Raw genomic sequence first — 55,132 nt, 5'->3', positions numbered from 1 at the left:
TCAGCAGCGGACGCGGTACGAACGCGACCGTGCACACCCCGTACGCCGTCGCGAAGACCAGCGCCGCCGCGACACCTCCGAGCTGCGGCGGCCAGCCATGGGTCAGCAGGCGCTGCGGCTCGAACAGCAGCATGCAGGAGGCGGCCGTGGCGAGCAGCAGCACCAGCAGGGACAGCCGGGACCAGGGCGAGAGCAGCACTCTGGTGCAGCGGTCGGTGAGCCGGAGCGGTGGGGCGACGGCGGTGGCCGACGGGATGGCGAACTCCGTGGCGGCGGCCCGGGGAGAGGCCGCGGCGGTGCCCCCAGAGCGGGTGGTGGCATCGAGCATTCGGTGACAGTAACCGACCGGGGTGTGTGATCGCCGCAGGGCGGGGGCGGTGTGGGCGGGGGGAGGGGTCAAAAACCGTTCGACGCGCGGGGGTTCATCGGCGAGGATCTCACCCATGTTCCGGTACGCCTTCGTTCTCGCAGCATCCGCCGCAGCGGATGCCCCGAAGGCTGCCTTCCCGCTCCTCGTGGCAGCCGTCGACGGCGCCCGAAGCTGACCCTCCCCGGAACGTCCGGCGGACCCCGCAGGGGGAGGGTCGGTACGTCATCGGGGTCCCCGTCCCGGCCGGACTTCCCGCGCCGGGGCCGACATTCGGCACCACCGAACACGCTTCGAGGTACAGCCATGTCCAAGACGGCATACGTGCGCACCAAGCCCCATCTGAACATCGGCACGATGGGTCACGTCGATCACGGCAAGACCACTCTGACCGCCGCCATCACCAAGGTCCTCGCCGAGCGCGGCGCCTCCGCCTTCGTTCCCTTCGACCGGATCGACCGGGCGCCGGAGGAGGCGCGGCGCGGCATCACCATCAACATCGCGCATGTCGAGTACGAGACCGACACCCGGCACTACGCGCATGTGGACATGCCCGGCCACGCCGACTACGTCAAGAACATGGTCACGGGCGCCGCGCAGCTCGACGGGGCGATCCTCGTCGTCTCCGCGCTCGACGGGGTCATGCCGCAGACCGCCGAACACGTGCTGCTCGCCCGGCAGGTGGGCGTCGACCACATCGTCGTCGCCCTGAACAAGGCCGACGCGGGCGACGAGGAGCTCACCGACCTCGTCGAGCTGGAGATCCGCGACCTGCTCACCACGCACGGCTACCCGGGCGAGTCCGCGCCGGTCGTCCGGGTCTCCGGCCTCAAGGCCCTTGAGGGCGACGCCCGTTGGACCGCGGCGATCGACGCGCTGCTCGACGCGGTGGACACATACGTGCCCCTGCCCGAGCGGTACGTCGACGCGCCGTTCCTGCTGCCGGTGGAGAACGTCCTCACCATCACCGGCCGCGGCACGGTCGTCACGGGCGCCGTGGAACGCGGCACGGTCCGCGTCGGCGACCGCGTCGAGGTGCTCGGCGCCGAGGTGGAGAGCGTGGTCACGGGCCTGGAGACCTTCGGCAAGCCCATGCAGGAGGCGCAGGCCGGGGACAATGTGGCGCTGCTGCTGCGCGGGGTACCCCGCGACGCGGTGCGCCGCGGCCACATCGTCGCCGCGCCCGGCAGCCTCGTACCCAGCCGTCGCTTCTCGGCGGAGGTCTACGTCCTGTCGGCGCGCGAGGGCGGCCGTACGACCCCGGTGTCCACCGGCTACCGCCCGCAGTTCTACATCCGCACCGCGGACGTGGTCGGCGACATCGACCTCGGGGAGACGGCGGTCGCCCGGCCCGGCGACACGGTCACGATCACGGTGGAGCTGGGCCGTGAGGTCCCGCTGGAGCCCGGCCTCGGCTTCGCGATCCGCGAGGGCGGCCGGACGGTCGGCGCGGGCACGGTGACGGCCGTGGACTGAACCTGGCGCGCGGGTGCCCACCCGGTGGGGTGGGCGCCCGTGTCCGCGGCGGTCCGGCGGCCCGGCACAATGGACCGGTGACCGAGCCCATACCAGTGACCCGCGCCGTGGACCACGGGACCGCCAAGCTGATGCCCGACGTGGACCGCGAGCGGGCCTGGCTGCTGACGGTCGACGGGGCGCCGCAGTCGTACGTCGATCTGGACGCGCCGACGCATCTGGAGTTCGAGTACACGCAGCGGCTCGGCCATGTACTGGACACGGTGGCCGAACCGGGCCGCGCGCTGGACGTCCTGCACCTCGGCGGGGGCGCGCTCACCCTGCCCCGCTATCTCGCCGCGACCCGGCCGGGCTCGCGCCAGGACGTCGTGGAGGCCGACCGGGGCCTGCTCGACCTCGTCGTGGCCCATCTGCCCCTGCCCGCGGGCGCCGACATCACCCTGCATCCGGCCGACGCCCGCGCCTGGCTGGAAGCCGCGCCGCCCGCCTCCGCCGACATCGTGATCGCGGACGTCTTCGGCGGCTCGCGCGTCCCCGCCCATCTGACGACGGTGGCGTACGCACGCGCCGCCGAGCGGGCGCTGCGCCCGGACGGCGTCTATCTGGCGAACCTCGCGGACGCCGCGCCCTTCACCTTCCTCCGCTCCCAACTCGCCACGTTCGCCGTGGTGTTCGAGGAGCTGGCGCTGATCGCCGAGCCCGCGGTGCTGCGCGGACGCCGCTTCGGCAACGCCGTCCTCGTCGCCGGTCATCGGCCGCTGGACACCGCCGTCCTGGCCCGCCGCGCCGCCGCGGACGCCTTCCCCGCCCGCGTCGAACACGGCGCCGCGCTCCGGGACTTCATACGCGGCGCCGAGCCGGTGCACGACGGCAACGCCGTACCGTCGCCCGAACCGCCGGGCGGGGCCTTCACCATCGGCTGACCGGGCCGGGACGCGTCAAGGCCCCACGAGCCGTGGGGCCTTGACGGGTGACTCACTCTCCGGTGGGGTCTCCGTGGAGCCGCACCGTGCTGAGTATCTTCATGACCGTGTCGTCCGGGACTTCGTCCGTCACGCCCGTGGCCCCGTAGAAGTTCCAGGCGACGAGGTCACCCTTGGAGTTCTTGAAGCCGAACGTGATGGCCTTGCCGTCGCTCGCGCACTTCCCCTTCTGCGGCGTGTTCTTGGAGCGTGCCCAGGCGTACGCGCCCTCGACGCCGGACACGGTCGTGTACGACTTCGCCGTCTTGTCGAAGGTCAGGCTCTTCTTGTCGGGCTGTGTGTAGCCGCCGAACACCCACCAGGGGACGTTCCGTATGGCGGCGTCAGCGGCGTCCTTGGCGCCACTGGAGCCCTTGGTCCCCGCCGTGGCCAGCCGGGTGCTCTCCAGATTGCCGTCCTTGTCCTCGTCGGCCGTGCACCACTTTTCCTTGTAGTAGGCGGGCGCGGACATGGTGATGAGGGGCGGGTCACTGGCCTTGCCGCCGTCCTTCTCGAAACCGATCAGCGTGTCCGGCGACTGGACGGACCAGTCCGGCGGCACATCGAAGGCCGTGCCCCACCGGGGGTTGATGACCGTCTTCCAGCCGTCGATGACCGGCTTGTCGGTGTCGGGGTCGCGCGGGTTCACGGTCGAGGTCGGCGAGGGCTTCGCGCTGTGCGAGGCGCTGGACGTGGCCTTGACGTCCTTGCCGTCGCCGTCCTTGTCCTTGCCGAGTACCAGGAATCCGGTCACACCGGCGGCGACCACCACAGCGGTGGCGGCCACGATCGCGACAAGCTTCGTCCGGTTGCCGCCGCCCCCGCCGCTCGGCGGCTGCGCCGACGTGCCAGGGACCGTCGGCGCGTTCCACTGCTGCTGGCCGGGCTGCTGATAGGGGTTCGGCTGCTGGTATCCCGGCTGCTGATAGGGGTTCGGCTGCTGATACCCCGGCTGCTGATAGGGGTTGTCGTTCTGCGGATTCTGCTCGCCCCCGGGCGGCTGCTGTCCTGGCCACATGGTCGACCAGCCTAGTGCCGCCTGGGACACGTTTCGGTCACCGATCTTCGTCAGGCCGGTACCGGACGGCGGCCACCGGCACTACTCGTCGGTAACATCTTCGGTATGACAGTTGAGAACGCCTCGATGGGCGAGAAGCTGGCCACCGCGGTCCCGATGGTGCGCACCCTGAACCTGGAGTTCGTCGAGGTCACCGCGGAGCGCGCGGTGCTGCGGCTGCCGGACCAGCCGGACTACCACAACCATCTCGGCGGCCCGCACGCGGGCGCCATGTTCACCCTGGCCGAGTCCGCCAGCGGTGCCATCGTCCTGACCGCCTTCGGTGACCAGCTCTCGCGCGCGGTGCCGCTCGCCGTGCGGGCCGAGATCGACTACAAGAAGCTGGCGATGGGGGCCGTCACGGCCACCGCCACCCTGGGCCGCCCGGTCTCCGAGGTCATCGCGGACCTCGACGCGGGCGAGCGGCCGGAGTTCCCGGTGGCCATCGCCCTGCGGCGCGCGGACGGTGCCGTCACCGGCGAGATGACGGTGGTGTGGACCCTGCGGCCCAACGGCTGAGACAGCGGCACAGGCGCCGACACGGCCGCACTGCCCGCGAGTTCGGGGCCGTGCGACCGTGGCGCGCCTGCCGTCCCCGACCGCTCAGCACGTCAACTCGTACACCCGGCAGGCGTGCACGGGGCGCCGGACGTCAGGAAGTCTCCTGCCTGGCCGCGTTCAGTACTTCCAGCGATACGCCGCCGCCACCGACTCGTCGTCCAGTCCGGCCACGGCGGCGATCTCGCCGAGGCGTACGGCGGCCACCGCGTCCGCCAGGACCGGTCCCAACGCGGCGCGGAGCCGCTCGTCCTTGCTGAACTTCCCGACGGCTTCCTCCAGCGACGCCGGCAGGCGGTACGCGCCCCGCGCCACCGCCTCCTCGGCCGTGAACCGCGCCGGATCGCCGGTGATCTCCTCGGGCAGCGGCAGGGACGACTCCACACCGTCGAGCCCGGCGGCGATGAGGCAACCGAGCGCGAGATACGGGTTGGCGGCCAGGTCGACCGGCTTCACCTCCAGATTCGCCGCCCGCGCGGACAGCCCCGCCGTGCCGGTGATGACCCGTACCGAGGCCTCCCGGGTCTCATGACCCCACGCGGTGAACACCCCGGCCCACTGCGAGGGCTTGAGCCGCAGATAGCTCGCCGGGCTCGGCGCGGTCACCGCCGTGAGCGCGGGCAGATGAGCCAGGATCCCGGCCGCGAACGACTCGGCCTCGGCCGTCATGCCGTACCGATACCGGCCCCCCGCATGGAGATTGGCCCCGTCGCGCCAGGCGGAGAGATGGACATGCCCGCCGTTGCCGACGCCCTCCCCGGTGACCGCCGGGCTGAACACGGCCCGCAGCCCATGGCGCTGGGACACCGCCCGGATGGTCTGCCGCACCAGAACGCTCCGGTCCGCGGCGGCGACGGGGTCGAGCGCGCTCACCGAGATCTCGAACTGCCCCGCCGCGTACTCGGGATGGAGCTGGTCGACGTCCACTCCTTGGGCCGCGAGCGTTGTCAGCAACTCGCCCATGTAGTCGCTCAGTTCGGCCTGGCGACCGGCGCCGTAGGCCGGAGCCGTGGTCGCGGGCGCGAACTCGCCCTCCGGCGCGGAGTCCCGCCCGAGCATCCACTCGACCTCGATGGCCGCCTTGAACGTGATGCCATGGTCCCGGGCGGCGTCCGCGACGACATGGCGCAGGAACGTACGGCTGCACGCCGGGTGGCGCTCGCCCTCCTGCGTGATCCGGTCCACCGGGGCCCACGCCCAGCCGGGCTGTCCCGCCAGCACCACGAGGCGGCCGAGGTCCGGGTAGAGACGCAGATCACCGTCCGGCGAGCCGAGCACGTCGGTGGCGACGATCGCGTCGTTCGCCAGGAATGTGTCGAACACCGGTGACATCCCCACGCCCCAGGCGGCGGTCGAGGCGAGCCGGGCCGTCGGGACCGTCTTGACGCGCGTGATGCCCGCGGTGTCGACCCACGCCAGGACGATGCCGTGCACGCCCCGCGCCGAGAGTTCCTCGCCGAGCGCGGTGGCCCGCTCGACATCACCCGGGCGCCCGCCGGGTCGGGGGTCTGCAAGCGCGGTCATGCGTCCTCCTCGGCGGTGGGGCTCGGCCCGAACGGACAGGCGGCAGCGCCGTGTCCGGGCCGTCTCTCCGGGTGAACGAGCGACGCGGCCCATGAGTTGCGTCACAGCGGCGGCGCGCGGGGCACGCGCGGGGCGCGGGCGGAGCGGTCCCGGTCGGCGGGGGCGCGAGCCCGTCGCCCTTGCCGGTCGAACAGGTAGGCTTCCTGGAGTGCGCCCCGAGGGCGTGCGCCTAGACATGGACGCGAAAACGGGGAGGACCGGTAGTGCACGTCCAGGAGTGGCTCGACACGGTACCCGCGGCCCTCGTCTACGCCGTCGTGGGCCTGGTGATCGGTCTGGAGAGCCTGGGCATTCCGCTCCCGGGTGAGATCGTCCTCGTCTCCGCCGCGCTGATGTCCTCCCAGCACGGCGGCATCAACCCCGTGATCCTGGGCGGCTGCGCGAGCCTCGGCGCCGTCGTCGGTGACTCCATCGGCTACGCCATCGGCCGCAAGGGCGGCCGGCCGCTGCTGGCCTGGCTGGGGAAGAAGTTCCCGCGGCACTTCAGTGAGGGCCATGTCGCGACGGCCGAGCGGTCCTTCACCAAGTGGGGCATGTGGGCGGTCTTCTTCGGCCGGTTCGTCGCCCTGCTGCGTATCTTCGCGGGCCCGCTCGCCGGTGTGCTGCGGATGCCGTACTGGAAGTTCCTGATCGCCAACGTCCTCGGCGGCGTCATCTGGGCGGGCGGCACCACCGCGGTCATCTACTACCTCGGTGTGGTCGCCGAGTCCTGGCTCAAGCAGTTCTCGTACCTGGGACTCGTGGCGGCCGTGGTCATCGGCCTCGCCTCGATGCTGATTGTCAAGCGGAAGGCGAAGAAGTCGGCCGCCGAGCGCGAGGCGGCCGAGCCCGAGACCGTCCCGGCCCCGACCGCCGACTGACGTCTCAGGACTCGCGCGCGCCGGACTCGTGCACGCCGCGGTGCGCCCGCGCGAGTTCCGCGTACATCGTTCCGTTCAGCGTGACGCCCTCGCGCTCCTCGGCCGTCAGTTCCCGCCTGACCTTCGCGGGGACACCGGCGACGAGTGAGCCCGGGGGCACGCGCATACCCTGCGGCACCAGCGCCTGGGCGGCGACGAGGGAGCCCGCGCCTATCACCGCGCCGTTGAGGACCGTGGCACCCATCCCGATCAGGCAGTCGTCCTCGACGGTCGCCCCGTGCACGACGGCGTTGTGGCCGATGGAGACCCGCTCCCCGACGGTGACCGGGAAGCTCGGGTCCGCGTGGAGCGTGCAGTTGTCCTGCACATTGCTGTCCGCCCCGACGGTGATCCGTTCCACGTCGCCGCGCAGCACCGCCCCGTACCAGACACTGGCGCCCGCGCGCAGCCTCACATCCCCGATCACCACGGACGTGGGCGCGGTGAACGCCTCCTGGTCCACCTCGGGCTCCCTGCCGCCGATGCCCGTGATCAGTGCCTTGTGCGTCATCACCGTCTCCTCGTGGTCGCTTCGTCCGCCTGGCACCGTACGCCATCGGTGGGGCGAAGATCACAGCCGTACGGGGCCGAGGGCGCACCCCGCGCTGAGTACGGTGAGCGGGTGCCCAGGAGCAGGAACACGTTCTCGTCATGGCGGCGCGCTCTCGCACAGCGCGCCGTTCACGCTGCCTGGGCCTGGGCGCAGCGCACGGGTTCCGTGACCGCGGAGCATCCCGGGCGCCTCCGCTTCGGCGCGATGGGCACCGGTACGCGGCTCGCCTTCCCGCTCGGCACGGTCTTCGGCGAGCCCTGGATCCACCTCGGCGCGCACTGCATCATCGGCGAGCAGGTCACCCTGACCGCCGGTCTGATGCCCGACCTCGACCTCGGCCCGCACCCCATCCTGCGCATCGGCGACGGCGTCGTGCTCGGCCGCGGCAGCCATGTCATCGCCGACACCACGGTCACGATCGGCAGCGACTGCTACTTCGGGCCGTACGTCTACGTGACCTCCACGAACCACTCGTACGACGACCCCCACCAGCCCATCGGCAAGCAGTGGCCGCGGATGGAGCCGGTGGAGATCGGCTCCGGGTGCTGGATAGGGACGGGCGCGGTGATCCTGCCGGGCGCGCGGATCGGGCGGAACGTGGTCGTGGCGGCCGGGGCGGTCGTCCGCGGAGAGGTGCCGGACCACGCGGTGGTGGCCGGGGCCCCGGCCCGGGTCGTACGGCGCTGGACGCCGAAGGACGGCTGGCAGCCGCCGCTGCGGACCCCGGCCCCGGTGCCGATCCCCGACGGGGTCACCCCGGAGCAGTTGCTCGCGCTGTCGGACCTGGACGACGAGGCTGTCTCCCGGCTCGCGGAGCTGGACGCCGAGGCCTGAGCGGTTCCACGCGCCGAGACGCCCGCAGGGGGAGCCGGTCCACCGCTGTAACGTGCGGCCCATGCGCGCACCCATCGGAGACTTCGACCACGCCACACCCGCCCCCGACTGCCTCGACGAGCTGACCCGCCCGGTCGCGGACGCCGTACGGCGGTGGAGCGGCAGCGTGCCCGCCGAGCAGATCGTCTACGTCGACACCAACCCCGAGTGGGCCGACACCTCGGTCTTCCTGGAGCACTACGGCGAGGATCTGCTCGACCGGTCCGCCAACTGCGTCGTGGTGGCGGGGAAGCGGGGCAGCGAGACGACGCTCGCGGCGTGTGTCGTCCTCTCCGGTACGCGGGTCGACGTCAACGGCGCGGTCCGCCGTCAACTGGGCGCCCGTAAGGCCTCGTTCGCGCCGATGGAGAGGGCGACGGGGGAGACCGGCATGGAGTACGGCGGGATCACTCCGCTCGGACTGCCCGCTACGTGGCCGGTGTTGGTGGACCCGTCGGTGATCGACCTGCCTTATGTCGTGGTCGGCAGCGGACGGCGGCGGGGCAAGCTGCTGGTGCCGGGCAAGGCGTTCGCGGAGCTGGCGAACGCGGTGGTGCTGGAGGGGCTGGGCATCTGACGTACCCGGAGGCGTTCCGGGGGGAAACGGCCGTGGGCCAGGACCGAGCGGTCCTGGCCCACGGGCCTTGTGGGGCCCGGCCGTTGACGCGGCCGGATCCCGATGATCAGGCGGCGGACACGGTCTGCGCGACCAGTCCGAGAGCCTTGACCAGACCCTCGACGGCCTCGCTGTCGTCGGCCGGGTGGGTCTCGGCGAAGCGGGTCATCGAGCCGGGGATGGCCAGCTTGGCCTCCTCGACGACGACGGCACCGGCGATGCCCACGGCCTTGCGGGCCTCGTCCTGCGCCCACACGCCGCCGTACTGGCCGAACGCGGTGCCGACGACGGCGACCGGCTTGCCGGAGAGGGCGCCCGCGCCGAACGGACGGGACAGCCAGTCGATCCCGTTCTTCAGGACGGCCGGGATGGTGCCGTTGTACTCGGGCGTGAAGAGCAGCAGGGCGTCGGCCTTGCCGGCGGCGGCGCGCAGCGTGGCGGCGGCCTGCGGAACGCTGCCCTCGACGTCGGTGTCCTCGTTGTAGAAGGGGACCTCGGCGAGCCCCTCGAAGAGCTCCACCTCGACGCCCTCGGGGGCGTGCTTCACGGCGGCCTCGGCGAGCTGACGGTTGTGGGAACCGGCGCGAAGGCTGCCGACGAGCGCGAGGATGCGTACGGACATGGCGAAACTCCCAGAGAGTGTGCGTTGAGAAGCCAAGCGGACCGAGTGAGTCCGTTGAATGTTGTACCACTTTAACCGGACCGAGGTCCACTTCTCACGGAGCATAACCGGACCAGGGTCCGGTTCGCCAGCTTAAGCGGACCTGGGTCCGTTTGTCGCCCCGAGGCGCTACGCTGGCCTCATGATCGAGCCGCTCCCGCCCCTTCCCGCGCCGCAGGACGACCACGGCGGCCGTACCGACCTCGCGCTCATGCCGACCGGCGAGGCGCCCCGGCTGCGCGCCGACGCCGCGCGCAACCGCGCTCGGCTGCTGGAGGTCGCCGCGTGCCTCGCCGCCGAGCGCGGCATCGCGAACGTGACCATGGAGGACATCGCCCAGGGCGCGGGGGTCGGCAAGGGCACGGTCTTCCGGCGCTTCGGTGACCGCACGGGCCTGCTGGCGGAGCTGCTCGGCCACTACGAGCAGCAGCTCCAGACCGCCTTCTTCGCCGGGCCGCCACCGCTCGGGCCCGGCGCGTCCCCGGTGGAGCGCCTGCGCGCCTTCGGCTCCACCGTGATCCGCCATGAGCACGCGCACCGGGACCTCTACCTGGCCGCCCACGCGCAGCCGGGCCGCCGTCGCGCCACGCCGCCGTACCAGTTCCGGCTGGCCCACGTCTCCCTGCTGCTGCGGGAGGCGCGCGTGGACGCCGACATCGAACTCACCGCGCACGCCCTGCTCGGCTATCTGGAGACGGTCCTCGTGGACGACCTGCTCACCCGCCGCGCGATGCCGGTGGAGCGCCTGGAGGCGGGCTGGTGCGACCTGGTCGGCCGCTACACGGAGCGATGTCCCGGCTGACGCGCGCCTCCGGGCTCTTCTTGCCCTGCCCGTTCCCCCGCCTTGGCCCTCTCTTTCCCCAATACCTCTGAAACAGAGCTATCGTCGAAAGCGTGGACCGCGAAATGACTGTGGAGTCGGAGTCAGGGTCGGAGTCGGAGCCGGGATCCGTGGGCTCCGAACGCTTCGCCGACGATCTGGCCGTCGCGCTCGCCGGAGTGCAGCGGCTGATCCGGCGGCGGCTGCGCGGCGGGATGACCGCGCCGCGCCTGCGTGGCGCCGAGGTCGAACTGCTGCGCCTGGTCGTGGCGCGCCCCGGTATCGGGGTGTCGGAAGCCGCCAAGGAGCTGTATCTGGCGGGCAACTCCGTCTCGACGCTGGTCAACCGGCTGGCGCGGGACGGCTATCTGATCCGCGCGACGGACCCGGCCGACCGGCGGGCCGCGCGGCTGCTGCCCACCGAGGCCGCCACCGCACGGCTGCGCGACTGGCGCGAGCGGCGCACCGCACTCGTACGCCGCCAGGTGGCCCGCCTCGACGAGGCGGACCGCGAGGCGCTGGAGGCGGCCCTTCCGGCCCTGCGCAAGCTGGCGGAGAACCTGCACGAGGAGGCCGAGGAGACATGACGGGCAACGCGACATACGACGACGCCCCCGAGACCCGCGCCGTCACCTGCACCGGGCTCGCCTACTCCTTCGCGGAGACCAAGGCGGTCGACGGACTCGACCTGTCCGTCCGCGACGGCGAGGTGTTCGGACTGCTCGGCCCCAACGGCGCGGGCAAGACCACCGCGATCCGCTGTATCACCACGCTCCTCCCCGTCCCGGTGGGCAAGATCCATGTCTTCGGCCATGACGCGGCCCGTGAACGCATGGCCGTGCGGCGCCTGTTGGGCTATGTGCCGCAGCAGCTCTCCGCCGACTCCGGGCTCACCGGGCGGGAGAACGTGGCCCTGTTCGCCCGCGTCTTCGACGTCTCCCGCCGTGAGCGGGCCAAGCGCGTCGAGCAGGCCCTCGCGGCCATGGACCTCACCGCCGCGGCCGACCGGCTCGCCCGTACGTACTCCGGCGGCATGGTGCGCCGACTCGAACTCGCCCAGGCCCTGGTCAGCGCGCCCCGCCTGCTCATCCTCGACGAACCGACCATCGGCCTCGACCCGATCGCCCGCACCAACGTGTGGGAGCACATCAACGCCGTCCGCGCGGCCACCGGCATGACCGTCCTCGTCACCACCCACTACATGGACGAGGCCGACCAGTACTGCGACCGGGTCGCCCTGATGCACCGTGGCCGCGTCCACGCCCTCGGCACCCCTGACGAGCTGCGGCGCGGCCTCGGAGAACGGCTCGGCACCGAAGGCCCGCTGCCCACGCTGGAAGACGTCTTCCGTGACGTCGCCGGCAGCGGACTCGACGACCAGTCAGGAGACTTCCGTGATGTCCGAAGCACCCGTCGCACCGCGTCCCGTGTCGGCTGACCGCGTCCACCCGGTGGACCTCGACCTGCTGGTGACCCCGCCCCGAGCCCGTACCGGCTGGCGGGTGCTGCCCGCACGGGTCCTCGCGATGTGCGCGGTCGAACTCCAGAAGCTGCGCCACGACCGTACCGAGCTGTACACACGGGCGGTCCAGCCCGCGCTCTGGCTGCTGATCTTCGGCGAGACGTTCACCCGCATCCGCGCGATACCCACCGGAGGCATCCCCTACCTGGACTACCTCGCGCCCGGCATCATCGCCCAGTCCGCGATGTTCATCGCCATCTTCTACGGCATCATGATCATCTGGGAGCGGGACGCCGGGATCCTGACGAAGCTGCTGGTGACGCCCACGCCACGCGCGGCGCTCATCACCGGCAAGGCGTTCGCTGCCGGGGTGAAGGCGCTGGTCCAGGCGGTCGTGGTCGTGCTGATCGCGGCGGCGCTCGGGGTGGCGATGACCTGGAACCCGCTCCGGCTCCTCGGGGTGGTGGTGGCGGTCGTCCTCGGCTCCGTCTTCTTCTCCTGCCTGTCCATGACGATCGCGGGTATCGTGCTGACCCGTGACCGGCTGATGGGCATCGGCCAGGCGATCACGATGCCGCTGTTCTTCGGCTCCAACGCCCTCTACCCGGTGTCCGTCATGCCCGGCTGGCTCCAGGCCGTCAGCAAGGTCAACCCGCTGAGCTACCAGGTCGACGCGTTGCGCGGGCTGCTGCTCGGCACGCCGTCCCATCTGCTGCTCGACTTCGCGGTGCTGCCGCTGGCCGCCGCCGCGGGCATCGCCTCGGCGTCGTCGCTGCTGGGGCGGCTGGCTCGCTGATCGGGGGAGGGGAGCGTCTCCTCGAAGAACGTGAGCGCGCGCAGGTGGTACGTCCGGGCGGCCCAGCCCAGGCTGATGTTGTGGCCCGCGTCCGGAAGCCGGTCCACGAGCACCCGGGGCGCGGCGCTCATCAGCCCCACCAGCTCGGCCACGTCCTCGTCGGAGTGGCACCACCAGGCCTCGTGCTCGGCGAAGGTCAGCCGGACCGGCACCCGGACGCGGGGCAGCAGACTCCCGCAGATCCCGGGCCAGTTCGCCGCGTCCTCGGCCTCACGGCGCGGCATCGCCGCCACCACGCTCGAGCCGGCCCAGAAGACACCCGGCGGGTAGAGCTTCAACGGCCCCCAGTTCAGGTGCCGTTGACGCGGGCCCCCGGCCTGTCCCAGCTCGGACAGGTCGGCGGCGAACCGGTGTCCGCAGCCGGAGACGTCCAGCGCGAGCAGGGAGGCGGGCAGGGCGTCGGCGGCCAGGCGCAGGGCGAGCTTGCCGCCGTAGGAGTGCCCGAGCAGCAGGATGCCCGCACCGGTCGCGAACCTCCGGGTGAAGTCCTCGAGCGCCGCGCCGGTCGTGGCCGCCTGCTCGTCGAGCGTCCGCCCCTCGGGGAAGGACAGGGCCGAGGAGCCGTAGCCGGGACGGTCCAGGGCGAGCACGGTGAGGCCCTGGCGCGCGGCCAGGGTGAGCAGGGACAGGTCGGGGTGCGCCTGGCCGTCGAAGTACCCGGCGGTCATGCCTCCGCCGTGCAGCGCGACCACGGTGGCGCGCGGCGGCCCGTCCATCGGCTCGGCGAGCAGTGCGGACAGCGGGATGCCCGCGCCGTCCAGCGTGATCGCCCGCACGCCGGGGGACATCGGTCTGCCCGCCTCCACCCGCTCCCGGGCCTCGGCCGCCCATGCCTCGCGCACCACGCACCCTCTTCCCGCGTCGTCTTCGTCGTCCGGCGTCCAGCTTCGGAGGGGGTGCCGCGCGGCGCAAGACGGACCCCGCTCCGGAACGGCCCCCTCCGTCCCCACGGGCGGTGGCACCCCGCACCGCACCGTTCCTAGACTTGAAGCCGTAGCCCGGCTTCCGGCGGTGTACCCCCTTGCGGGAAGGCGGTGGCCCCCATGCCGTATGTCGCTGTGAGCGCGCTGAGCCATCCGGGGCTGCTGCGCGAGCGGAACGAGGACAGCCTCGTCATCGGGCCATGGACGCTGTGCGCCACCGTGACCGAGAGCCCGCAGACCCTGGTCTTCCCTCTCGGTACGCCCCTCGTGGTTGCCGTCGCCGACGGGCTCGGCGGACAGCCGGGCGGCGATGTGGCCAGTGCCCTGGTCGTACGCCGCCTCGCCTCGACAGGTCCCGCCCTGACGGGCGAGGACACCGTCCACGACGCCCTGAACGCCTGCAACCGCGCCGTGTTCGAGGCCGCCGGAGGCGACCGGACGGCCATGGGGACGACGGTCGCGGGCGCCGTCTTCCTCCCCGGCTCGCTGCTGGCGTTCAACGTGGGGGACAGCCGGGTCTTCGCGGCGTCCCACGACGGGCTGCGCCAGCTCAGTGTCGACGACAGCCCACCGCTCGCCCCCGGACAGCGCACCACGTCCCTGGTCACCCAGTGCCTGGGCGGCACCCCCACCTACCGCGCCGTCCGGCCCCATGTGACGACCGCGCCGCTGTCACCGGGCGACCGCTACCTCGTCTGCACCGACGGTGTGACGGACCCGCTGACGACGGACGTACTCGACGCGGTGCTACGGGAACACGACGACGGCCGGGCGGTCTTCGAGGTGTGGAAGGCCGCCATCGAGGCGGGCGGGCCCGACAACATCACGCTGGCCGTGGTGCGGGTCGGAGGTGAATAGGCGGAGTCTCACGGGGAGTTCGCACCGTCCTCGCCGTCCCGCTCCGCGTCCTGCGGGTAGCCGTACCGTCCCCCCAGCCGTACGAAGCAGGCCGCGGTGACGAAGCGCAGCCGCTCCAGTTCCGGTGCGCGGGTACGGCGTACGAAGCACACCACCTGCTCGTGCCCGCCCGGCCCGATCGGCTGCACGAGGCGTCCGCCCGGCCGGAGTTGCGCGACGAGGGGAGCGGGCACCTCCGGGAACGCGGCCGACACCAGCACCGCGTCGTACGGAGCGCGGTCCGGCACGCCGCCGCTGCCGTCGCCGACCCGCAACTCCACGTTCCGTACGCCCCGGTCCGCGAGGTGGGCGCGTGCCTGTGCGGCGATGTCCGGCCGCATCTCGACGCTGACCACGTCGGCGGCCAGGCGGGCGAGCAGCGCGGTCTGGAAGCCGAGACCGGTACCCACCTCCAGGACGTGCTCGCCGCCGCTCAGCTCAAGGCTCTCGATCATCATGGCGGACAGCGACGGTTGCGTCGTGACCTGCCCCTGCCCGATCGGAACGGGCGCGTCCCGGTAGGCGGCGGCGCCCTGTCCGGCCGGTACGAAGTCCGCCCGGGGCGTCGCCCGTACGGCGTCGAGCAGCCGTTCGTCCCTGATCCCGGCGGCCCGGAGGGCCCGTACGAGATCTTCGGGGGTGCGGGGCAGGGCGTTCACGGGCGGTCCCGTCGGGTGGGGTCAGCCGACGTGCGGGATCTCGGTGCCGAGGCGCGGGATCTCGATGGCGGGGCAGCGGTTCATGACCATCTCCAGTCCTGCGGCACGGGTCCGCTCGTACGCGGCCTCGTCGGTCACACCGAGCTGGAACCACACGGCCTTGACGCCCTTGGCCACGGCCTCGTCGGCGACCGCGCCCGCGAAGTCGCTGTTCACGAAGACGTCCACGACGTCGACGTCGAAGGGGATGGCGGCGAGCGAGGGGTAGCCCTGCTCCCCGTGCACCGTCTCGGCCTTGGGGTGGACGGGGACGATCCGCTTGCCGTAGCGGCGCAGGACGTCCGCGACTCCGTAGGCCGCGCGCCGCTCGTTCGAGGAGAGGCCGACGATCGCCCAGGTGTCACCGAGGTCCTCGAGGATCTTCCGGACCGTCGCCGTCTCGCTGTGCATGGCTGTGCCTCCACGGGGTCGTGATGTCGCTGTTGGGGGAACGGCCATCGGCCGCGTGCCATTCCCGTACGGCGGTTCCCGACGCTCCCGCCATCCCCGCACCGGCGTTCCCGCGCTGTCGTCCATGGCTTCCCCGGCAGGCTTACATACCCCTCAGGGGTATGCTACGTTGCTCCGCACGAGGTACCCCCTGGGGGTATATATAAGGAGGGTGAAACCATGTCAGCCGTCAATCCCCGGCGCTGGTGGGCGCTTCTGGTGCTCGCCGCCGCCCAGTTCATGGTGATCATGGACACGTCCATCATCGGGGTGGCGCTCCCGGAGATGCAGAAGGATCTCGGCTTCTCGCAGGGCGAGTTGCAGTGGGTCTTCAACGCGTACGTCATCGCCTTCGGCGGGTTGCTGCTGCTCGGTGGCCGCCTGTCCGATCTGCTCGGCGCGCGCAAGGTCTTCACCACCGGCTGGGTGGTGCTGATCGCGGGTTCGGTCGTCGCCGCCGCGGCGCAGTCCGTGACCGTGGAGGTCGTCGGGCGTGCGGTGCAGGGGGTGGGCGGCGCGCTGATCGCGCCCTCGGCCATGACGCTGCTGATGATGCTCTTCGGGCACAACCCGAGGGAACTCGGCAAGGCCATGGCGCTCTACGGGGCGGCGGCTCCCGCGGGCGGTACGGCCGGTGTCTTCCTCGGCGGAGTGTTCACCGAGTGGCTGAGCTGGCCCTGGGTCTTCGTCATCTATGTGCCGATCGGTGTCGCCACCCTGGCGGCCACCGGGCTGCTGCCCGCCGTCGCCGGTCGCCGTGGCGGTGTGGACGTGCTGGGGGCCGTCGCGGTCACCGCGGGTCTGGCGCTCGCCGTCCTCGCCGTCGTCCGTGCGCCGGAGGCCGGGTGGGGCTCCACCGGCACGGTGCTCGAACTGATCGCCGCCGTCGTGCTCCTGGCGCTCTTCCTCGTCGTACAGAAGGCGGTACGCGAACCACTGATGCCGCTCGCCATCTGGCGTGTGCCGCGGCTGGGTTCGGCCAACCTGGCGATGACGCTGCTCGGCGCCGCGTGGATCCCGATGTGGTACTTCCTCAACCTGTACCTCCAACAGGTCCTGGGCTACGGGGCGTTCGAGTCGGGGGCCGCGCTGCTGCCGATGACCGTGCTGCTGATGATCTTCATGACCGCCATCACGGCCCGGCTGATGGCGAAGCTCGGCGCCAAGCCGCTGATCGGCGGTGGGCTGCTGGTCCTGGCGGCCGGTCTGCTGTGGCTGTCGGCCGTCGAGCCGACGGGTACCTTCGTGGTCGACGTCCTGCCCGCCTCGCTGGTCGCGGCGCTCGGTATGTCGCTCGCGTACATCCCGACGATGATGACCGCGATGTCGGGCGCCCCGCAGGAACAGGCGGGCCTGGCCTCGGGCATCGTCAACACCACCTACCAGGTGGGGTCGGCCCTGGGCCTCGCGGCGCTCACCGCGGTGGCGACGTCGCGGGGCGCTGGCGAACTGGGCAACCTGCCCGCGCTCACGGACGGCTTCAGCTCGGCCTTCGTCTGGGCCGCGGTGATCGCGGCGGCCGGTGGCCTGATCACGCTGGTCGCCATGCGTGGGGACAAGGCGACCTCCGGGGGCCAGACGGACTCCGCGTCGACGGGACAGGCTGAACGGGCCGGTATCTAGGGGTACTTGAGAACGCGCGGTCCTGTCTGTCGGGTTGGCCGTCCGGGGAACTCCCGGGCGGCCGATTCCGTGTTGCATGGAATCGGTCCGTCCATGCATGCGCACGAGTAGCGTCACCCGCATGGAGAACTCACAGAACACTCACAACTCGTCCACGGTCCGCACTCGATACGTTCGACGCGTCACAACTGCCGTCGCAGGGGCGGCCGTTCTGGTGGCGCTGAGCTTCGGGGTCGCCCTCGCGTCCGGCTCGGACGACGACACCACCTCGGGCCCGCCTTCTTCGGGGGAGACCGTCATGCCGTCGGCTGGGGACACCAACGGCGGCACGGACGGCGGTACTGGTGGTGGTACCGGTGGCGACAGCGGCAGTGATCCGTCACCGACGTCCGGCGCCGGAGACCCGACCGCCCCGTCCACCGAGTTACCGTCCACGGGGTCACCGTCGTCGCCCGGTTCCCAGCCCGATCTGGCCGAGCTGAACCGGCGTATCTCGCAACTCGACCAGAAGATCGACCAGTTGCCCACGAAGAAGGAACTCGCCGACGCCCTGCGCGCGTTCGCCGACGAACTCGACAAGTCCAAGTAGCGATACGGGAGAACCGGTGGCGCGCTGCCTGCGTGAGAGGCTGCGCGCCACCGGTGAAGTCTGTTCGAGGTTCATCGGCAGGCATGCGCCACCAGTGAGGGCGACGGTTCCGGGGCGGCCGGGGTCGGTGACGCGGGTGTGCTGCGGGCCGCCCGGGTCTGGGCGACGCAGGCGAGTGCGCCTCCGGTGAGGCCGATCGCGGTGGTGATGTCGAGGGGCGTGCCCTGGACGAGCCAGGCCGCGACCACGGCGACCGAGGGGATGAGGGCGAAGAGGACCGACGCTCCCCTGGCTCCCGTGCGCCGTACGCAGGCCGCGTAGCAGACCAGGGCGAGCGCGCTGGCGAGTACCAGCAGGAGGAGCAGTCCGAGGGCGGGTGCCGGGTCGGAGAAGTGCTGCGGGGTGGTGAGGGCGAGGGCGCCGGCCGCCGGGACGGAACCGGTGACGCCGATGGCCGTGAACGCGAAGGGGTCCACCGTGCGCAGCTTCCGTTCCTGGAGGAGGGAGCCTGCGGACAGGCCGCCCAGGGCGATGAGGACGGTGATCAGGCCCGGTCCCACCGCCGGGTCGGCCAGCAGTCGTGGCAAGCAGGCCGCGATCACGCCCACCGCACCGCAGGCGAGCGCGAGGAGACCCCAGCGGTTCTCCCGTCGGCGCAGCAGGAGTCGGGCGAGGACAGCGGTGGCGACCGGGTTCATCGCGATCACCAGGGAGGCGATACCCGCGCTGACGCCGTGCGCCATACCCCAGTACAGGCCCAGGAATTGGACCCCCTGCACCAACACCCCGCCGACCACGGCCCAGGCGAGCACACGACCGCGCGGCAGCGGGACGCGCCGTACGGCCACGACGGCCCACATCAGCGCGGCGCTGAGGACGAAGCGCAGCAGGATCAGCAGGAACGGTGTGACATGGTCGAGGGTGAGCGCGCCGAGCGGGTAGCTGATGGCGTAGAGGAGGACGGTCACGGTCGGTAGAAGTCGTTGATTCACGTGCCGACTTCAGCATCCGGGTCCGGGCCTGGGCGTGACTGATCGCGAATCGTGAACAGTGCACCGCCCGGGGGCCGTTCACCGGTCACAATGAGGCCGTGCTGAACCTCGACATCACGTGTCTGCGCAGCCTGGTCACCGTGGCTTCCTTCGGCGGAGTACGCAAGGCCGCCGACGCCCTGCACTTGTCGCAGGCGGCCGTCAGTGGGCATCTGCGCCGTCTGGAAGGGCAGTTGGGCTTCCCCGTCGTGGCGCGCCAGGGCCGCAACATCGCCTTCACCTCGCGCGGCGAGGACGTACTGCGCGAGGCGTACCGGCTGCTCGGCGAGCATGACGACGCCCTGCGCCGACTGCTGGGCCCCGATACCGGGGACCTCGTGGTCGTCTCCACCGAGCACGCGACGGAGCCGCTGCTGCGCGCCGTCGCCCACGTACTCACCCGTGACTACCCGGACCGGCCTGTCCGGTTCAGGTTCCATCGCAGCGCGCGCGTACGGGAGTTCGTGCATGACCACGCGGCGGACGTGGCCCTGGGGATCGGCGACCTCGGCCACGGCACACGCCATATCGCCGACCTCCCGCTGGCCTGGGCGGGCCCGGCCGACCGGGCGCCGGAGCCGGGCAAGATCGTCGCCTTCACGGCCCCCTGCGCCATCAGGGAACGGATCCTCGCCTCTGAGACGGCGGCGGGCAGACCTCCGGCCCGCGAGTGCATCGACCTCCTCAGCCTCCTCGCCGCCGTCAGAACCACCGGCGGTATCACGGCACTTCCCCTGACCCGGGACCACGAGCAAGGCCTGCGAAGGATCGACGCTCTCCCACCCCTCCCCGCGATCCCCCTGAGCCTGGTCACCAGCGACCGGCTCGCCACCAGAACCCGGGACGACATCGCCGCCGCGCTCCACGAGACCTGGCGTACCTACCGGTAGCACCGCTCTGTTCGCGCACATGGGCGAACGCCTCGTGAGATCATCCATCCATGAGTAGCGACCTGGAAGTGAGTGCTCTGGCGATCAACGTCACGATCCCGCAGGCGCTCCGCTGGACGGACACGCGACGCGGTGAGGCGTTCACACTGAGCACGCTCAACGTCAGACTTCTCCCGGACGGTCACCTCGCCACGAAGGCCTACGGCCGACCGGTCGCCGGTGGCCGGGGCGCATACGTCTCGTTCCCTGTCCCCGACAAGCCCGAGTTGGCAGCCCTGATCGCCGAAGCCGCCAGCAAGGCAGGGGAGTTGTGGGCCGCCCATCGTGGCCTCGGCTGAGCTAATGCTCCGACAGGGCGCGGTTGAGCAGTGCCGCGCACCATCGGAAGTGGCCGTCGCTGCCGTCCGCACCGAACAGGTCGTACGTGGCCATGGCGTAAGCCGCCTGATAGAGCGTCAGCACCTCTTCTTCATGCCCCAAGGACGTTGCGAACAGGCTGGTGAGTTCGGCCGTGTGACGTTCGGCGTCCGGGCCGTACATGTCCCAGATCGCCGCTGTCACCGCCGCTTCGAAGGCCGGGTCTCCGGCCGTTGTGAAGAACCCGAAGTCCAGGACCGCGACGGGCCGTCCGGCTTCGTCGACGTGGATGTTCGACGGGACCAGATCGCCGTGGAGGGCGGCCACGGGTGGCGTCGGCAGGGCATGGAGTGCCCGGGTGGTCCGCTCAAGTAGTCCGGCCAGCCCAGGCACCGATGCCGCGAGCGCGTCTCCGTTACGGTGAACGGCCCGTAGGAGCAAGGCGGCGAGCGCGTCTCCGTTACGGTGAACGGCCCGTAGGAGCAAGGCGGCGAGCGCGTCGGGAAAGCGAGTGTGCCCCTCCCACAGCGGACGATCGTCGCCCCGAACGGCCAGCCGCCGCATCGCGGATGAACCGGGGACGGACGCGAGCCCGCGGAGCACGGTGAGCAGGGCATCGGTCTCGTACGCGGGCAGCCTGCGAGCCGGTGGCGGGTTCCCGGCGTCGTCACGCAGGGGCGCACCCGGCAACTCGCGCTCGTAGGTGACCAATGTGCCGTTGTGCTCCTCGGTGGCGAGGATCTGCGGGGTCGCGAAGGGCAACGGATGGCGGCGGATGTCCGCGTAGACCTGACGGATCAGACGAAGGTCTCCCGGCGAACGACCGCAACCGCTCCACACCTTGGCGACCACGCCATCACCTAGCCGATAGACAGCCCCTTCGACACCAGCGGCCAACGGCCGTGGATCGGAGTGCCCTCTGCCCACGAAGTAGGCAACCCAGTCGTCGTTGTGCGGTCGGAGATGATCGGCCATGGGGTCAGTACACCCTGCCGCGCTTGTCCTGCGCACGTTGATGTCCCCGGTGCCTGCTGCCTGGGCTCACTGTGTGTGGTGGCATCGATCGGGTTGGGCTTGATCATCCGGGCTGCGGTGTCCGGTCGTCAGGGTCGCTCAACGGGGTCGGACGGCCAGTCCAGTACGGTCAGTTGGGGCCACTGTTGTCGCCAGCGTGCCGTCTTGGTCTCGTAGACCTCTCGTGGGGCGAGTACCGGGTTGGGGCGTACGACGAGGTTGAAGATGTCGGAGAGGCCGTGTGGTGCGTAGACGCGCCAGTGGCCGCCCGGCTCCAGGCGCACCCCGAGGCAACAGGTGGTCGCGGCGAAGCAGTTGATGGCCGCCTCGGTGGAGGCGTGCGCGGCGCAGGGGACGCCGAACTTCTGCTCGTACCAGAGGTGGACGCGGGCCTCGTTGCGGATCTCGACCTCGGCGGGCAGGTCGGCGAAGACCTCCTTGCCCGCGCGGATCACCGCGTCCTCGGCTTCCCAGGACAGATCGCCTCCGTCGAAGTAGAAGACGTCGTAGTCCTTGATCCCGCTTGTGGGAGGGCGGTCGGTGACCACGTTCCAGACGGTCTGGAACAGGCATCCCGCCGTCACGTACCAGCCGGGCAGCGCCAACGACGCGGTGCGGTCCAGTACTTCCAGCAGTACGTCGTTGCGGGAGAGCGCGGACTTGAGGGCGACGAGTTGTTCGTCCAGGGCGAGGTGACCGGCCATCGCCTATGACTACCACGCTGCGGGCGTCACCAGGCCCGTGTCCAGGGGGAGTTGCAGCAGGTCGCGGTTCCTCATCAGACCGCGATCGGAAGCTCCTCCACCCAGCATTCGACCGACTTCGCCGTGATCACGGCCTGTGCCTCTTCCGCTTCCGTTCTGGTCAGGAAGGCGCCGACTCCCTTGACTTCGGGGCCCGTGGGGTGGGTTGCCCGCATCATGACGACGTAGACGTAGCCGTGACGCGTCCGGCGTTTCGGGGTGGTCTCTTCGTTCGTCAGCGCGGCGATGAGTTCCTGGGGCGAGGCCGCGTCGAGGCCGTGGGCGGGGCCGTCGAGAGGGCGGTGGGGCCAGGTCGCCGAGTCGGGGCGGAAGCCGGTGAAGAAGCTCGGGCGCGTCAGGTCGAGTATCCCCTCCGTCCAGCCGACGGCCAGGGCGACCACGTAGTCGGACTCGCCCTGGCTCTCCAGTACGAAGACCTGATCCTCACTGTCGAAGGACACGCTGGTGTACTCGGCTTTGACCCGCGCTCTCTCGGCCTCGGTCGCGCATCTGATCGCCAAGCCGCGGTAGGAGTCACGGATCTTCACCACGATCGCGGGCTTGAACAGCAGGTCGATCGTCGTCTCGGGTTCGCCAGGAGTGCCGGGTTGTCCGACGCTCCGCATCAGGAGACGGCCGTGACTGTTCGAGTAGGCCAAGAGGTGGAAGCTGCGGTCGCTCCTGAAGAACTCGTTGCCGGGAGTGAGTTGGTGACTGCGGCAGTTGAGCCACGTGCTGTCCGTCATGGGCTCACGATCTCTGTCCTGCCCGAGTCGGTCAACGCGATCACTCGGCAACGGGAACAGGTCGCGGGTCGCGTCAGGTGCGTACGAGGCGTGCGATCGCCTTCGAGGCCTCGCTGACCTTGAGTTCGGCCTGTTCGCCGCCCTCGACGATGGCCTCCGTGACACAGCAGGCGAGGTGTTCGTCCAGGAGCGCCACGGCGCAGGACTGGAGCGCGGCGTTGGTGGCGGCGACCTGGGTGAGGATCTCGATGCAGTAGGTCTCCTCGTCCACCATCCGTTGCAGGCCCCGCACTTGGCCCTCGATCCTGCGCAGTCGACGGATGATGTCGTCCCGGTGCGTTCGGTGCCCGGCCATGGTGGTCTTCTCCTCGGGGGCATCGCGTCGGTCTGGGCGCGTGCGACAGGGGCGGGGCCGCGTGAAGGGAGGCGGCCCCGCCCCCGTGGTGGTGTCGCCCGTCAGGCGGCTACGCGCCCGGCGAAGTCGTAACCGGCCTCGTCGACGGTCTTCTCGATCAGCGCGTCGAGCGCGTCGTCGGGCGCCGTCGCGGTGGTCACGGTGACCAGACCGGTCCCGATCTCGACCTCGACCGCGCTGATCGCGTCCAGGCCGCCCACGGCCTTGGTGACGACGCCCTGGCAGTGGGCGCTGCCGACGCCGTCGACCTTGTACGTGGTCTTCGTCTCCGCCTTGGTGTGGCAGCTTCCGTCGGGGGTGCAGCAGTCAGCCATGGGTTCTTCCTTCTGCTTCTGTCGTCATACCCCTGGGGGGTATTGCTGTCGGGGTTCATGTATACCCCTGCCCGGTATCCAGCGCAAGCTCGCGCCAGCCCGCGTCAGGGCAATCCCCGGCAAGGGGGCGGGTGTTGACTTCATACCCCCTGGGGGTATGTTGATGTGCATCAGCCGCCCGCCGGGCGGCCTGAACGGAGGAGTGCGCCATGAACACCGGACTCAAGGTCACCGTCTTCGCCGCCGCGCTGGCCGCGACGTTCGGAGCCACCTACGGGGTGGGCAACGCGGTCGGGTCGGTATCGCCCGAGGCGAAGGGCGACGCCCACGGAGCCCACGCCCAGGGGCGGAGTCACGCGGACGGCCACGCCTCCGGCGGCGGGCACGCGGACGGACATGGGGCCGACGGCGGGCACGCGCAGCACGGGGCGGCGGCGCTCCCCGGCGGCCTCCAGGTCTCCCAGGGCGGTTACACGCTCGACCTGAAGAGCCCGCACATCGCGTCGGGCAAGGCGGACGAGGTGCGCTTCGCCATCGTCCGGGACGCGACAGGCCGCCCGGTCACCGAGTTCGAGCGCGAGCACGGCAAGGAGCTGCATCTGATCGTGGCCTCGCGCGACCTGACCGTCTATCGCCATCTGCACCCCACGCGGGCCGCCGACGGCACCTGGTCCACCCCGGTGGAGCTGCCCAAGGCGGGCGCGTACCGCGTCTTCGCCGACTTCAAGCCCAAGGGCGGCGAAGGACTCACTCTCGGCGCCGACCTCGCCGCGCCCGGCACGTACAAGCCCGCGGCGCTTCCGACGGACCACGGCGTCGCCGAGGTCGACGGCTACGAGGTGAAGCTCGACGGGGCGCTCGCCCCCGGTGCGTCCGGCGAACTGAAGCTGACCGTGAGCCGGGACGGCAAGCCGGTGCGGGACCTCCAGCCCTACCTCGGCGCCTACGGCCACCTCGTCGCCCTGCGCGCGGGTGACCTCGCGTACCTGCACGTCCACCCGCACGGCGAGCCCGGGGACGGCGAGACGAAGCCGGGCCCGGACGTCGCCTTCATGGCGGCGGCGCCGAGCAGCGGCACCTACCGGCTCTTCCTCGACTTCAAGCACGAGGGCAAGGTCCACACCGCCGCCTTCACCGTGCACGTGGGTCACGCGGGTCACGCGGGCCACGCCGGACAGGACACGCACCAGCACGAGCACTGAAGCCGTACGAGCTACCCGTACGAGCAACCCGTACGGCACGCGCGCCCCGGTCGACCGCAACGGTCGGCCGGGGCGCGGCTGTCCGGAACCGGTCCCACCTCCCCGCGCCGAAGCCGCCTCCCGCCTACGCTCGCCTCGTGCTCCGTATCACCGACGCCCGAAGCGGCGAGCCCGTCGACATCCGCCCGGGGCTGACCCGCGTCCACGCGCACGCGGTCGGCGCCGACACCTCGGCCCTGCGCGTGCTGCTGGTGGCCGACGTCCTGGCGCGAGCCCTGGAACTCGGGAGTACGCCCGTCATGACGGTCGCCGAGGTGCCCGCCGAACTCCGGGCGCGCGCCGACGACCTCGGCATCCGGCGCGCCGAACCGGACGCGCCGGGCGTCGGACGGGCCCTGCACGTCATCGGGGACCAGGGCGCCGCCCCCGAGGGTGTCTGCGTCGAGGTCGCCCCGGCGACCGGACCCGCCGACACCACCGCCCCCTCCTCGGTCGTACGCCTCGCCCTCCTCGCCCGCCCCCGCCGCGACCCCGTCGACCTCGGCCCGGCCGCCCTGACCGACGCGCGGGACACGCTGGGGCGCTGGCGCAAGGCCGTCGCCGTCTGGGCGACCCGGCCCTCCAGGCCCGTACCCGACCCCGTACGCGACGAACTGCGGGCCGCCTGGGAGAACGATCTCGACGTGCCCGCCGTCCTGGAGGCGCTCCGGCGTGTCGAGCGCGCCGACGACATGCCCGACGGGGCGCGCTTCGAGACGTACGCCTACGCCGACCGGCTGCTCGGTCTCGATCTCGCCCGGGAGATCGGGGCCCCGGCGTGAGCGGCCGGGCCGCGGCGGGCCCGCCGCGCAGACTCGTCGTGCTGCGGCACGCCAAGTCCGCCTGGCCCGACGGCGTGGACGACCACGAACGGCCGCTCGCGCCGCGTGGCCGCCGGGACGCCCCGGCCGCGGGCCGCGCGCTCGCCGAGGCCGGCTGCCTGCCCGACCTCGTCCTGTGCTCCACCGCCGTCCGTGCCCGGCAGACCTGGGAGCTGGCCGCGGTCCAGTGGGACACCCCGCCGCCGCCCGTGCGCCTTGAGCCGCAGTTGTACGCGGCCGACGTCCCCGATCTGCTCCAGGCCGCGCGCGCGGTGCCCGCCCAGGTGGGGACGCTGCTGGTGATCGGGCACAACCCGGGTCTCGAGGAGCTGGTGCTCACCCTCGCCGGGCGCGCCGTCGGTGACGCCCTGCGCCGGGTCCGCACCAAGTTCCCCACCTCGGCGATCGCCGTCCTCGCCTGGCAGGGCGGCGGCTGGGACTCCCTCGCGCCCGGCGCGGCCCGGCTGACCGAGGTCATCGTGCCGAGGGGCGGCAAGGGGTAGCCGGGGGTCGGCCTGCGGGGTCGGTGCGGCGAGCGCATACGCTGGCGTGATGCAGGACGAGTACCGCACAGTCGCCCGCGCGGGCGTGCACGAGACCGAGATCAACCGTTCCCGTTTCCTGTGCGCCCTCGCCCCGGCCGCCACCGAGCAGGAGGCGCAGAACTTCATCGCCGGTGTCCGCAAGGAGCACGCCGACGCCACGCACAACTGCTACGCCTATGTCGTCGGCGCCGACGCCGCGATCCAGAAGGCGAGCGACGACGGTGAACCGGGCGGCACCGCGGGTGTCCCCATGCTCCAGATGCTGCTGCGCCGTGACATGCGCTACGTCGTCGCCGTCGTCACCCGCTACTACGGCGGCGTGAAGCTGGGCGCGGGCGGGCTCATCAGGGCGTACGGGGGAACGGTGGGCGAGGCCCTGGACGCGCTCGGCACGCTCACCCGCCGTCGCTTCCGGCTCGCCACGGTCACGGTCGACCACCAGCGCGCGGGCAAGGTGCAGAACGGCCTGCGCGCGACCGGTCGCGAGGTGCGCGACGTGCGCTACGGGGAGCACGTCACGATCGAGATCGGGCTGCCGGACGCCGATGTGGAGGCCTTCCGGGCGTGGCTCGCCGACGCCACCGCGGGCACGGCCGGGTTCGAGCTGGGCGGAGAGGCGTACGGGGACGCGTGAAGCGCGGACGAAAGGTGCAAGTCGGGATGGTTCGGGCAATTGCCGTGATTCACGCCTGAATTGGGGCGTTGTGTCAAGGTTCGTGGGGGAGTGGGTCCCGCAGGCGTTAGCGTGGTGAGCGTCGACAGTGAGTCCGTGATGGCTCCTGGCGGCTCCACAGACGGTGCAGGAGGGGGACACGTGCGGGTCGGAGCGGATTCTTGAGAGTGCTGCACACCTCCGACTGGCATCTGGGCCGGTCGTTCCACCGCGTGAACATGCTCGGCGCGCAGGCCGACTTCATCGACCATCTCGTCACCACCGTGCGCGAGCGCGCGGTGGACGCGGTGGTCGTGGCGGGAGACGTCTACGACCGCGCGGTGCCCCCGCTGGCCGCGGTCGAGCTGTTCGACACCGCCCTGCACCGCCTCGCCGATCTCGGCGTGCCCACGGTGATGATCTCCGGGAACCATGACTCGGCGCGCCGACTGGGCGTCGGCGCAGGGCTCATCGGACGCGCGGGCATCCATCTGCGGACGGACGCCGCGGCCTGCGGCACCCCGGTCGTGCTCGCCGACACGCACGGCGACGTGGCCTTCTACGGTCTGCCGTATCTCGAACCCGCCCTGGTGAAGGGCCAGTTCGGTGTCGAGCGGGCAGGTCATGAGACGGTGCTCGCGGCGGCCATGGAGCGCGTCCGCGCCGATCTCGCCGCGCGCGCCCCGGGCACCCGCTCCGTCGTCCTCGCCCATGCCTTCGTCACCGGAGGCGAACCCAGCGACAGCGAGCGGGACATCGCGGTCGGCGGGGTGGCCGCGGTACCGGCCGGTGTCTTCGACGGCGTGGACTACGTGGCGCTGGGCCATCTGCACGGCAGCCAGACGATCACCGACCGCGTCCGCTACTCCGGCTCCCCGCTGCCGTACTCCTTCTCCGAGGCGAACCACCGCAAGAGCATGTGGCTCGTCGACCTGGGCGCGGACGGCACGGTCGGGGCCGAGCGCGTCGACTGCCCCGTACCGCGCCCCCTCGCCCGGATCCGCGGACGCCTGGACGCCCTGCTCGCGGACCCCGAGCTGGAGCGCCACCAGGAGGCCTGGGTGGAGGCCACGCTCACCGACCCGGTGCGCCCCGCCGAGCCCATGGCCCGGCTGACCGAGCGCTTCCCGCACGCCCTCAGCCTGGTCTTCGACCCCGAGCGGGCCCCCGAGGACCCGGGCCTGTCCTACGCACGGCGCCTGGCGGGCCGCTCCGACCAGCAGATCGCGGAGGACTTCGTGGCCCATGTGCGCGCCGCGGGCCCCGACGAGAGCGAACAGGCCGTCCTGCGGGCGGCGTTCGACGCCGTGCGCGTCGAGGAGGAGGCGCTGTGAGACCCGTGATGCCGCACCGTGCCGAAGAGGGGGCCTTGTGAGGCCGCACCGTGCCGAGGAGGCGACCCCGTGAGGCTGCACCGGCTCGACCTCACCGCCTTCGGCCCCTTCGGCGGCACCCAGCACGTCGACTTCGACGACCTGTCCGCCGCCGGACTGTTCCTGCTGCACGGACCGACCGGCGCGGGCAAGACCTCCGTCCTCGACGCCGTGTGCTACGCGCTGTACGGGGCCGTGCCCGGCGCCCGCCAGAGCGGCCAGGGGCAGAGTCTGCGCAGCGACCACGCCGCTCCGGGGACGCGGACCGAGGTCCGGCTGGAGTTCACCGTCGCCGGACGCCGACTGGAGATCACCCGCCAACCGCCGTGGGAACGCCCGAAGAAGCGCGGTACGGGCAGCACGACCGACAAGGCCCAGAGCCGGCTGCGCGAATACAACGCCACGGCCGGTGCCTGGAAGGACCTCAGCCGCTCCCACCAGGAGATCGGTGAGGAGATCACCCAGCTTCTCGGCATGAGCCGCGAACAGTTCTGCCAGGTCGTCCTGTTGCCCCAGGGCGACTTCGCCCGCTTCCTGCGCGCGGACGCCGAGGCCCGCGGCAAGCTGCTGGGCCGCCTCTTCGACACCCGGCGCTTCGCCGGTGTGGAGAGGCATCTCGCCGAGCGGCGCCGGTCGGCGGAGGCCGATGTACGCGACGGGGACGCCGCGTTGCTCGCCGACGCCCACCGGATGCAGCAGGCGGCCGGGGACGCCCCGCCGCTGCCCGACCTCAAGCCGGGCGAGCCCGGACTCGCCGACGCCGTGCTGGCCTGGGCCGCCGTCGCGCGCGCCGACGCCCGTGAACGGCTCGCCATCGCGCGCTGCGCGCGCACGGCCGCCGAGTCGGCGCGCGCCGCCACCGAGCGCGCCCTGGACGACGTACGCGAGACGGCGCGGCTGCAACGCCGACACGCCGAAGCCCAGGAGCGGGCCGCGCGGTTGGCGGAGCGGGCCGACGCCCACCGCGAGGCGCGGGCGCGGATGGAGCGCGCCCGCAAGGCCGAGGCCGTGGCGCCCGCCCTGGACCTGCGCGAGGCCGCCGAGGCCGAGCAGCGGCGGGCCGCCGCCGGGGAAGCACGCGCGCGTGCCCGGCTCCCGGAGACCTTCGCGGACGCCGGGGCGAGCGGCCTCGCCGCCGCGGCGCGCCGGGCCGCCGAGGAGCTGGGCGGCCTCGAGTCGGCCCGCCGCGCCGAGCGGCGCCTGGCCGAACTCACCTCCGAGCGCGTCGACTTGGACCGTGAGGAGCGCGCCGACGAGGCGGTGCTCCAGGACGCGGCCGACTGGCTCGCCGAGTGGGAGCAGACCCGTACGGACCTCCAGGCCCGTATCGACCGCGCGCAGGAGGCCGCCACCCGCGCCGAACACCTCGCCGCGCAGTGCGAGAGCGCGCGGCAGCGGCTCGCGGCGGCCCGTCGACGCGACCGGCTCGCCGAGGACACCGACGCGGCCGAGGCCCGCGTCCTCGCCTCGCGCGAACGCGCGTTGACGGCCCAGGAGCACTGGCTCGACCTCAAGGAGCAGCGCCTCAAGGGCATCGCGGCCGAACTCGCCGCCGGGCTCACCGACGGCGCCCCCTGTGCCGTCTGCGGCGCCACCGAACACCCCGCCCCCGCACGGAAGTCGGCCGGACACATCGACCGGGAGGCGGAGGAGCGCGCGCTCGCCGCCCATCGCGACGCGGAGGGGCGGCGCGCCGAGGACGAACGGCGCCTCGCCGACGTACGCGAGACGCTGGCCGCCGCCACCGCCGAGGCCGGTGCCGCACCGACCGTCCAACTGGCTGGGCAGGTCGAGGAGTTGGAGCAGTCGTACGGCGTGGCGCGGGAGGGTGCCTCACGACTGCACGCCGCGCAGGAGGAGTTGCGGCGCGCCGAGCAGGAGCGGGAGCGGCGTACCGCAGCCCGGCAGGACGCCGCGCTCCGGGCGGCGGCCCGCGCCTCCCGACGCGACGCCCTCGATGACGAACGGGCCGTGCTGGAAGAGGAGTTGGGCCGGGCTCGGGGCGATGTCGGCAGCGTCGCCGAGCGCGCGGCCCGCCTCGAGGAGCGGGCCGCCCTGTTGGCCGAGGCGGCCGACGCCGTGCGCGTGGCCGAGGACAGCGCGCACCGCCTCAAGGACGCCGACGCGCGACTCGCCGACGCGGCCTACCGCGCCGGGTTCGACACGCCGTACGACGCGGCTGCCGCCCTCCTCGACGACCAGGCCCACCGCGACCTGCAACACCGGCTGGACGCCTGGCAGCAGGAGGAGGCCGCCGTCCGCGCGATCCTCGCCGAGGCCGACACCACGGCCGCCGCCCAGCAGCCGCCCGCCGACCTCCAGAGCGCCGAGCACACCGCGAGGACCGCCGCCCGCCGCCTCCAGGAAGCGGTGTCCGCCCACGACGCGGCCGTCCGCCGCTGCGCCGAACTCGACCGGCTCTCCGCGCGCGTGACCGCGTCCGTACGGCGCCTGGCACCGCTGCGTGAGGAGTACGACCGGGTGGCCCGGCTCGCGTCCCTGACGGCCGGTACCTCCGCGGACAACGAACGCAGGATGCGCCTGGAGTCGTATGTGCTCGCCGCCCGCCTGGAGCAGGTGGCCGCCGCCGCGACCGTACGACTGCGCCGTATGTCGTCCGGCCGCTACACCCTCGTCCACTCCGACGACCGCTCCGGACGGGGCCGCAGCGGCCTCGGGCTGCATGTGGTGGACGCCTGGACCGGGCGGGAACGCGACACGGCGACGCTCTCCGGCGGCGAGACGTTCTTCGCCTCCCTCGCGCTCGCCCTCGGCCTCGCGGACGTCGTCACCGAGGAGGCCGGTGGGGTCCGCCTCGACACCCTGTTCATCGACGAGGGCTTCGGCAGCCTGGACGAGCAGAGCCTGGACGACGTGCTCGACGTGCTCGACTCCCTGCGCGAGCGCGACCGCAGCGTGGGCATCGTCAGCCATGTCGCGGACCTGCGGCGGCGCGTCCACGCCCAACTGGAGGTCGTCAAGGGGCGGACGGGGTCGGTGCTGCGGCAACGAGCGGTCGGCTGACGGCCGTTCGGTGAGGTGAGGGTGGGACGAGGCGTACGACGCCGACGGCCGGACCCCGGCAGGTACCGGGGCCCGGCCGTCGGCGCGTGCGGTCAGAGCCGGGACAGCTCGTCCACCAGGTCGTCCAGACCGAGCGACCCCTGCGAGAGCGCCGCCATGTGCCAGGCCTTCGCGTCGAACGCGTCGCCATGGCGCTTGCGCGCGTTCTCGCGGCCCCGCAGCCAGGCGCGTTCGCCGAGCTTGTAGCCGATCGCCTGACCGGCCATCGAGAGGTAGCGCGTCAGCTCGCTCTCCACGAAGTCCGCCGGACGGCTGCTGTGGGCGCCGAAGAACTCCTGCGCCAGCTCCGGCGTCCAGCGCTCGCCCGGGTGGAACGGCGAGTCCGCCGGGATCTCCAGCTCCAGATGCATACCGATGTCGATGATGACGCGCACCGCCCGCATCATCTGCGCGTCCAGATAGCCGAGCCGCCGCTCCGGGTCCGTGAGGAAGCCCAGTTCGTCCATGAGGCGCTCCGCGTACAGCGCCCAGCCCTCGGCGTTGGCGCTGACCATGCCCGCCGTCGCCTGGTAGCGCGAGAGGTCCTCGGCCACGTGCGTCCACTGCGCGAGCTGGAGATGGTGGCCGGGAACGCCCTCGTGGTACCAGGTCGAGACCAGGTCGTAGACCGGGAACCGGGTCTGCCCCATGGTGGGCAGCCAGGTCCGGCCCGGACGGGAGAAGTCGGCGGACGGGGCCGTGTAGTAGGGGGCCGCGGCGCTGCCGGGCGGCGCGATGCGCGACTCCACCTCGCGTACCCGCTCGGCGAGTTCGAAGTGGGTGCCGTCGAGCGCGTCGATCGCCTCGTCCATCAGGCCCTGGAGCCAGGCGCGGGTCTCGTCCACGCCCTCGATGTGCGTGCCGTGCTCGTCGAGGTGCGCGAGCGCCACCCACGGCGTCTCGGCGCCGGGAAGGACCTTCTCGGCCTCCGCCTTCATCTCGCCGAGAAGCCGGTGGTACTCGGACCAGCCGTACGCGTACGCCTCGTTCAGGTCCAGGCTCGTCCCGTTGAAGTAGCGCACCCAGCGGGCGTAGCGCTCCCGGCCGACGATGTCCGGCGCGCCCTCGATCGCGGGCGCGTACACCGCGCGCATCCAGTCCCGCAGTTCGACGACGGCCGCGGTCGCCGCGCGGGCGGCCTCGTCCAGCTCCGCCCGCAGCGTGTCGGGGCCCTGGGCGGCGAAGTCCTCGAACCAGCCGTGCCCTTGGCCGTCCATGTCCGACCACTCGGTGAGCTGCTCGACGAAGGTCGCGGTCGCGCGCGGCCCGCCGTACAGCTTGCGCTCCAGACCGAGCGCGAGGGACTCGCGGTAGCCGCGCAGCGCGGCCGGTACGGCGCGCAGCCGCTCGGCGACCGCCGACCAGTCCTCCTCTGTGTCGGTGGGGGTCAGGGTGAAGACCGAGCGCACGGAGTGGACGGGGGAGCGCAGATTGCTCACCGTCCGGAGGCCCTCGTCGGCCTCGTGCACGGCGAGTTCGGCGGTGAGCCGTTCACGCAGCAGGCGTGCGCAGCGGCGCTCGATGTCGCTGTCGGCGCCGGGGCGGTGCTCCGCCTCGTCCAGTCGTGCGAGGGTCTGCCGCGCCAGCTCGGCGAGCGCCTCCTGGCCCGCGGGCGAGGTGTCGGGCAGCTTGCTCGAACTCTCCTTCACACCGAGGTAGGTACCGGTGACGGGGTCGAGGGCGACGAGAGCGTCGACGTACGCGTCGGCGACCTGCCGGGGCAGGGGGCTGTTGATGGTGTCTGACATACCGACCATCCTCATACGGAACCGGGCGTCCGTCACGGGGATTCGGCGCCCGGTGACCGAACAGGACAGCCCTTACGCTCCGGCGGCGCGGGTCGGCACGGTCTGTCCGGGCGGCAGCAGCGGACCGCAGTCCCACTGCTGGAAGATCAACCGGGTCTCCACGCGCGCCACTTCACGCCGCGCCGTGAACTCGTCGAGCACCAGCCGCTGGAGATCCGCCATGTCCGCGACCGTGACATGGACGAGGTAGTCGTCGGGTCCGGTCAGATGGAAGACCGTACGGGACTCGGGCAGCGCCCGGATCCGCTCCACGAACGGGCCCACCAACTCCCGGCGGTGCGGCCGGACCTGGACCGACAGCAGCGCCTGCAGACCGCGCCCGAGCTTCGCCGGGTCGAGCCGCAGTTGATGGCCGAGAATCACTCCTGAGCGACGCAGCCTGGTCACGCGGTCCAGGCAGGTCGAGGGCGCGACCCCGACCTGCGCGGCGAGGTCGCGATAGGTCGTCCGGGCGTCGTTCTGCAACAGCCGCAGCAGATGGAGATCCACCGGGTCCAGTTGGACGGATTCGGACATGCGCCGAACGTAACACGGGGATCGGCGCCATGACCCCGACCGGTGTTCAGGCTGCGCTCCATGGATTCCCGCACGCATGACGCGTATGCAGCGCAGGACGGACACGCCGCCGGGGGCCGCCCGGCCGGCCGGGCGTTCGCCACCGAGGCCGTGCACGCCGGCCGCGAGGACCTCGCCGAACTGGGGCTGCACGCCCCGCCGTTGGACCTCTCCACGACCTACCCCAGCCGGGACAGCCGCGCCGAGGCCGCCCGGATCGACGCCTTCGCGGCCGACGGCGCGGAGCTGACCGGGCCGCCCGTCTACGGCCGGATCGGCAACCCGACCGTCGCCCGCTTCGAGACGGCGCTGGCCCGGCTCGAAGGCACCGAGGCCGCGGTCGCGTTCGCCAGCGGCATGGCCGCGCTCAGCGCCGTCCTGCTGCTCCGCAACTCGCTCGGGCTGCGGCATGTCGTCGCCGTACGACCGCTGTACGGGTGCAGCGACCATCTGCTGACCGCCGGGCTGCTGGGCTCCGAGGTGACCTGGACCGACCCCGCGGGCATCAGGGACGCGCTGCGGCCGGACACCGGACTCGTCATGGTCGAGTCCCCGGCCAACCCGACGCTCGCGGAGATCGACCTGCGCGCCGTCGCCCACGCCTGCGGATCGGTGCCGCTGCTGGCGGACAACACCTTCGCGACCCCGGTGCTGCAACGGCCCGTCGAGCAGGGAGCGCGCCTGGTGCTGCACAGCGCCACGAAGTACCTGGGCGGGCACGGCGACGTGATGGGCGGCGTCGTGGCCTGCGACGAGGAACTGGCGCGCGGACTGCGCCAAGTGCGCTTCGCGACGGGCGGGTTGCTCCATCCACTCGCCGGATACCTGCTGCTGCGGGGCCTGTCGACGCTGCCCGTACGGGTCCGGGCCGCGTCCGCGACCGCCGCCGAACTCGCCCGCCGCCTCGCCGACGACCCGCGCGTCGCCCGCGTCCACTACCCGCGGATCGGGGGCGCGATGATCGCCTTCGAGGTGCACGGCGACCCGCACGCGGTGATCGGCGGGGTCCGGCTGATCACACCCGCGGTGAGCCTCGGCAGCGTCGACACGCTCATCCAGCACCCGGCCTCCATCAGCCACCGCATCGTCGACGCGGACGACCGCAGGGGCGCCGGGGTCAGCGACCGGCTGCTGCGCCTGTCGGTGGGCCTGGAGGACGTCGAGGACCTGTGGGCCGATCTGCGGGGGGCGTTGGGCGCCGAGCAGGCCGCCGACCGCCCGGCCGAGGAGGTCGCGGGAAGCCGGTGACCGCGTGTGCGGACCCGGCGGATCGCCGCGCACCGGGGGATGACTCCGGTGCGCGGCATACCGTTCGAGCGTACGCGAGCGGGTGGCCTTCCAGGGAATCGGAACGATCAATTCCGGCCGACTTCCGGCAGGCTTCGGCCATCTCAAGCCTCCCGCGTCACAAGGGAGTTACCGCTAGGGGGCTCGTCACACGCGCGTGACGGCCGCCAACGCCCGTACGCCCTCCCGGATCCGGGAAGGCGACAGATGCGCGTACCCGAGCACCAGCCGCACCGCCTCGTCGGCCACCGTGCCGTACGCCGCCAGCGGACGCACCGCCACGTGCTCCGCCGCCCGTGCCAGGAACCGCTCCCGCGGCCCGTACCGGTCGGGCAGGCGGGCGATGACATGCAGCCCGGCCGCGATCCCGGACACCTCGGCGCCGGGGAAGTGCTCCGCCAAGGCGGCCACCAGGGCGTCGCGGCGCTCCCGGTACGCGCGTTGACAGCGCCGCAGATGCCGGTCGTAGTCGCCGCGCTCCACGAACCGGGCCAACAGCGCCTGGTCGAGCACCGGATGCCCGAGGTCCATGGTCCGCTTCCGCTCGGCGACCTCCTCGGCGAGCGCCTCCGGTACGAGCAGCCAGCCGAGCCGCAGCCCCGGCGCGAGCGACTTGCTGACCGAGCCCGTGTACGCGACGTGCTCCGGATCGAGTCCTTGCAGCGCGCCCACGGGGGCACGGTCGTACCGGAAGTCCCCGTCGTAGTCGTCCTCGATGACGAGCCCGTCGACCGAGCGGGCCCAGTGCAGCAGTTCGGCGCGCCGACCTGCGGAGTACGCGATCCCGGACGGGAACTGATGGGCGGGCGTGGTGACGACCGCCCGGACCCGCGACGCGTCCAGCGGCCCGACCGCCAGCCCGTCCCCGTCCAGGGGCAACGGCACGGCGGTGATGCCGGTGGCGGCGTACAGGGTGTCGTGCTCGGGGCTGCCCGGGTCCTCCACGCCCACGGTGCGCACCCCGCGCGCGTGCAGCACGTGTCCCAGCAGTGTGAGCGCCTGCGCCACTCCCGAGACGACCACGAGGCGCTCGGGGTCGGCGGCCACGCCTCTGCGCCGCGCGAGCAGCCCCGCGAGCGCGACCCGCAGCCGGGGCAGTCCGCGCGGGTCCGGGTATCCCAGCGTGTGGTGCGGGAGTTCGGCCAGCACCGCGCGGTGGGCCGCCGCCCAGGCCGCCCGCGGGAACAGCGACAGATCCGGGGTGCCCGGCAGGAAGCCCGTGTGGGCGGCGGGGGAGGGGCGCGGGGCGAGGTCATGGGCGCGAGGGTGCGCCGCCCGCACGGCACCGCTCACCCAGGTCCCCGCGCCCCGGTCGGCGCGCAGATACCCCTCGGCGGTCAACTGCTCGTACGCCTCCGTCACCAGCCCCCTCGACACACCGAGATCGGCGGCGAGTTCACGGCTCGACGGCAGCCGTGTGCCCGCGGCGAGCCGCCCCGCGCGGACCGCCTCCCGCAGCGCCGCCTGCAAGGCGCGCCCACGCGCGCGTGCCGGTACCCGGGCGGCCGGAAGCAGCAGCTCCCAGGCGGCGGTCCAGGGCGCCGACCCGTCCGGCGCGGACGGCGGCTGACCGGGCGCCGGTGCCGAAGTGGTCCCCGATGACGTCATGGAAGTGGACCTTAACCCGGACCGCCGCCCTGCCTAGCGTCGCCCGTATGAACGTCACCACCGCGCGCGGAGCCCTGCTCGCCGCGCTCGCCTGTGTCCTCGTCGGAGGATCCTTCACCGCCAACAGCGTCCTCGGCCACTACCCGTACGCGGGCGGCCAGTTCCTGCGCTACGCCCTCGCCTGCCTGCTGCTCCTGCCCCTGGTCGGCCGCGGCGGCGCGGCGGCGCTGCGCGGCCTCGGTCCCCGCACGTGGGGGCGCCTCGCCCTGCTCGCCGCGGTCGGCATGGTGGGCTTCAACCTCGCCGTGCTCGCCGCCGAACGCTCCGCCGAACCGGCCGTGCCGGGTGTCTTCGTGGGGTGTGCCCCCGTGGTGGTCGCGGTCGTCGTGCCGCTGCGGGAGGGGCGGCGGCCCCGGCGGCAGGTGCTGGCCGGGGCGTCGCTCGTGGCCGTCGGCGCGTTCACGGTCCAGGGGTGGGGCCGTACGGACGGCGCCGGCATCGCCTTCTCCCTGGGCGCGCTCGTGGGGGAGGTCGGCTTCGCGGTGCTCGCCGTGTCCGTGCTGCGCCCGCTGGGGCCCAGGCTGCTGACGGCGACCGTCTGCGGGATCGCGGCCGTCGAGTCGGCGGCGGTCGGAGCGGCCGTGGACGGCGGCGACTGGCTGCGCGTGCCGGACGGTACGGAGACCGCCGCGCTGCTGTGGCAGGCGGCGGTCGTCACCGTCGTCGGCTTCGTGTGCTGGTACATGGGCCTGCAACGCCTCGGGACCGAGCGCACCACCCTCTTCTCCGGGCTCATCCCGGTCGCCGCCGCCTGCACCGCGCCGCTCGTCGGCACCGGCGCGTACGGGCCCGCGCAGGCGGCGGGCAGCGCCCTGGTCGGGGCCGGAGTGGCCCTGGGCTCGGGCGCGTTGGGCCGGAAGCGTCGACCGGACGACGGCTCAGCGGCTGCCGTCCAGGATGACCCGCGCGACCAGCGCCGGGTCGTCGTTCATCGGGACGTGGCCGCAGCCGGGCAGCCGGATCAGCCGGGCCTGCGGGATGAACCGCTTCGCGCGGGCGCCCTGGCGGCTCACCAGGACCAGGTCCCTGGTGCCCCACGCGACGGTGACCGGCAGCCCGGCCACATCGTCCGTGAACCGGACGGACGTGCCCGCGCGCAGGCTCTCGGCGAACCCCTCGGCCTGGGCCAGCGCGAGCGTCTCGGCGACGACGGCCTCGGGTGAACGACGCCCGGGGTGGGCGTAGATCGTGCTCGTCAGCACCGTACGCCCGGCCGCCGTGTGCGACAGCCGCTCCACCACCGGCAGCGGCATGCTCCGCGCGGCCCGGCGCATCGCCGCCAGGACCGTGAACGCGTACCGGCGCTCGGCCGGGGTCCAGAACCCCGCGGGCGCGAGCGCGGTGACGGACCGTACGAGCCGCGCGCGCCCCAACTCCAGCGCCAGCAGGCCGCCCATGGAGTTGCCCGCCACATGCGGATGCTCGATCCCCAGCGCCGCGCACAGCGCACCGAGCGCGTGCACCTCGGTCGTCAGGTTGTACGGGAGCCCGTCCGGCAGCCCCGGTGAGGCGCCGCAGCCGGGCAGATCGACCGCGATGACGTCCCGCTCGGTGGCGAGGATGTCCAGCACCGGGTCCCAGGCCTGCCGGTGATGCCCGATGCCGTGCAGCAGCAGAAGCGGTTCGCCGTGGCCCCTGCGGGCGTAGGAGACGGTCACGGCGCGCGGGCCGTGCGCGGAGGGGAGCGGGAAGGAGACGGTGGCGGCCATGGTGCCCATGGTGCGGGGCCCCGTCGGGCGGCGCCACCGGCCCGGCGGACCCGTGTGCTCGGGCTTGTGTCCGCCACGACGTGCCCGGCTTGTGTCCGGCGCGACAGCGGTTCCGTCTGGACACGGGCCGAGGACGTCGGATGGGATGGCACGGTGACCATCGACACCGTGACCGATGTCTTCGAGGAGCACCGCAGCGTCCTGATGGGCGTCGCCTACCGGATGCTCGGCCGGATCGCCGACGCCGAGGACGTGGTCCAGGAGGCCTGGCTGCGCTGGTCCGGCGCCGACCGCGACCCCGTCCGCGAACCGCGCGCCTACCTCGTCCGTATCACCACCCGGCTGGCCGTCGACCGGCTGCGTCAACTGCGGGCACGCAACGAGACGTATGTGGGCCCCTGGCTGCCCGAGCCGTACCCCACCGCCTTCGGCGACACCGTCCCGGACACGGCCGAGCGGGCCGTGCTCGCCGACTCCGTCTCGCTCGCCGTCCTCGTCGTCCTGGAGTCCCTCTCGCCCCTGGAACGGGCGGTGTTCGTCCTCCGCGAGGCCTTCGGCTACCCCTTCGCGGAGATCGCCACCACCCTGGACCGCAGCGAGGCCGCGGTGCGCCAACTCGCCGCACGCGCGCGCAAGCACGTCGACGAACGGCGCCCGCGCTACGAGGTGGACCCGGCCCAACGCCGCGATCTGACCGAGCGGTTCCTCGCCGCGTCGGCCGGGGGCGACCTCGACGGACTGATGCGGCTGCTCGCCCCGGACGTCAAGCTGATCGGCGACAGCGGCGGCCACGCCAAGGCCCCGCTGCGGATCATGGAGAGCGCCGACAAGGTCGGCCGCTTCATGGCCGCCGTCGGCGGCCAGGGCGTCCCCGACGCGTCGTTCCGCTTCCTGGAGGTCAACGGCGCTCCGGCCCTGCTGCGCCTGTCCGGCGGCAAGCCCGAAACGCTCCTCCAGATGGACGTCGCCGACGGGCGCGTGCAGTGCCTCTACATCATCCGCAACCCCGAGAAGCTGGCACACCTGCCCCGGCAGTAGCGGACGACCCCATGACGGCGAGGCCCGCGTCCGTGCGTGTTCACGGACGCGGGCCTCGCCGTCGTCCGCTGCCGCGTCGCCTGCGGCATCGGCCTCGCGAACGTCGCGTGAACGCTTCGCGGCAGGGCGCTCCCGCGCGCCGCGGGGGTTGGAGAATTGGTCTTGACCAAGGGTGGGGGCCGCCTTATCGTCGCTGAGAAGTGCAACAACCTTTCATAAACAAGGGCGCTGAAACACCGTGCCGGTCACGGCGATCGCGGAGGACAGGGTGGGGACCACGCAGCTCGAATCGGTGCCGGAGCCGAAGTACTGGCAGCTCAGGACCGCGCTCACCGAAGCACTCGACTCCGAGTTCTCCGTGGGCGAGATCCTGCCCAACGAACGCGACCTCGCGGCCCGCTTCGGCGTCGCCCGCGCCACGCTCCGCCAGGCCCTCGAACAGCTCGAGCTGGAAGGCCGGTTGCAGCGCCGCCGAGGCGTCGGCACCACGGTCGCGCCGCCGCGCGTCGGCGTGGCCGTCGGAGCCGAACGGCACACCTGGCCGGGCGCGGCCGACGACGCCTGGCTGCCCACCGACTGCGTGCTCGCCCCACCGCCCGCCGCGGTCGCCGACCTCCTGGAGACCGGCCGGGACGAGCCGGTGCACACCGTGCGCCGCTCCCGGACGACGCACCTCCAGCCCGTCGCCACCGAACTGCTCTACGTCCCGCGCCGGTCGGTGCCCGCCCTGCCCGCGATCGACACCCCCTCGGGCACCGCACGCGCGCGTGCCGTGCTGCGCGAACTCCAGCGCCTGCCCCTGGACGGCCAGGACCAGTCCGTCGAACTGGGCTCGGCGGGCGCCGAGGACGCACGCGAACTCGACCGGCTGCCCGGCGCCCCCGTCCTCCTCGTCACCACCCGCTTCCACACCGCGGGGCGCACGGCGGCCGTCTCCATGGCGACGTACCGCGCCGACACCTGCCGACTGACCTTCGGCGCCTTCGGCGGCGTCGAGATCCACCACGACCCGCAGCGCCACGCCTCCTGACCGCAGGAGACCGGTTCGTTCACCGCCGCGCCGTCGACGCGCCCTCCACCGCGAACAACTGCTCCTCCACGTGGTCCAGCGCCAGCCGCAGCGCCCCCGTCGCCACGGCGGCCTCGCCCAGCCGGGACAGGGTCACCTTCGGCGGGCGCAGACAGTAGCGGGACAACTCCTCGCGCAGCGGGTCCAGTACGCCGTCCAGGCCCGCCGCCCAGCCGCCGATGACCACCAGCTCGGGGTCGAGGGCCAGCACGAGCGCCGCCACGTCGTGCACCAGCCGCTGGAAGAAGCGGTCCACGGCCGCGCCCGCCCGCAGATCGCCCTCGCGGGCGAGCGCGAACACATCGGCGACCTGCTGTTCGTCCAGCGGCTTCAGCGGCTCGTCCGTGGTCGAGAGCAGCGTCTCCGGGGCCGCCTCACGGCCGAGCAGATGCAACGCGCCGATCTCCCCGGCCGCGCCGCCGAAGCCGCGGTGCAGCCGTCCGCCGATCAGCGACCCGGCACCGGGACTCAGCCCCGCCAGGACGAACACGATGTCGTCGGAGTCGACGGCCGCGCCCTTCCAGTGCTCGGCGACGGCCGCCGCGTTGGCGTCGTTCTCGACCAGCACCGGGCACTTGAAGGAACGGCTGAGCCGCTCGCCGAGCCGTAGCCCGGTCCACTCCGGCAGCGCCATGCCGAGGCGCACCGTGCCGTCCGCCTCCACGATGCCGGGGCTGCCCACCCCGACCGCGCGCAGCGACCCCCGTGCCACACCGCAGCGGCGCAGCAACTCGGCGACCGTGCCGCGCAGCCGCTCCAGCCGCTCGTCGGCCGGTGCCGTCTCGGAGACCTCCTTGGAGAGGGTGCCCAGCTCCCGGCCGTCCAGGTCGGCGAGCACCGCGGTCACCCGGTGCGCCCCCACGTCCAGGCCCAGCAGATGGCCCGCCTCGGCCCGGAACCGGAACCGCCGCGCGGGCCGCCCCTGTCGCCGGGCGGCGCCCTCCTCGGCGGCCTTCTCCACCACCAGCCCGACCTCGATCAGCCCCTCGACCACGCCCTCGACGGTCGGCCGGGACAGCCCCGTCACCCGGGTGATCTCGGTGAGCGTCGCGCAGTCCACGGCACGCAGCGCGTGCAGCACCACCGCCGAGTTGATCCGTCGCAGCAGAGAGGGATCCCCGCCGGTCAGCCGCCCCAACGTCCGTCCTCCCAGCTTGTGCGCGTGTTGGGCGGATCGTACTCGGCGCCGCGCGTGCCCGCGAGGGCCGGTCCCACCGGATCAGCCCGGCGCGACGAACCCCGACTCGTACGCGGCGATCACCGCCTGGGTGCGGTCGCGCGCGCCGAGCTTGGCCAGGACCGCGCTGACATGGGACTTGACCGTCTCGGTGCCCACCACGAGACGGGCGGCGATCTCCGCGTTGGCGAGCCCGCGCGCCATGAGCCGCAGCACCTCCGCCTCCCGCTCGGTCAGCTTGGCCCGCTCCAGTACGGCGCGCGCGGGCCGGTTGCCGCCGCGGTCGCCGAAGCGGGCGGCGAGCTGCCGTATGGAGGAGGGGAACAGCAGCGACTCGCCCTCGGCGACCGTGCGGACCGCGTTCACGATCTCGGCGGGGCGGGCCCGCTTGAGGAGGAACCCGTCGGCGCCCGCGCGCAGCGCCTCGTACACGTACTCGTCCTCCTCGAAGGTGGTCACCACGAGGATCTTCGGCGGATCGGCCACCGTACGCAGCACCGCGCGCGTGGCCTCGATCCCGTCCAGCAGCGGCATCCGTACGTCCATCGCGACGACGTCGGGCCGCAGTTGACGCACCAGCGGGATGACCGCCGCCCCGTCCGCCGCCTCGCCCACCACCTCGATGTCGGGCTGTGACCCCAGCACGGCCCGAAGCCCCGTACGGACCAGAGGTTCATCGTCGACAAGCAGGACGGTGATCGGCATTTGCCCAGCCTAGATCAACTCAACGGCAGCTCCACCCGCACCTGCCAGTCCCCCTTCTCCGGGCCGGTCACCGCGCTGCCGCCGAGCAGCGCCGCCCGTTCCCGTATGCCCCGCAGGCCGCTGTCCCGTACGGGCTCGCAGAACGGGGTCGGCAGCGCGTTGCGCACCTGGAGGAGGAGCCGGTCGTCCGCGACCGCGACGCGGACCCGCACGGGGACGGCGCCCGCGTGCCGCAGCACGTTCGTCAGCGACTCCTGGAGGATGCGATAGCCCTCGCGCGAGACCGGCCCCGGCAACGCCGTGAGCCGACCGGTCACTTCCGCGTCCACCGTCGCCCCCGAGGCCCGCGCCGACTCCAGGAGCCGGTCCGCGTCCGCCAGCGTGGGCCGCGCGCTCGCCGGACGCTCGCTCTCGCGGAGCACGCCCAGCACCCGCTCCAGATCCGCGAGCGCGGCCCGGCCGGTCTCCTCGATGGCGCCCAGCGCCCGATCGGTGAACTCCGGATCGCCCGCCGCGCGCGCCGCTCCGGCCTGCACCACCGCCACCGTCAGGGCGTGCCCGATCGAGTCGTGCAACTCCCGTGCGATACGCGTGCGTTCGAGCAACTGCTCGGTGCGCTCCTCCAGGGCGGCCAGCCGCTCGGCGGCGGACGGCCCGAGCAGCCTGCGCGCGCAGGCCGTGACCAGCGCGCCCAGGCCGACGACCGCGCCGTACAGGGCGAGCAGCGGAAGCGGCGACAGCAGGGCCCAGGCACGGGACGGCGGGAGCTGGTCCAGCAGCGGGACGTCCGACGGCGTGATTCCCCAGGCGCAGCGCGCCAGTTCGACCGTCAGGAGCAGCAGCCAAACCGAGGCGGCGCAGACCACCCAGCCGAGCACCCAGCGCAGCTCCAGCCACACCACCGTACGCAGCCGGTCCCGCCAACTCGTGGCCGACTCCACGGAGATGCCGGAGTCCGGCACACCGGGCGTCAGCAGCAGCCGCGCCTGCACCCCCTCGCCCATGCGGACGGCGGGCAGCAGCCCCACCGGGGCGAGCACCAGGGCGGGCACCCAGGGGCGCGACAGATCGATGAAGAGCCACACGCTCTCCACCAGCATGGGCACCAGCAGATGCAGCAACCGCGTGTACGTCGTCCCGAGCACGAGCGGGCGCAGAGAGCGAACCATGAGGAGATCGTCGCAGGTCGGCCCGGCGGCGGACCTCCCCCGCAGGGGGGAGACGATCTCCACCCGCGGGGGAGTCGCGGGCTGCCGCGAACCGACAGGCTGAAGCCATGACCGACATCGACGTACGAGACCTCACCAAGGAGTACGGCTCCCGGCGGGCGGTGGACGAGCTGACCTTCAGCGTCCGCCCCGGCCGCGTCACCGGCTTCCTCGGCCCCAACGGCGCGGGCAAGTCCACCACCATGCGGCTCCTCCTCGGCCTGGACCGGCCCACCTCGGGCACCGCCACCATCGGCGGCCGGGCCTACGCCCGACTCCACGAGCCGCTGCGCCGGGTGGGCGCCCTGCTGGACGCAGGCGCCGCGCACGGCTCCCGCACCGCCCGTGACCATCTGCGGGCCCTCGCCGCGAGCAACCGCATCCCCGTCGGGCGGGTCGACGCGGTGCTGGAACAGACCGGCCTCGCCGAGGTGGCCCGGCGCCGGGTGAAGACCTACTCCCTCGGCATGCGCCAGCGGCTCGGCATCGCCGCGGCCCTGCTCGGCGACCCCGAGGTGATCCTCCTGGACGAGCCCTCCAACGGCCTCGACCCCGAGGGCATCATCTGGATCCGCACGCTGTTCCAGGACCTCGCCGCCGAGGGCCGTACCGTGCTGGTCTCCAGCCATCTCATGAACGAGACCGCCTCGTTCGCCGACCATCTGGTGATCCTCGGCCGGGGCCGCCTCCTCGCGGACACCCCCGTGCAGGAGTTCATCCGGGCGCGCGTCCAGCCCGAGGTCAGGGTCCGCAGCACCGACGCCGACGCGCTCGGCGAGCTGCTCGTCCGGCACGGCCACGACGCCACCCGGCACGAGGACGGCGCGTGGAGCGTACGGCAGGCGCGCGCCGAGGACCTCGGCCGCATGCTCGCCGACGCGGGCGTGCCCGTACTGGAACTGGCCGCCGAGGAAGGCACCTTGGAGCAGGCCTACCTCGATCTGACCGCCGACGCAGCCGAGTTCACCGCCCAGCCTCAGGAGGCCTGACCATGTCGTTCACCCCGGCTCTGCGCGCCGAACTGATCAAGATCTGGACCCTGCGTTCGCTCGTGGGCTCCCTGGCCGCGATCCTGCTCACCACCGTCGCGTTCTCCGCGCTCGTCTCGTCCTCCCCCGACGACAGCGACCCGGACCAGTTGTTCCAGATCTTCTTCGGCTTCAACTTCGGGGAGATCGCCGCCATCGCCTTCGGCGCGACGGCCGTGGCGGGGGAGTTCCAGGGCGGCGCGCTGCGGCTGACCCTGGCGGCCACGCCGGACCGGCTGCGCTGGTTCGCCGCCAAGGCCACATCCATCGCGCTGCCCGCGCTCGCCGTCGGACTGCTCACGGGAATGGCGACGGCCGTGGTCGGCAAGGCGGCCTTCGGTGACTCCGGCCCGAGTTGGGGCCAGGCGCTGCGCGGCGCCCTCGGCTGCGGGCTGCAACTCACGCTGATGGCGCTGTTCGCGGCGGGGGTCGCCGCCGTGCTGCGCAGCGGTGTCGCGACCCTGTCGATCCTGATCCCGTTCCTGCTGATCGTGTCGTTCGTCGTGGGTGACATGTCCGGCGGCGTCGCCGACTTCCTGCCCGACCGCGCCGGTCAGATCGCTCTGCACAGCACGTGGGACGGCTCCCTGGGCCCCTGGACCGGCCTCGCGGTCTCCGCGCTGTGGGCGGCGGCGGCCCTGGTGGCGGGCGCCTGGACGCTCCAGCGCAGGGACGCCTGACGGCCGGCCGCGCCCGGCGTGTGCCTGCCGGGGTACTACTCCTGTGCGGCCAGCCGCAGTCGGGCGTACTCCTCCGCCATGGTGGCCGCCGTCCAATGGGCGTTCAGCCCACTGGGGTTGGGCAGGACCCAGGTCCGGGTGGCGCCGATCGTCCGCTCCTGGGGGCCGATGGCGGCCTTGCGGTCGCCGAAGGCCGCCCGGTACGCGGTGACGCCGACCACGGCCAGCCAGCGGGGCCGCAGCCGCTCCACCTTCGCGCCGAGGAGCCGCCCGCCCTCCCGGTACTCCTCGGCGCTCAACTCGTCGGCCCGCGCGGTCGCCCGCGCCACGACGTTGGTGATCCCGAGCCCGTGCGCGAGCAACTCGCCCTGCTCGGACGGCTCGAACCGCCGGGGGGTGAACCCGGACAGATGCAGCACGGGCCAGAAGCGGTTGCCGGGGCGGGCGAAGTGATGGCCCGTCGCGGCCGTCATGAGGCTCGGGTTGATACCGCAGAACAGGACGGTGAGGCCGTCCGCGACCACGTCCGGCACCGGACGGTCGCGGGCGGCCTCCAACTCCTCCCGGGTGAACCGGGTCAGAGGATCGCCCCCGGTGTGTAGCCGGCCGCCTCGGGGTGCTGCTTCAGGATCTCCTCGACCCGGCCGACGACCGTCGCGACCTGGTCGGCCGCGGCGCCCGTGAAGGACAGCTTGTCGGCCATCAGCGCCGCCAACTCCTCGCGGTCCAGCGGCAGTCGTTCGTCGGCGGCCAGCTTGTCGAGCAGGTCGTTGCGCTCCGCGCCCTGTTCGCGCATCGCGAGCGCGGTGGCGACGGCGTTCTCCTTGATCGCCTCGTGCGCGACCTCGCGGCCGACCCCGGCGCGCACGGCGCCCATGAGCACCTTGGTCGTGGCGAGGAACGGCAGATAGCGGTCCAGCTCACGGGCGACGACGGCGGGGAAGGCACCGAACTCGTCGAGCACCGTCAGGAACGTCTCCAGCAGACCGTCCAGCGCGAAGAACGCGTCCGGCAGCGCCACCCGGCGCACCACCGAACAGGACACGTCGCCCTCGTTCCACTGGTCGCCCGCCAGCTCGCCGGTCATCGAGGCGTACCCGCGCAGGATGACCATCAGGCCGTTGACGCGCTCGCAGGAGCGGGTGTTCATCTTGTGCGGCATCGCGGAGGAGCCGACCTGGCCCGGCTTGAAGCCCTCGGTGACCAGCTCGTGCCCGGCCATCAGCCGGACCGTCTTCGCCAGCGAGGAGGGCGCGGCGGCCAACTGCACCAGCGCGGTGACGACCTCGTAGTCGAGCGAGCGCGGGTAGACCTGGCCGACCGAGGTGAACGCCTGCGAGAAGCCCAGGTGCCCGGCGATCCGCCGCTCCAGCTCGGCGAGCTTGCCCGCGTCGCCGCCGAGCAGGTCCAGCATGTCCTGCGCCGTGCCGACCGGGCCCTTGATGCCGCGCAGCGGGTAGCGGCCCAGCAGCTCCTCGATCCGGGCGTACGCGACGAGCAGTTCGTCGGTGGCGGTGGCGAAGCGCTTGCCGAGGGTGGTGGCCTGCGCGGCCACGTTGTGGGAGCGGCCGGCCATGACCAGCTCCGCGTACTCGCCCGCGAGCCGGGCCAGGCGGGCCAGTACGGCCACCGTGCGGTCGCGCATTAGCTCCAGCGAGAGCCGGATCTGCAACTGCTCGACGTTCTCCGTCAGGTCCCGGGAGGTCATGCCCTTGTGCACGTGCTCATGCCCGGCGAGCGCGTTGAACTCCTCGATCCGCGCCTTCACATCGTGCCGGGTGACCTTCTCGCGCTCGGCGATCGAGGCGAGGTCGACCTGGTCGAGGACGCGCTCGTAGTCGGCGATCGCCGTGTCCGGCACCTCGATGCCCAGGTCCTTCTGGGCGCGCAGCACGGCGAGCCAGAGCTGCCGCTCCAGCCTCACCTTCTGCTCGGGGGACCAGAGCGTGGCGAGCTCGGCGGAGGCGTACCGTCCGGCGAGGACGTTCGGGATACGGGGCTTTGCGGGCGCAGCAGTCACGTCAACGGATTCTACTGGCGATTCGTGCAGGCCAGCGCCGCGGGCGGGTTCGGCGGAACCTACGAGAGACCGCTCGGGCCCTCGTACGGCAGCAGGTCAGGGCGCTTGGCCGGGAGGCCGTCGCCCGACGAGCGGCCCGTCAGCCTGCGCCCTATCCACGGCAGCAGATACTGCCGGGTGAAGCGGACGTCCTCGGTCCGGCGGGCGATCCAGCGCGGGCGCGCGGTCGCGGGCGGGGGCGTACGCCACTGCGGGTCCTGCGCCTCGTAGCCGAGCGTCTGCCAGACGGCCTCCGCGACCCGGCGGTGCCCGTCGGCCGTCAGATGCAGCCGGTCCACGTCCCACAGGCGCGGGTCGGACAGTGACGGGGCGCCGTACAGGTCGACCACGAGCGTGCCGTGCCGTGCGGACAGCTCGTCGACACAGGCGAACAGCTCCTCCATACGAGGGCGGAAGCGTTCGAGGACCGGGCCCTGGCGGCCGGGGCTGCGCATCAGGACGAGCCGCTCGCACGACGGGGCCAGCCGCTCGACGGCCTCCGTCAGCAGCCCGCGTACGCGCCCCATGTCGCACTTGGGCCGCAGCGCGTCGTTGAGCCCGCCGACCAGCGTGATCACATCGGGGCGCATCGCGGCGGCGAGGCCCACCTGCTCGTCGACGATCTGCCCGATCAGCTTGCCGCGCACGGCGAGGTTGGCATACCGGAATCCGGGTGTGCTCGCGGCCATCCGGCCCGCGAGCACATCGGCCCAGCCGCGGTAGGAACCATCGGGCAGCCGGTCCGACATGCCCTCGGTGAAGGAGTCGCCGACCGCGACCAGGCTGGTGTAGGTGGGGTTCGTCTGCATGGCGCCGTCGATGGTATCCCGCACACATACCCGCCGGTCGGTCACCCTCCGCACGGGCTGGGAGTCCGGCACGGGCTGGGAGTCCGCCAGTGATCCGTACCGCCCCCGCCCACCCGCTCCTCACGCAGGCCGGCCGAACAGTTCCCGTAGAACGTCCTCCATCGTCACCAGGCCCGCGAGGGCTTCGTCCGTGCCCACGACCGCCGCCAGGTGGGTGCGGCTGCCGCGCATCGCCGTGAGGACGTCGTCCAGGGGGGTGCTCTCCCGTACGCGGGCGATGGGGCGCAGATCGCGCAGGCGGAATGGGGCGTCCCGCGGCGAGGCCTCCAGCGCGTCCTTGACGTGCAGATAGCCGACGATCCGGCGCCCCTCCTCCACGACCGGGAAGCGCGAGAAGCCGGACTCGGCCGACAGGCGCTCCAACTGCTCCGGGGTGATGCCCACGCGCGCGTAGACGACGCGTTCCAGCGGCACCACCACGTCGCGCACGGGCCGACGGCCCAGCTCCAGCGCGTCGTGCAGGCGCTCCAGCGCCCGGTCGTCGATGAGCCCGGCCTCGCCGGAGACCTTGACCAGGCGTGCCAGCTCGTCGTCCGAGAACGTGGCCGTGACCGCGCTCTTCGGCTCCACGCCCAGCAGCGCGAGCGCCCCGTTCGCGAGGGCGTTCACGGTGGCGATCACCGGGCGCAGTGCCCGGGAGAGGGTGACCAGCGGCGGTGCGAGCAGCAGCGCCAGCCGTACCGGCTCCGCGAGCGCGACGTTCTTCGGCACCATCTCGCCGAGCAGCATGTGCAGATACGTCGCGAGGGTCAGCGCGATCACGAACGACACGACGCGGCCCGCGTTCGGCGGGATGCCGACCGCGTGGAACACCGGCTCCAGCAGATGCGCGATCGCGGGCTCCGCGACCACACCGAGGACCAGGGTGCACAGGGTGATCCCGAGTTGGGCCGCCGCCATCAGCACCGAGACGTGCTCCAGGCCCCACAGAGTGCGACGGGCCCGCCGGTCACCCGCCTCCGCGTGCGGCTCGATCTGGCTGCGGCGGACGGAGATCAGCGCGAACTCGGCGCCGACGAAGAACGCGTTCGCGACGAGCGTCGCCAGACCGATCAGGAGCTGGACGAGGGTCACCGGGACCCCTCCTCGTCCTCGGCGGGCGGCGGTGCGTGCAGGAGCACGCGGGCGGCCCGATGCCCGGCGGTGTCCACCACGTCGAGGCGCCATCCGACGACCTCGACGGTGTCGCCCTCGGCGGGGATCCGGCCGAGTTCGGTGGCGACGAGGCCGGCCAGGGTCTCGTACGGGCCCTCGGGCACCCGCAGCCCGACGCGCGCGAGCTGGTCCATGCGGGCCGAGCCGTCGGCCGAGTACAGCGCCCGGCCCGCCGTGTCCGTGCCCGCCGGGGCCAGGTCGGGCGTCTCCTGCGGGTCGTGCTCGTCCCGCACCTCGCCGACGACCTCCTCGACGATGTCCTCCAGCGTGGCGACCCCGGCGGTGCCGCCGTACTCGTCGATGACGACGGCCATCGTGCGCTTGCCGGAGAGCCGGTCCAGGAGCCGGTCGACGGTGAGGGACTCCGGGACGAAGAGGGGGTCGCGCATGACATGGACGACCGAACGGCGCGGCCGTGCCGTGGCGGGCACGGCCACGACGTCCTTGATGTGCGCGGTGCCGACGACCGTGTCGAGGCTGCCGCGGTAGACGGGGAAGCGCGACAGCCCCGTCGCGCGCGACGCGTTCGCCAGGTCCTCGCAGGTCGCCCGCGCGTCGAGGGCGACGACCTGGACGCGGGGCGTCATCACGTTCTCCGCGGTCAGATCGGCGAGGTTGAGCGTACGGACGAACAGTTCGGCGGTGTCCGCCTCCAGCGCGCCCTCCTTCGCGGAGTGCCGGGCGAGCGCCACCAGCTCCTGGGGCCCGCGCGCGGAGGCCAGTTCCTCGGCGGGCTCGATGCCGAGGCGGCGGACGATCCGGTTGGCGGTGTTGTTCAGATGCCGGATGAACGGACGGAACGCGGTACTGAACCAGCGCTGCGGTGTGCCCACCCGCTTGGCCACGGCCAGCGGCGAGGAGATCGCCCAGTTCTTGGGCACCAGCTCGCCGACCACCATCAGGAAGACGGTCGACAGACCCGTACCGAGGACGAGCGCGACGGACGTGGCGGTGGAGCGCGCGAGCCCGAGGGACGTCAGCGGGCCCGCGATCAGCCGGGCGATCGACGGCTCCGAGAGCATGCCGACGACCAGGTTGGTGACCGTGATCCCGAGCTGCGCGCCGGAGAGCTGGAAGGTCAGATTCCGTACGGACTTCAGGGCGCCCGACGCGCCGCGCTCACCGCGCTCCACGGCGCGCTCCAGCTCGCTGCGTTCGACCGTGGTGAGCGAGAACTCGGCCGCGACGAAGGCACCGCAGGCCAGCGACAGCAAGATCGCCACCAGCAGGAGGAGCACTTCGGTCATCGGGTCACCTCCGTCCCAGGATCGTCCAGGGACAGGACGACCGCGCGATGTCCGGTGGAACGGCCCAGCCCCCTCATCGTAAAGGCCGGGCAAAGGGCGTCAGCGGGCGAGCGGCTTCACCCAGCGTCGCCAGTGGTCCTCACGGTGATACCCGGCGGCTGCCCAGGCCTTCTGGGCGCGCTCGTTCACCTCCAGCACCATGGCGTCCCCACGCCTGCCGCCGAGGACCACGAACCGCTTCTCGGCGGCGTCCAGAAGCGCCGTCGCGACACCTCGCCGACGATGCGAGGGGAGCACCGCCAGCCGGTACAGGCTGCACCGCCAGCCGTCGTACCCGGCGATCACGGACCCCACGAGCAGACCGCCGGACTCGGCGAGCAGCAGTGCCCCGGGGTCACGGGCGATCAGCCCGGTCACCCCCGCCTCGTCGTCACTGACGCTCGTCCCCTCGGCCGCGCTCTTCCAGAAGGCCAGCACATCGGCGGCGTCGGACAGATCGGCGGTACGGATCTTCAGCTCACTCATGATCATCAGCGAAGCACGCGCCACCCGGCCCTGACGACGACGTTTCACCGACCGAGACGATCGAGACGACCGACGCGGGGGAGGGCGTACGTTCAAGTGATCAACCGCCAACCACAGAAGGCGCGCCCGTGCTCAAGCCAACAGAGATCAGCACCAGCCGACTTGACCTGCTCCCCCTGAAGGTCGAACACGCCGAGGAGATGGCCGCAGTACTGTCCGACCCGGCCCTCCACACCTTCATCGGCGGTACCCCGCACACCCCGCAGACCCTGCGCTCCCGCTACGAACGCCTGACCGCGGGCTCTCCCGACCCGGCCGTCACCTGGCTGAACTGGGTGATCCGACTCCGCGAAGCCGAAGCCCCCTGCCTGACCGGCACGGTCCAGGCGACCATCAGCCCGGTCGGCCACGACGCCGTCGCCGAGATCGCCTGGGTGGTGGGCACCCCATGGCAGGGGAGAGGCATAGCGACGGAAGCGGCCCAAGGCCTGGTCGACTGGCTGAGCGAACAGCCGGTGCACACCGTCATCGCCCACATCCACCCGGACCATCACGCGTCGACGGCGGTCGCCACCGCCGCCGGACTCACCCCCACCGACATCCACCACGACGGCGAGATCCGCTGGCACCGGAGCCTGACCGGCTGACCGGCTGACGAAACGCGGCACTTCGGGAACGCGGGCCCCGCATCACTCGTGCGCGATCGCCGCCAGCACATTCATCCGCGACGCGCGCAGCGCGGGCAGCAGGGCCGCTGCCACGCCCACCACCGCCGCGCCCAGCACCACGGCGACGATCGTGCCCCACGGGATCGCCAGGGCCTCCATGCCCTTCAGCGCGAGGACCTGTTGGGTGCACACGCCCCAGACGAGTCCGAGAGCCAGGCCGAGCAGGGCGCCGAAGACGGCGATCACCACCGACTCCAGGCGGATCATCCGGCGCAGTTGGCGTCGGGCGAGGCCGATGGCGCGCAACAGGCCGATCTCACGGGTGCGTTCGACGACCGACAGGGCCAGGGTGTTGACCACGCCGAGTACCGCGATGACGATCGCCAGGCCCAGGAGGGCGTACACGAGGTAGAGCAGGACGGCGATCTGGTCGTGCACGAGCTTCTTGTAGTCGGCCTGGTCGCGGACCTGGACCTGGGGATAGGCGTCGAGCGTCTTCTCCAGGTGGGACCGCAAGCGGTCCTTGGGCGTTCCGGGCGCCGCGTTGACGTACACCACGGAGTCCTGACCGCCCGGTACGTACTTCTCCAACGTCGCCATCCCGACGAACAGTCCGCCCTGCACGCCGAAACCCTCCGCCCCGCCCTGGTCGGTGAGCGCGGCGACGGTGAGGGTGGTGCGGCGTCCGGCCGGGAACTGTACGGGGATCGTGCTGCCGAGACGTACGCCGTGCGCCTGCGCGAACTTCACGTCCATGGCGAGGGCGCCGTTCGCGAGCGCGGCGGCCGTGTCGCCCTGGGCGTAGGTGAGATGGGCGACGTCGTCGAGCTTTTGGTCGTAGGCCCCGGCCACCGTCTCGACGCGCGTACCGTCCGGCAGTCGCACCGCCACAGGGGCGTGCCGCTCGCGGACGACGAGCCCGGCGCCGTCCGTGGCGCGGACCCGGTCGGTGATCTCCCGGGGGAACGGCCGGAAGGTGCCGCTCTGCACCAGGAAGTCGGCGCCCAGCGTCTTGTCGATCTGGTGGTCGAAGGAGGCGGACATGGAGGTGCTCGCCACCGACATCCCGCTCACCAGGGCGAGCCCGACCATCAGGGCGGAGGCCGTGGCGCCCGTACGCCGTGGATTGCGCAGGGCGTTGCGCTGACTCAGCCGCCCGACCGAGCCGAACAGCGCGGGGAAGGCCGCGCCCAGCACCCGGATCACCGGGCGCACCAGCAGTGGTCCCGCGAGCACCGTCGCCACGAGCGTGAGCACCACGCCGACGCAGAGGAGAGCGGTGGCCGGGGCGACCCTCGTGGCCCGCGCACAGCCCACCAGCGCCGCCGCACCGAGCACACCGACGATCGCGCCCGCCACCGCACGCACCCTCAACGGCCGCCCCACGCCCGCCACTTCGGCGTCCACGAGCGCCGCCATGGGCGAGACCGCCGCCGCGCGCCGAGCCGGGAGATACGCCGCCACGAAGGTCACGCCGACCCCGACGGCGTACGCCGCGACCGGGGTCACCCAGCCGAACACCATCTCGGTGGACCTGAGGTTCATCCCGAACACGCTCATCAGCCGGATCAGCCCGGCCGCGAGCCCGACCCCCGCGGCGAGCCCGAGCGTCGAGCCGACCAGCCCGAGCAGCAGCGCCTCCGTCAGCACGGACCGGCGCACCTGCCGCCGGTCGGCGCCCAGGGCCCGCAACAGGCCCAGTTCCCGGGTGCGTTGGGCGATGAGCATCGAGAACGTGTTGACGATCAGGAAGACACCCACGAGCAAGGCGACCCCGGCGAATCCCAACATCACGAATTTGATCACGTCGAGGAACGTGCCGAGCCGCTCGGTGTCGGACTCGGCCTGCTCACCCGCGGTCCGCACCTCGTACGCCGAGGAGTGGGCCGAGGAACGGGCCGAGGAGTGGAGCGCGGCGACGATCCGCCGCTTGAGCACGGTGTCGTCCACGCCCGCCGCCGCGTCCACCGTGATGGCCGTGGCCGCCGTCGGGCTGCCCAGCAGCTTCGTCTGGGCGGTCGGGGTGTCCAGGAAGACCAGCGCGGCGCCGGGGTTGGTGGCGGTGAACGTGGCGATCCCGACGACCCGGACCTTGAACGAGCCCGGCCGCGCGAGGACCGTCAGCGGATCGCCGATCCGTACGTTCTTGTGCCGCGCGGTGTCCGCGTCCAGGAGCGCCTCGCGGGGGCCGTGCGGTGCGTGCCCGGCGGTGAGCCGCACCGGGCTGCGCTCGGTGACGTACCAGTTCTTGGCCATCGTGGGCGCGCCGGTGGTCGGTCCCACCGCCTCGTTCGCGCGGTCGACGACCGTGATGTTGCTGACGGAGACGTCCACATGGGTGGCCGCGACACCGTCGACCTCGGCCAGCCGCGCGGCCAGTACGGCGGGCACAGCCTCGGCCGCACCGGCGGGCACCTGCGCGTCCAGGTCCTCCTTGGGGCTCACGGTCACATCGGCCGCCGTGGCGGCGAACAGCCGGTCGAAGGTCCGGGTGACCGTGTCCGAGAAGATCAGACTGCCCGCGACGAACGCCACCGACAGCATCACGGCCAGCGCCGACATGGCCAACCGCCCCTTGTGCGCGAGGAATCCGCGCAGGGTCGCCTTCAGCACGGTCGCCTCGGTGATGCCTGGCAGCAGCGGATGAGACCGCCTCCTCGGTCATGGACGACCCGGCGTCCCCGTCGTCATCGTTGTCGTCGTCGCTGTTCGGGCCGAGCGTAATGCGCTGTAGGGCATACCCGGTATCCCCCGGACGTCCGGGCGCGTCTTCGCCCTTCCCGGCCAACGGCGTTACCGCAGCGCCCCGTACGCACCCACGTCGAGCCCCGCACCGTCCGGCACCGCCCCCTCCCAGCTCCCGCCCAGCCGCGCCGCCAGCCAACCAGGCGCCCCCGCGCGGAAGTCGGCCGGTGCGAGGGCCCCGACACCCGCGGGCAGCACCCCCAGCAACGGCGCCCCCGCCACCACCGGAAGGTCCACGAGGTTGCACCGCGCCGCGAGATCGGCCTCCTGGGGCCAGCTCCCGATGACGACACCCGCCAACTCCAGCCCTTGAACACGGAGTTCACGGGCCGTCAGCTCCGTCGCGTTGAGCGTGCCCAGGCCGGCCGCCGCCACCACCACGACCGGCGCCCCCAGCAGCCGCGCCACGTCCGCCAGCGTGCCGCCCTCCTCGTCGAACCGGACGAGCAGCCCGCCCGCGCCCTCGACCAGGACCAGATCGTGCGCGGTGGCCAACTCGGCGGCCACGCGCGCCACTTCGTGCGGCCGTACGGGCGGCATCCCGGCCCGCCGGGCCGCCGTCGCGGGCGCCAACGGCTCGGGATAGCGGGCGAGTTCGACCGTGGTGAGCGCACCCGACAGCCGGGCCGCCTCCTCGGCGTCCCCGTGCTCGCCCGGCCCCACACCCGTCTGCGCGGGCTTGAGCACGGCCACGGACCGCCCCGCCGCGACGGCCACCGCGGCGACGGCGGCGGTCGTGACCGTCTTGCCGACCTCCGTACCCGTCCCCGTGATCACCAGTACCGCCATGTCATCCCTCCCGC

56 protein-coding genes and 2 pseudogenes (2 of these 58 cut by a window edge) are annotated in these 55,132 nt (G+C 72.6%); 28 read left to right on the top strand and 30 right to left on the bottom strand.

What is annotated here, in order from left to right; genetic code table 11:
• Window positions 1–328 carry the beginning of a TVP38/TMEM64 family protein gene (locus tag ACZ60T_RS05635; protein WP_365629854.1) on the bottom strand. The gene continues 452 nt to the left of window position 1, outside the view, so the window shows 328 of its 780 coding nt (coding positions 1–328); it begins with the start codon at window positions 326–328; its stop codon lies off the left edge, out of view.
• Window positions 329–673: 345 nt separating this feature from the next.
• Between ACZ60T_RS05635 and tuf the strand changes: the two genes are divergently transcribed.
• Both tuf and ACZ60T_RS05625 read left to right on the top strand, forming a co-directional pair.
• Window positions 674–1,843: an elongation factor Tu gene (tuf, locus tag ACZ60T_RS05630; RefSeq protein WP_365629851.1), complete on the top strand. Its 1,170-nt coding sequence runs from the start codon at window positions 674–676 to the stop codon at window positions 1,841–1,843.
• A 77-nt stretch (window positions 1,844–1,920) separates the two neighbouring features.
• Complete coding sequence (locus ACZ60T_RS05625; protein WP_365629848.1) at window positions 1,921–2,766, top strand: spermidine synthase; 846 nt, start codon at window positions 1,921–1,923, stop codon at window positions 2,764–2,766.
• Window positions 2,767–2,818: 52 nt separating this feature from the next.
• Here the strand turns inward: ACZ60T_RS05625 and ACZ60T_RS05620 are convergent, their stop codons facing one another.
• Window positions 2,819–3,823 (bottom strand): DUF8017 domain-containing protein, encoded by a 1,005-nt coding sequence (locus tag ACZ60T_RS05620; protein WP_365629845.1) that lies wholly within the window; start codon window positions 3,821–3,823, stop codon window positions 2,819–2,821.
• A gap of 105 nt (window positions 3,824–3,928) precedes the next feature.
• Here ACZ60T_RS05620 and ACZ60T_RS05615 point away from each other — a divergent pair, with 105 nt between their 5' ends.
• Window positions 3,929–4,381 (top strand): DUF4442 domain-containing protein, encoded by a 453-nt coding sequence (locus ACZ60T_RS05615; protein WP_469664644.1) that lies wholly within the window; start codon window positions 3,929–3,931, stop codon window positions 4,379–4,381.
• A 159-nt stretch (window positions 4,382–4,540) separates the two neighbouring features.
• Here ACZ60T_RS05615 and ACZ60T_RS05610 read toward each other — a convergent pair whose 3' ends face one another.
• A complete protein-coding gene (locus ACZ60T_RS05610) occupies window positions 4,541–5,944 on the bottom strand; it encodes a glutamine synthetase family protein (protein ID WP_469664642.1) in 1,404 nt (467 codons plus the stop codon).
• Window positions 5,945–6,207: 263 nt separating this feature from the next.
• Between ACZ60T_RS05610 and ACZ60T_RS05605 the strand changes: the two genes are divergently transcribed.
• Window positions 6,208–6,864 carry a DedA family protein gene (locus ACZ60T_RS05605; RefSeq protein ID WP_469664641.1) on the top strand — a complete coding sequence of 219 codons (657 nt, stop codon included), beginning with the start codon at window positions 6,208–6,210 and terminating at the stop codon, window positions 6,862–6,864.
• A 4-nt stretch (window positions 6,865–6,868) separates the two neighbouring features.
• On the opposite strand, the gene ACZ60T_RS05600 is transcribed toward ACZ60T_RS05605, so the two are convergent.
• Window positions 6,869–7,414, bottom strand: coding sequence for a gamma carbonic anhydrase family protein (locus ACZ60T_RS05600; protein WP_469664639.1), 546 nt, complete (start codon window positions 7,412–7,414; stop codon window positions 6,869–6,871).
• Between the two features lie 111 nt (window positions 7,415–7,525).
• On the opposite strand from ACZ60T_RS05600, the gene ACZ60T_RS05595 reads away from it, so the two are divergent.
• Entirely contained in the window at window positions 7,526–8,290 is a 765-nt protein-coding gene (locus ACZ60T_RS05595; protein WP_365629830.1) for an acyltransferase, read from the top strand.
• Window positions 8,291–8,351: 61 nt separating this feature from the next.
• Window positions 8,352–8,906, top strand: coding sequence for a YbaK/EbsC family protein (locus ACZ60T_RS05590; RefSeq protein ID WP_469664637.1), 555 nt, complete (start codon window positions 8,352–8,354; stop codon window positions 8,904–8,906).
• A 106-nt stretch (window positions 8,907–9,012) separates the two neighbouring features.
• Here ACZ60T_RS05590 and ACZ60T_RS05585 read toward each other — a convergent pair whose 3' ends face one another.
• Complete coding sequence (locus tag ACZ60T_RS05585; protein ID WP_365629824.1) at window positions 9,013–9,567, bottom strand: NAD(P)H-dependent oxidoreductase; 555 nt, start codon at window positions 9,565–9,567, stop codon at window positions 9,013–9,015.
• Window positions 9,568–9,748: 181 nt separating this feature from the next.
• On the opposite strand from ACZ60T_RS05585, the gene ACZ60T_RS05580 reads away from it, so the two are divergent.
• From ACZ60T_RS05580 to ACZ60T_RS05565, 4 genes are all read left to right on the top strand, one after another.
• On the top strand, window positions 9,749–10,408 hold the full coding sequence (locus ACZ60T_RS05580) for a TetR/AcrR family transcriptional regulator (protein WP_469664635.1): 660 nt from the start codon (window positions 9,749–9,751) through the stop codon (window positions 10,406–10,408).
• Window positions 10,409–10,512: 104 nt separating this feature from the next.
• On the top strand, window positions 10,513–11,013 hold the full coding sequence (locus ACZ60T_RS05575) for a MarR family winged helix-turn-helix transcriptional regulator (protein ID WP_469664633.1): 501 nt from the start codon (window positions 10,513–10,515) through the stop codon (window positions 11,011–11,013).
• Entirely contained in the window at window positions 11,010–11,864 is an 855-nt protein-coding gene (locus ACZ60T_RS05570; RefSeq protein WP_469664631.1) for an ABC transporter ATP-binding protein, read from the top strand. The genes ACZ60T_RS05575 and ACZ60T_RS05570 overlap by 4 nt, the downstream gene beginning before the upstream one ends.
• Entirely contained in the window at window positions 11,824–12,684 is an 861-nt protein-coding gene (locus ACZ60T_RS05565) for an ABC transporter permease (protein WP_469664628.1), read from the top strand. Before ACZ60T_RS05570 ends, ACZ60T_RS05565 begins: the two co-directional genes overlap by 41 nt.
• Here ACZ60T_RS05565 and ACZ60T_RS05560 read toward each other — a convergent pair.
• Window positions 12,630–13,532: pseudogene (locus tag ACZ60T_RS05560) on the bottom strand (alpha/beta hydrolase); the annotation flags it as partial. The gene ACZ60T_RS05565 and the pseudogene ACZ60T_RS05560 sit on opposite strands and share 55 nt — an antisense overlap.
• Before the next feature lie 255 nt (window positions 13,533–13,787).
• Here ACZ60T_RS05560 and ACZ60T_RS05555 point away from each other — a divergent pair.
• Window positions 13,788–14,525 carry a PP2C family protein-serine/threonine phosphatase gene (locus ACZ60T_RS05555; protein WP_469664626.1) on the top strand — a complete coding sequence of 246 codons (738 nt, stop codon included), beginning with the start codon at window positions 13,788–13,790 and terminating at the stop codon, window positions 14,523–14,525.
• Window positions 14,526–14,533: 8 nt separating this feature from the next.
• Here ACZ60T_RS05555 and ACZ60T_RS05550 read toward each other — a convergent pair whose 3' ends face one another.
• Together ACZ60T_RS05550 and ACZ60T_RS05545 are read right to left on the bottom strand one after the other, a co-directional pair.
• Window positions 14,534–15,223: a protein-L-isoaspartate(D-aspartate) O-methyltransferase gene (locus ACZ60T_RS05550; RefSeq protein ID WP_469664624.1), complete on the bottom strand. Its 690-nt coding sequence runs from the start codon at window positions 15,221–15,223 to the stop codon at window positions 14,534–14,536.
• A 21-nt stretch (window positions 15,224–15,244) separates the two neighbouring features.
• The gene (locus tag ACZ60T_RS05545; protein ID WP_469664622.1) at window positions 15,245–15,673 is read right to left on the bottom strand and encodes a CoA-binding protein; all 429 of its coding nucleotides are present in this window, start codon (window positions 15,671–15,673) and stop codon (window positions 15,245–15,247) included.
• Window positions 15,674–15,892: 219 nt separating this feature from the next.
• Here ACZ60T_RS05545 and ACZ60T_RS05540 point away from each other — a divergent pair, with 219 nt between their 5' ends.
• Window positions 15,893–17,335 carry an MFS transporter gene (locus ACZ60T_RS05540; protein ID WP_469664620.1) on the top strand — a complete coding sequence of 481 codons (1,443 nt, stop codon included), beginning with the start codon at window positions 15,893–15,895 and terminating at the stop codon, window positions 17,333–17,335.
• Window positions 17,336–17,456: 121 nt separating this feature from the next.
• On the top strand, window positions 17,457–17,924 hold the full coding sequence (locus ACZ60T_RS05535; RefSeq protein WP_469664618.1) for a hypothetical protein: 468 nt from the start codon (window positions 17,457–17,459) through the stop codon (window positions 17,922–17,924).
• A 71-nt stretch (window positions 17,925–17,995) separates the two neighbouring features.
• On the opposite strand, the gene ACZ60T_RS05530 is transcribed toward ACZ60T_RS05535, so the two are convergent.
• Window positions 17,996–18,892 (bottom strand): DMT family transporter, encoded by an 897-nt coding sequence (locus tag ACZ60T_RS05530; protein WP_469664616.1) that lies wholly within the window; start codon window positions 18,890–18,892, stop codon window positions 17,996–17,998.
• A gap of 122 nt (window positions 18,893–19,014) precedes the next feature.
• Between ACZ60T_RS05530 and ACZ60T_RS05525 the strand changes: the two genes are divergently transcribed.
• A complete protein-coding gene (locus ACZ60T_RS05525) occupies window positions 19,015–19,845 on the top strand; it encodes a LysR family transcriptional regulator (protein ID WP_469664614.1) in 831 nt (276 codons plus the stop codon).
• 50 nt (window positions 19,846–19,895) lie between these two features.
• Window positions 19,896–20,183 (top strand): hypothetical protein, encoded by a 288-nt coding sequence (locus ACZ60T_RS05520; RefSeq protein WP_365629788.1) that lies wholly within the window; start codon window positions 19,896–19,898, stop codon window positions 20,181–20,183.
• 1 nt (window position 20,184) lies between these two features.
• On the opposite strand, the gene ACZ60T_RS05515 is transcribed toward ACZ60T_RS05520, so the two are convergent.
• From ACZ60T_RS05515 to ACZ60T_RS05495, 5 genes are all read right to left on the bottom strand, one after another.
• Window positions 20,185–21,177 (bottom strand): aminoglycoside phosphotransferase family protein, encoded by a 993-nt coding sequence (locus ACZ60T_RS05515; protein ID WP_469664611.1) that lies wholly within the window; start codon window positions 21,175–21,177, stop codon window positions 20,185–20,187.
• A gap of 128 nt (window positions 21,178–21,305) precedes the next feature.
• The gene (locus tag ACZ60T_RS05510; protein ID WP_469664609.1) at window positions 21,306–21,920 is read right to left on the bottom strand and encodes a nucleotidyltransferase family protein; all 615 of its coding nucleotides are present in this window, start codon (window positions 21,918–21,920) and stop codon (window positions 21,306–21,308) included.
• A 74-nt stretch (window positions 21,921–21,994) separates the two neighbouring features.
• Window positions 21,995–22,705: a hypothetical protein gene (locus tag ACZ60T_RS05505; protein ID WP_469664608.1), complete on the bottom strand. Its 711-nt coding sequence runs from the start codon at window positions 22,703–22,705 to the stop codon at window positions 21,995–21,997.
• A 73-nt stretch (window positions 22,706–22,778) separates the two neighbouring features.
• On the bottom strand, window positions 22,779–23,060 hold the full coding sequence (locus tag ACZ60T_RS05500; RefSeq protein ID WP_469664606.1) for a metal-sensitive transcriptional regulator: 282 nt from the start codon (window positions 23,058–23,060) through the stop codon (window positions 22,779–22,781).
• Between the two features lie 101 nt (window positions 23,061–23,161).
• Entirely contained in the window at window positions 23,162–23,434 is a 273-nt protein-coding gene (locus tag ACZ60T_RS05495) for a heavy-metal-associated domain-containing protein (RefSeq protein WP_469664604.1), read from the bottom strand.
• A 209-nt stretch (window positions 23,435–23,643) separates the two neighbouring features.
• Between ACZ60T_RS05495 and ACZ60T_RS05490 the strand changes: the two genes are divergently transcribed.
• The 6 genes from ACZ60T_RS05490 to ACZ60T_RS05465 all read left to right on the top strand — a co-directional run bounded on the left by ACZ60T_RS05490 (window position 23,644) and on the right by ACZ60T_RS05465 (window position 31,090).
• Window positions 23,644–24,636: a hypothetical protein gene (locus ACZ60T_RS05490; protein ID WP_469664602.1), complete on the top strand. Its 993-nt coding sequence runs from the start codon at window positions 23,644–23,646 to the stop codon at window positions 24,634–24,636.
• Window positions 24,637–24,773: 137 nt separating this feature from the next.
• The gene (locus ACZ60T_RS05485; RefSeq protein WP_365629754.1) at window positions 24,774–25,457 is read left to right on the top strand and encodes a hypothetical protein; all 684 of its coding nucleotides are present in this window, start codon (window positions 24,774–24,776) and stop codon (window positions 25,455–25,457) included.
• Window positions 25,454–25,999: a SixA phosphatase family protein gene (locus tag ACZ60T_RS05480; RefSeq protein WP_469664600.1), complete on the top strand. Its 546-nt coding sequence runs from the start codon at window positions 25,454–25,456 to the stop codon at window positions 25,997–25,999. The genes ACZ60T_RS05485 and ACZ60T_RS05480 overlap by 4 nt, the downstream gene beginning before the upstream one ends.
• Before the next feature lie 49 nt (window positions 26,000–26,048).
• The gene (locus ACZ60T_RS05475) at window positions 26,049–26,675 is read left to right on the top strand and encodes a YigZ family protein (RefSeq protein ID WP_469664598.1); all 627 of its coding nucleotides are present in this window, start codon (window positions 26,049–26,051) and stop codon (window positions 26,673–26,675) included.
• Between the two features lie 200 nt (window positions 26,676–26,875).
• Window positions 26,876–28,027, top strand: coding sequence for an exonuclease SbcCD subunit D (locus tag ACZ60T_RS05470; protein WP_469664596.1), 1,152 nt, complete (start codon window positions 26,876–26,878; stop codon window positions 28,025–28,027).
• A gap of 69 nt (window positions 28,028–28,096) precedes the next feature.
• The gene (locus ACZ60T_RS05465; protein WP_469664594.1) at window positions 28,097–31,090 is read left to right on the top strand and encodes an AAA family ATPase; all 2,994 of its coding nucleotides are present in this window, start codon (window positions 28,097–28,099) and stop codon (window positions 31,088–31,090) included.
• Between the two features lie 92 nt (window positions 31,091–31,182).
• On the opposite strand, the gene ACZ60T_RS05460 is transcribed toward ACZ60T_RS05465, so the two are convergent.
• Window positions 31,183–32,877, bottom strand: coding sequence for a DUF885 domain-containing protein (locus tag ACZ60T_RS05460; RefSeq protein ID WP_469664592.1), 1,695 nt, complete (start codon window positions 32,875–32,877; stop codon window positions 31,183–31,185).
• A 72-nt stretch (window positions 32,878–32,949) separates the two neighbouring features.
• Window positions 32,950–33,453, bottom strand: coding sequence for an Lrp/AsnC family transcriptional regulator (locus ACZ60T_RS05455; protein WP_252424009.1), 504 nt, complete (start codon window positions 33,451–33,453; stop codon window positions 32,950–32,952).
• A gap of 60 nt (window positions 33,454–33,513) precedes the next feature.
• Between ACZ60T_RS05455 and ACZ60T_RS05450 the strand changes: the two genes are divergently transcribed.
• The gene (locus ACZ60T_RS05450) at window positions 33,514–34,740 is read left to right on the top strand and encodes a trans-sulfuration enzyme family protein (RefSeq protein WP_469664590.1); all 1,227 of its coding nucleotides are present in this window, start codon (window positions 33,514–33,516) and stop codon (window positions 34,738–34,740) included.
• 186 nt (window positions 34,741–34,926) lie between these two features.
• Here ACZ60T_RS05450 and pdxR read toward each other — a convergent pair whose 3' ends face one another.
• Window positions 34,927–36,387: a MocR-like pyridoxine biosynthesis transcription factor PdxR gene (gene pdxR / locus ACZ60T_RS05445; RefSeq protein WP_469664588.1), complete on the bottom strand. Its 1,461-nt coding sequence runs from the start codon at window positions 36,385–36,387 to the stop codon at window positions 34,927–34,929.
• Between pdxR and ACZ60T_RS05440 the strand changes: the two are divergent.
• Window positions 36,378–36,839, top strand: a pseudogene (locus ACZ60T_RS05440) (EamA family transporter); the annotation flags it as partial. The gene pdxR and the pseudogene ACZ60T_RS05440 overlap by 10 nt on opposite strands.
• Before the next feature lie 486 nt (window positions 36,840–37,325).
• Here the strand turns inward: ACZ60T_RS05440 and ACZ60T_RS05435 are convergent.
• Complete coding sequence (locus tag ACZ60T_RS05435) at window positions 37,326–38,156, bottom strand: alpha/beta fold hydrolase (RefSeq protein WP_365629729.1); 831 nt, start codon at window positions 38,154–38,156, stop codon at window positions 37,326–37,328.
• A gap of 153 nt (window positions 38,157–38,309) precedes the next feature.
• Between ACZ60T_RS05435 and ACZ60T_RS05430 the strand changes: the two genes are divergently transcribed.
• Together ACZ60T_RS05430 and ACZ60T_RS05425 are read left to right on the top strand one after the other, a co-directional pair.
• Entirely contained in the window at window positions 38,310–39,194 is an 885-nt protein-coding gene (locus tag ACZ60T_RS05430; RefSeq protein ID WP_469664586.1) for an RNA polymerase sigma-70 factor, read from the top strand.
• A gap of 268 nt (window positions 39,195–39,462) precedes the next feature.
• A complete protein-coding gene (locus ACZ60T_RS05425) occupies window positions 39,463–40,224 on the top strand; it encodes a GntR family transcriptional regulator (RefSeq protein ID WP_469664584.1) in 762 nt (253 codons plus the stop codon).
• 19 nt (window positions 40,225–40,243) lie between these two features.
• Here the strand turns inward: ACZ60T_RS05425 and ACZ60T_RS05420 are convergent, their stop codons facing one another.
• The 3 genes from ACZ60T_RS05420 to ACZ60T_RS05410 form a co-directional block, all read right to left on the bottom strand.
• Window positions 40,244–41,401, bottom strand: a complete 1,158-nt coding sequence (locus ACZ60T_RS05420; protein ID WP_365629720.1) for an ROK family transcriptional regulator — start codon at window positions 41,399–41,401, stop codon at window positions 40,244–40,246.
• Between the two features lie 81 nt (window positions 41,402–41,482).
• Window positions 41,483–42,145, bottom strand: a complete 663-nt coding sequence (locus ACZ60T_RS05415) for a response regulator transcription factor (RefSeq protein ID WP_365629717.1) — start codon at window positions 42,143–42,145, stop codon at window positions 41,483–41,485.
• A 14-nt stretch (window positions 42,146–42,159) separates the two neighbouring features.
• Entirely contained in the window at window positions 42,160–43,314 is a 1,155-nt protein-coding gene (locus ACZ60T_RS05410) for a sensor histidine kinase (protein ID WP_469664582.1), read from the bottom strand.
• A gap of 107 nt (window positions 43,315–43,421) precedes the next feature.
• On the opposite strand from ACZ60T_RS05410, the gene ACZ60T_RS05405 reads away from it, so the two are divergent.
• The gene (locus ACZ60T_RS05405; RefSeq protein WP_365629711.1) at window positions 43,422–44,342 is read left to right on the top strand and encodes an ABC transporter ATP-binding protein; all 921 of its coding nucleotides are present in this window, start codon (window positions 43,422–43,424) and stop codon (window positions 44,340–44,342) included.
• A 2-nt stretch (window positions 44,343–44,344) separates the two neighbouring features.
• Window positions 44,345–45,061 (top strand): ABC transporter permease, encoded by a 717-nt coding sequence (locus tag ACZ60T_RS05400; RefSeq protein WP_469664580.1) that lies wholly within the window; start codon window positions 44,345–44,347, stop codon window positions 45,059–45,061.
• Window positions 45,062–45,096: 35 nt separating this feature from the next.
• On the opposite strand, the gene mug is transcribed toward ACZ60T_RS05400, so the two are convergent.
• The 6 genes from mug to ACZ60T_RS05370 all read right to left on the bottom strand — a co-directional run bounded on the left by mug (window position 45,097) and on the right by ACZ60T_RS05370 (window position 50,916).
• Entirely contained in the window at window positions 45,097–45,642 is a 546-nt protein-coding gene (mug, locus tag ACZ60T_RS05395; RefSeq protein WP_469664774.1) for a G/U mismatch-specific DNA glycosylase, read from the bottom strand.
• Window positions 45,639–47,081, bottom strand: coding sequence for an adenylosuccinate lyase (gene purB, locus ACZ60T_RS05390; protein ID WP_469664578.1), 1,443 nt, complete (start codon window positions 47,079–47,081; stop codon window positions 45,639–45,641). The genes mug and purB overlap by 4 nt, the downstream gene beginning before the upstream one ends.
• A 59-nt stretch (window positions 47,082–47,140) precedes the next feature.
• Complete coding sequence (locus ACZ60T_RS05385; protein ID WP_469664576.1) at window positions 47,141–47,929, bottom strand: SGNH/GDSL hydrolase family protein; 789 nt, start codon at window positions 47,927–47,929, stop codon at window positions 47,141–47,143.
• Window positions 47,930–48,049: 120 nt separating this feature from the next.
• Window positions 48,050–49,063, bottom strand: a complete 1,014-nt coding sequence (locus tag ACZ60T_RS05380; protein WP_469664574.1) for a hemolysin family protein — start codon at window positions 49,061–49,063, stop codon at window positions 48,050–48,052.
• On the bottom strand, window positions 49,060–50,391 hold the full coding sequence (locus ACZ60T_RS05375; protein ID WP_469664572.1) for a hemolysin family protein: 1,332 nt from the start codon (window positions 50,389–50,391) through the stop codon (window positions 49,060–49,062). Before ACZ60T_RS05375 ends, ACZ60T_RS05380 begins: the two co-directional genes overlap by 4 nt.
• Window positions 50,392–50,490: 99 nt before the next feature.
• Window positions 50,491–50,916, bottom strand: a complete 426-nt coding sequence (locus tag ACZ60T_RS05370) for a GNAT family N-acetyltransferase (RefSeq protein ID WP_469664570.1) — start codon at window positions 50,914–50,916, stop codon at window positions 50,491–50,493.
• Between the two features lie 128 nt (window positions 50,917–51,044).
• Between ACZ60T_RS05370 and ACZ60T_RS05365 the strand changes: the two genes are divergently transcribed.
• Window positions 51,045–51,563 (top strand): GNAT family N-acetyltransferase, encoded by a 519-nt coding sequence (locus tag ACZ60T_RS05365; RefSeq protein ID WP_469664568.1) that lies wholly within the window; start codon window positions 51,045–51,047, stop codon window positions 51,561–51,563.
• A gap of 42 nt (window positions 51,564–51,605) precedes the next feature.
• Here ACZ60T_RS05365 and ACZ60T_RS05360 read toward each other — a convergent pair whose 3' ends face one another.
• The 3 genes from ACZ60T_RS05360 to ACZ60T_RS05350 form a co-directional block, all read right to left on the bottom strand.
• Window positions 51,606–54,197 (bottom strand): ABC transporter permease, encoded by a 2,592-nt coding sequence (locus tag ACZ60T_RS05360; protein ID WP_469664566.1) that lies wholly within the window; start codon window positions 54,195–54,197, stop codon window positions 51,606–51,608.
• Window positions 54,198–54,377: 180 nt separating this feature from the next.
• Window positions 54,378–55,118, bottom strand: coding sequence for a dethiobiotin synthase (gene bioD / locus ACZ60T_RS05355; protein WP_469664564.1), 741 nt, complete (start codon window positions 55,116–55,118; stop codon window positions 54,378–54,380).
• A 1-nt stretch (window position 55,119) separates the two neighbouring features.
• Window positions 55,120–55,132, bottom strand: partial view of an adenosylmethionine--8-amino-7-oxononanoate transaminase gene (locus tag ACZ60T_RS05350; protein ID WP_469664562.1) — the 3' end only. Its footprint extends 1,268 nt past the window's final position; only the last 13 of its 1,281 coding nucleotides appear in the window; its start codon lies beyond the right edge, outside the window — the gene reads right to left on this strand; the stop codon is at window positions 55,120–55,122.

This window comes from Streptomyces sp. NPDC104371 (assembly GCF_055583785.1).
This window is presented reverse-complemented; position numbering and strand designations above follow the sequence as displayed.

Coding starts and splice junctions, on each gene's coding strand:
- ACZ60T_RS05505 (WP_469664608.1), bottom strand. CDS start 22,705: ATGACGGACAGCACGTGGCTCAACTGCCGCAGTCACCAACTCACTCCC.
- ACZ60T_RS05405 (WP_365629711.1), top strand. CDS start 43,422: ATGACCGACATCGACGTACGAGACCTCACCAAGGAGTACGGCTCCCGG.
- ACZ60T_RS05570 (WP_469664631.1), top strand. CDS start 11,010: ATGACGGGCAACGCGACATACGACGACGCCCCCGAGACCCGCGCCGTC.
- ACZ60T_RS05385 (WP_469664576.1), bottom strand. CDS start 47,929: ATGCAGACGAACCCCACCTACACCAGCCTGGTCGCGGTCGGCGACTCC.
- ACZ60T_RS05435 (WP_365629729.1), bottom strand. CDS start 38,156: ATGGCCGCCACCGTCTCCTTCCCGCTCCCCTCCGCGCACGGCCCGCGC.
- ACZ60T_RS05535 (WP_469664618.1), top strand. CDS start 17,457: ATGGAGAACTCACAGAACACTCACAACTCGTCCACGGTCCGCACTCGA.
- ACZ60T_RS05500 (WP_469664606.1), bottom strand. CDS start 23,060: ATGGCCGGGCACCGAACGCACCGGGACGACATCATCCGTCGACTGCGC.
- ACZ60T_RS05545 (WP_469664622.1), bottom strand. CDS start 15,673: ATGCACAGCGAGACGGCGACGGTCCGGAAGATCCTCGAGGACCTCGGT.
- ACZ60T_RS05415 (WP_365629717.1), bottom strand. CDS start 42,145: ATGCCGATCACCGTCCTGCTTGTCGACGATGAACCTCTGGTCCGTACG.
- ACZ60T_RS05600 (WP_469664639.1), bottom strand. CDS start 7,414: ATGACGCACAAGGCACTGATCACGGGCATCGGCGGCAGGGAGCCCGAG.
- ACZ60T_RS05540 (WP_469664620.1), top strand. CDS start 15,893: ATGTCAGCCGTCAATCCCCGGCGCTGGTGGGCGCTTCTGGTGCTCGCC.
- ACZ60T_RS05490 (WP_469664602.1), top strand. CDS start 23,644: ATGAACACCGGACTCAAGGTCACCGTCTTCGCCGCCGCGCTGGCCGCG.
- ACZ60T_RS05450 (WP_469664590.1), top strand. CDS start 33,514: ATGGATTCCCGCACGCATGACGCGTATGCAGCGCAGGACGGACACGCC.
- ACZ60T_RS05555 (WP_469664626.1), top strand. CDS start 13,788: ATGCCGTATGTCGCTGTGAGCGCGCTGAGCCATCCGGGGCTGCTGCGC.
- ACZ60T_RS05520 (WP_365629788.1), top strand. CDS start 19,896: ATGAGTAGCGACCTGGAAGTGAGTGCTCTGGCGATCAACGTCACGATC.
- ACZ60T_RS05400 (WP_469664580.1), top strand. CDS start 44,345: ATGTCGTTCACCCCGGCTCTGCGCGCCGAACTGATCAAGATCTGGACC.
- ACZ60T_RS05565 (WP_469664628.1), top strand. CDS start 11,824: ATGTCCGAAGCACCCGTCGCACCGCGTCCCGTGTCGGCTGACCGCGTC.
- ACZ60T_RS05610 (WP_469664642.1), bottom strand. CDS start 5,944: ATGACCGCGCTTGCAGACCCCCGACCCGGCGGGCGCCCGGGTGATGTC.
- ACZ60T_RS05510 (WP_469664609.1), bottom strand. CDS start 21,920: ATGGCCGGTCACCTCGCCCTGGACGAACAACTCGTCGCCCTCAAGTCC.
- ACZ60T_RS05515 (WP_469664611.1), bottom strand. CDS start 21,177: ATGGCCGATCATCTCCGACCGCACAACGACGACTGGGTTGCCTACTTC.
- bioD (WP_469664564.1), bottom strand. CDS start 55,118: ATGGCGGTACTGGTGATCACGGGGACGGGTACGGAGGTCGGCAAGACG.
- tuf (WP_365629851.1), top strand. CDS start 674: ATGTCCAAGACGGCATACGTGCGCACCAAGCCCCATCTGAACATCGGC.
- ACZ60T_RS05590 (WP_469664637.1), top strand. CDS start 8,352: ATGCGCGCACCCATCGGAGACTTCGACCACGCCACACCCGCCCCCGAC.
- ACZ60T_RS05375 (WP_469664572.1), bottom strand. CDS start 50,391: ATGACCGAAGTGCTCCTCCTGCTGGTGGCGATCTTGCTGTCGCTGGCC.
- ACZ60T_RS05585 (WP_365629824.1), bottom strand. CDS start 9,567: ATGTCCGTACGCATCCTCGCGCTCGTCGGCAGCCTTCGCGCCGGTTCC.
- ACZ60T_RS05495 (WP_469664604.1), bottom strand. CDS start 23,434: ATGGCTGACTGCTGCACCCCCGACGGAAGCTGCCACACCAAGGCGGAG.
- ACZ60T_RS05460 (WP_469664592.1), bottom strand. CDS start 32,877: ATGTCAGACACCATCAACAGCCCCCTGCCCCGGCAGGTCGCCGACGCG.
- ACZ60T_RS05455 (WP_252424009.1), bottom strand. CDS start 33,453: ATGTCCGAATCCGTCCAACTGGACCCGGTGGATCTCCATCTGCTGCGG.
- ACZ60T_RS05475 (WP_469664598.1), top strand. CDS start 26,049: ATGCAGGACGAGTACCGCACAGTCGCCCGCGCGGGCGTGCACGAGACC.
- ACZ60T_RS05615 (WP_469664644.1), top strand. CDS start 3,929: ATGACAGTTGAGAACGCCTCGATGGGCGAGAAGCTGGCCACCGCGGTC.
- ACZ60T_RS05575 (WP_469664633.1), top strand. CDS start 10,513: ATGACTGTGGAGTCGGAGTCAGGGTCGGAGTCGGAGCCGGGATCCGTG.
- ACZ60T_RS05580 (WP_469664635.1), top strand. CDS start 9,749: ATGATCGAGCCGCTCCCGCCCCTTCCCGCGCCGCAGGACGACCACGGC.
- ACZ60T_RS05370 (WP_469664570.1), bottom strand. CDS start 50,916: ATGAGTGAGCTGAAGATCCGTACCGCCGATCTGTCCGACGCCGCCGAT.
- ACZ60T_RS05620 (WP_365629845.1), bottom strand. CDS start 3,823: ATGTGGCCAGGACAGCAGCCGCCCGGGGGCGAGCAGAATCCGCAGAAC.
- pdxR (WP_469664588.1), bottom strand. CDS start 36,387: ATGACGTCATCGGGGACCACTTCGGCACCGGCGCCCGGTCAGCCGCCG.
- ACZ60T_RS05410 (WP_469664582.1), bottom strand. CDS start 43,314: ATGGTTCGCTCTCTGCGCCCGCTCGTGCTCGGGACGACGTACACGCGG.